The sequence below is a fragment of the Wolbachia endosymbiont (group A) of Epagoge grotiana genome, assembly GCF_947251775.1.
Classification (GTDB): Bacteria; Pseudomonadota; Alphaproteobacteria; order Rickettsiales; family Anaplasmataceae; genus Wolbachia; species Wolbachia pipientis.
On record NZ_OX366387.1, the window covers coordinates 346029 to 403699 of the forward strand.

Annotated in this window: 47 protein-coding genes, 2 tRNA genes and 3 pseudogenes (1 of these 52 only partly in view); 17 read left to right on the forward strand and 35 right to left on the reverse strand. The window is 33.6% G+C overall.

Going from position 1 to position 57671, the window contains the following annotated elements; all coding sequences use genetic code 11:
- Window positions 1–296: 296 nt before the first annotated feature.
- Window positions 297–2615 carry a hypothetical protein gene (locus OPR50_RS01705; protein WP_264376851.1) on the reverse strand — a complete coding sequence of 773 codons (2319 nt, stop codon included), beginning with the start codon at window positions 2613–2615 and terminating at the stop codon, window positions 297–299.
- Between the two features lie 1086 nt (window positions 2616–3701).
- Here OPR50_RS01705 and OPR50_RS01710 point away from each other — a divergent pair.
- Both OPR50_RS01710 and OPR50_RS01715 read left to right on the forward strand, forming a co-directional pair.
- Window positions 3702–5141 carry a hypothetical protein gene (locus OPR50_RS01710; protein WP_264376879.1) on the forward strand — a complete coding sequence of 480 codons (1440 nt, stop codon included), beginning with the start codon at window positions 3702–3704 and terminating at the stop codon, window positions 5139–5141.
- 155 nt (window positions 5142–5296) lie between these two features.
- Window positions 5297–7237, forward strand: coding sequence for an ankyrin repeat domain-containing protein (locus OPR50_RS01715; protein ID WP_265024180.1), 1941 nt, complete (start codon window positions 5297–5299; stop codon window positions 7235–7237).
- A gap of 87 nt (window positions 7238–7324) precedes the next feature.
- On the opposite strand, the gene OPR50_RS01720 is transcribed toward OPR50_RS01715, so the two are convergent.
- A complete protein-coding gene (locus tag OPR50_RS01720) occupies window positions 7325–8650 on the reverse strand; it encodes an IS4 family transposase (protein ID WP_264339118.1) in 1326 nt (441 codons plus the stop codon).
- Between the two features lie 84 nt (window positions 8651–8734).
- Between OPR50_RS01720 and OPR50_RS01725 the strand changes: the two are divergent.
- The 4 genes and pseudogenes from OPR50_RS01725 to OPR50_RS01740 all read left to right on the forward strand — a co-directional run.
- Window positions 8735–9076: pseudogene (locus OPR50_RS01725) on the forward strand (threonine aldolase family protein); the annotation flags it as partial.
- Complete coding sequence (locus tag OPR50_RS01730) at window positions 9073–10125, forward strand: threonine aldolase family protein (RefSeq protein ID WP_006280070.1); 1053 nt, start codon at window positions 9073–9075, stop codon at window positions 10123–10125. The pseudogene OPR50_RS01725 and the gene OPR50_RS01730, both read left to right, overlap by 4 nt.
- A 127-nt stretch (window positions 10126–10252) precedes the next feature.
- Window positions 10253–10996 (forward strand): MFS transporter, encoded by a 744-nt coding sequence (locus OPR50_RS01735; protein ID WP_406830177.1) that lies wholly within the window; start codon window positions 10253–10255, stop codon window positions 10994–10996.
- A gap of 150 nt (window positions 10997–11146) precedes the next feature.
- Window positions 11147–11623 (forward strand): MFS transporter, encoded by a 477-nt coding sequence (locus OPR50_RS01740; RefSeq protein WP_265024183.1) that lies wholly within the window; start codon window positions 11147–11149, stop codon window positions 11621–11623.
- A gap of 17 nt (window positions 11624–11640) precedes the next feature.
- Here OPR50_RS01740 and OPR50_RS01745 read toward each other — a convergent pair whose 3' ends face one another.
- The 4 genes and pseudogenes from OPR50_RS01745 to ispH all read right to left on the reverse strand — a co-directional run bounded on the left by OPR50_RS01745 (window position 11641) and on the right by ispH (window position 16919).
- Window positions 11641–12948 carry a UDP-glucose dehydrogenase family protein gene (locus OPR50_RS01745; RefSeq protein WP_265024184.1) on the reverse strand — a complete coding sequence of 436 codons (1308 nt, stop codon included), beginning with the start codon at window positions 12946–12948 and terminating at the stop codon, window positions 11641–11643.
- A 47-nt stretch (window positions 12949–12995) separates the two neighbouring features.
- Window positions 12996–13894, reverse strand: a pseudogene (locus OPR50_RS01750) (DMT family transporter).
- 304 nt (window positions 13895–14198) lie between these two features.
- Window positions 14199–14396: a hypothetical protein gene (locus tag OPR50_RS01755; RefSeq protein ID WP_265024185.1), complete on the reverse strand. Its 198-nt coding sequence runs from the start codon at window positions 14394–14396 to the stop codon at window positions 14199–14201.
- A gap of 1593 nt (window positions 14397–15989) precedes the next feature.
- Window positions 15990–16919 carry a 4-hydroxy-3-methylbut-2-enyl diphosphate reductase gene (ispH, locus tag OPR50_RS01760; RefSeq protein ID WP_264339733.1) on the reverse strand — a complete coding sequence of 310 codons (930 nt, stop codon included), beginning with the start codon at window positions 16917–16919 and terminating at the stop codon, window positions 15990–15992.
- A 2-nt stretch (window positions 16920–16921) separates the two neighbouring features.
- Here ispH and OPR50_RS01765 point away from each other — a divergent pair, with 2 nt between their 5' ends.
- On the forward strand, window positions 16922–18487 hold the full coding sequence (locus OPR50_RS01765; RefSeq protein ID WP_265024186.1) for a peptidoglycan D,D-transpeptidase FtsI family protein: 1566 nt from the start codon (window positions 16922–16924) through the stop codon (window positions 18485–18487).
- 2 nt (window positions 18488–18489) lie between these two features.
- Here OPR50_RS01765 and OPR50_RS01770 read toward each other — a convergent pair whose 3' ends face one another.
- Together OPR50_RS01770 and elbB are read right to left on the reverse strand one after the other, a co-directional pair.
- Entirely contained in the window at window positions 18490–18798 is a 309-nt protein-coding gene (locus OPR50_RS01770; protein ID WP_010081942.1) for a hypothetical protein, read from the reverse strand.
- A 175-nt stretch (window positions 18799–18973) separates the two neighbouring features.
- On the reverse strand, window positions 18974–19681 hold the full coding sequence (gene elbB / locus OPR50_RS01775; protein ID WP_039963711.1) for an isoprenoid biosynthesis glyoxalase ElbB: 708 nt from the start codon (window positions 19679–19681) through the stop codon (window positions 18974–18976).
- A gap of 136 nt (window positions 19682–19817) precedes the next feature.
- On the opposite strand from elbB, the gene OPR50_RS01780 reads away from it, so the two are divergent.
- The gene (locus tag OPR50_RS01780) at window positions 19818–20843 is read left to right on the forward strand and encodes a hypothetical protein (RefSeq protein WP_406830181.1); all 1026 of its coding nucleotides are present in this window, start codon (window positions 19818–19820) and stop codon (window positions 20841–20843) included.
- Here OPR50_RS01780 and OPR50_RS08530 read toward each other — a convergent pair.
- From OPR50_RS08530 to OPR50_RS01825, 9 genes and pseudogenes are all read right to left on the reverse strand, one after another.
- A pseudogene (locus tag OPR50_RS08530) lies at window positions 20753–21064 on the reverse strand (5-formyltetrahydrofolate cyclo-ligase); the annotation flags it as partial. The gene OPR50_RS01780 and the pseudogene OPR50_RS08530 overlap by 91 nt on opposite strands.
- The gene (locus OPR50_RS01790; RefSeq protein WP_182309699.1) at window positions 21048–21668 is read right to left on the reverse strand and encodes a ferredoxin reductase domain-containing protein; all 621 of its coding nucleotides are present in this window, start codon (window positions 21666–21668) and stop codon (window positions 21048–21050) included. The gene OPR50_RS01790 and the pseudogene OPR50_RS08530, both read right to left, overlap by 17 nt.
- A gap of 97 nt (window positions 21669–21765) precedes the next feature.
- The gene (locus OPR50_RS01795) at window positions 21766–22911 is read right to left on the reverse strand and encodes a SurA N-terminal domain-containing protein (RefSeq protein ID WP_182309700.1); all 1146 of its coding nucleotides are present in this window, start codon (window positions 22909–22911) and stop codon (window positions 21766–21768) included.
- Between the two features lie 184 nt (window positions 22912–23095).
- A tRNA-Ser gene (locus tag OPR50_RS01800) sits at window positions 23096–23186 on the reverse strand.
- Window positions 23187–23585: 399 nt separating this feature from the next.
- On the reverse strand, window positions 23586–24092 hold the full coding sequence (gene ppa, locus OPR50_RS01805; RefSeq protein WP_151807542.1) for an inorganic diphosphatase: 507 nt from the start codon (window positions 24090–24092) through the stop codon (window positions 23586–23588).
- Window positions 24093–24161: 69 nt separating this feature from the next.
- Window positions 24162–25376: a WD1261 family protein gene (locus tag OPR50_RS01810; protein ID WP_264339702.1), complete on the reverse strand. Its 1215-nt coding sequence runs from the start codon at window positions 25374–25376 to the stop codon at window positions 24162–24164.
- An 868-nt stretch (window positions 25377–26244) separates the two neighbouring features.
- Window positions 26245–27357: a tRNA 2-thiouridine(34) synthase MnmA gene (gene mnmA / locus OPR50_RS01815; protein ID WP_182309863.1), complete on the reverse strand. Its 1113-nt coding sequence runs from the start codon at window positions 27355–27357 to the stop codon at window positions 26245–26247.
- Between the two features lie 316 nt (window positions 27358–27673).
- The gene (locus OPR50_RS01820; RefSeq protein WP_007548791.1) at window positions 27674–28750 is read right to left on the reverse strand and encodes a rod shape-determining protein; all 1077 of its coding nucleotides are present in this window, start codon (window positions 28748–28750) and stop codon (window positions 27674–27676) included.
- 23 nt (window positions 28751–28773) lie between these two features.
- A complete protein-coding gene (locus OPR50_RS01825; RefSeq protein ID WP_264339690.1) occupies window positions 28774–30201 on the reverse strand; it encodes a gluzincin family metallopeptidase in 1428 nt (475 codons plus the stop codon).
- Window positions 30202–30476: 275 nt separating this feature from the next.
- On the opposite strand from OPR50_RS01825, the gene OPR50_RS01830 reads away from it, so the two are divergent.
- From OPR50_RS01830 to OPR50_RS01845, 4 genes are all read left to right on the forward strand, one after another.
- Window positions 30477–30956 carry an OmpA family protein gene (locus OPR50_RS01830; RefSeq protein WP_182309861.1) on the forward strand — a complete coding sequence of 160 codons (480 nt, stop codon included), beginning with the start codon at window positions 30477–30479 and terminating at the stop codon, window positions 30954–30956.
- Window positions 30957–31140: 184 nt separating this feature from the next.
- Window positions 31141–32436, forward strand: coding sequence for a tRNA lysidine(34) synthetase TilS (gene tilS / locus OPR50_RS01835; protein WP_265024188.1), 1296 nt, complete (start codon window positions 31141–31143; stop codon window positions 32434–32436).
- Between the two features lie 12 nt (window positions 32437–32448).
- Window positions 32449–34287, forward strand: a complete 1839-nt coding sequence (gene ftsH, locus OPR50_RS01840) for an ATP-dependent zinc metalloprotease FtsH (RefSeq protein WP_012673393.1) — start codon at window positions 32449–32451, stop codon at window positions 34285–34287.
- Window positions 34288–34441: 154 nt separating this feature from the next.
- Window positions 34442–35110, forward strand: a complete 669-nt coding sequence (locus tag OPR50_RS01845; RefSeq protein ID WP_265024189.1) for a hypothetical protein — start codon at window positions 34442–34444, stop codon at window positions 35108–35110.
- Here the strand turns inward: OPR50_RS01845 and tmk are convergent.
- On the reverse strand, window positions 35103–35693 hold the full coding sequence (tmk, locus tag OPR50_RS01850; RefSeq protein WP_182309943.1) for a dTMP kinase: 591 nt from the start codon (window positions 35691–35693) through the stop codon (window positions 35103–35105). The two genes, OPR50_RS01845 and tmk, sit on opposite strands and share 8 nt — an antisense overlap.
- A gap of 108 nt (window positions 35694–35801) precedes the next feature.
- On the opposite strand from tmk, the gene OPR50_RS01855 reads away from it, so the two are divergent.
- Window positions 35802–36374 carry a thioredoxin family protein gene (locus tag OPR50_RS01855; protein WP_006279694.1) on the forward strand — a complete coding sequence of 191 codons (573 nt, stop codon included), beginning with the start codon at window positions 35802–35804 and terminating at the stop codon, window positions 36372–36374.
- Window positions 36375–36379: 5 nt separating this feature from the next.
- Window positions 36380–38098 (forward strand): monovalent cation:proton antiporter-2 (CPA2) family protein, encoded by a 1719-nt coding sequence (locus OPR50_RS01860; protein ID WP_010963130.1) that lies wholly within the window; start codon window positions 36380–36382, stop codon window positions 38096–38098.
- Between the two features lie 30 nt (window positions 38099–38128).
- Here OPR50_RS01860 and OPR50_RS01865 read toward each other — a convergent pair whose 3' ends face one another.
- From OPR50_RS01865 to OPR50_RS01880, 4 genes are read right to left on the reverse strand one after another with little or no spacing between them, the layout of a single operon-like run.
- Window positions 38129–38746 carry an SURF1 family protein gene (locus OPR50_RS01865; RefSeq protein WP_213863315.1) on the reverse strand — a complete coding sequence of 206 codons (618 nt, stop codon included), beginning with the start codon at window positions 38744–38746 and terminating at the stop codon, window positions 38129–38131.
- 1 nt (window position 38747) lies between these two features.
- On the reverse strand, window positions 38748–39224 hold the full coding sequence (gene bfr / locus OPR50_RS01870; protein ID WP_077188433.1) for a bacterioferritin: 477 nt from the start codon (window positions 39222–39224) through the stop codon (window positions 38748–38750).
- A 59-nt stretch (window positions 39225–39283) separates the two neighbouring features.
- The gene (locus OPR50_RS01875) at window positions 39284–39778 is read right to left on the reverse strand and encodes an RDD family protein (protein ID WP_265024190.1); all 495 of its coding nucleotides are present in this window, start codon (window positions 39776–39778) and stop codon (window positions 39284–39286) included.
- Complete coding sequence (locus OPR50_RS01880) at window positions 39778–40416, reverse strand: HAD family hydrolase (protein WP_264339684.1); 639 nt, start codon at window positions 40414–40416, stop codon at window positions 39778–39780. The genes OPR50_RS01875 and OPR50_RS01880 overlap by 1 nt, the downstream gene beginning before the upstream one ends.
- 159 nt (window positions 40417–40575) lie before the next feature.
- Between OPR50_RS01880 and OPR50_RS01885 the strand changes: the two genes are divergently transcribed.
- The 3 genes from OPR50_RS01885 (at window position 40576) to OPR50_RS01895 (ending at window position 43440) form a co-directional block, all read left to right on the forward strand.
- Window positions 40576–41400, forward strand: coding sequence for a hypothetical protein (locus tag OPR50_RS01885; protein ID WP_022626161.1), 825 nt, complete (start codon window positions 40576–40578; stop codon window positions 41398–41400).
- A gap of 857 nt (window positions 41401–42257) precedes the next feature.
- Window positions 42258–42788 (forward strand): phospholipase D family nuclease, encoded by a 531-nt coding sequence (locus OPR50_RS01890; RefSeq protein WP_015589462.1) that lies wholly within the window; start codon window positions 42258–42260, stop codon window positions 42786–42788.
- A gap of 109 nt (window positions 42789–42897) precedes the next feature.
- A complete protein-coding gene (locus tag OPR50_RS01895; RefSeq protein WP_264339681.1) occupies window positions 42898–43440 on the forward strand; it encodes a hypothetical protein in 543 nt (180 codons plus the stop codon).
- A gap of 338 nt (window positions 43441–43778) precedes the next feature.
- On the opposite strand, the gene rnc is transcribed toward OPR50_RS01895, so the two are convergent.
- From rnc to OPR50_RS01965, 13 genes are all read right to left on the reverse strand, one after another.
- On the reverse strand, window positions 43779–44477 hold the full coding sequence (gene rnc / locus OPR50_RS01905; protein ID WP_006279914.1) for a ribonuclease III: 699 nt from the start codon (window positions 44475–44477) through the stop codon (window positions 43779–43781).
- A gap of 187 nt (window positions 44478–44664) precedes the next feature.
- Entirely contained in the window at window positions 44665–45732 is a 1068-nt protein-coding gene (locus OPR50_RS01910) for a quinone-dependent dihydroorotate dehydrogenase (RefSeq protein ID WP_264339679.1), read from the reverse strand.
- Between the two features lie 130 nt (window positions 45733–45862).
- Window positions 45863–45934 (reverse strand) — tRNA-Cys (locus OPR50_RS01915).
- A gap of 5 nt (window positions 45935–45939) precedes the next feature.
- The gene (locus tag OPR50_RS01920) at window positions 45940–46836 is read right to left on the reverse strand and encodes a class I fructose-bisphosphate aldolase (protein WP_265024316.1); all 897 of its coding nucleotides are present in this window, start codon (window positions 46834–46836) and stop codon (window positions 45940–45942) included.
- 64 nt (window positions 46837–46900) lie between these two features.
- Window positions 46901–49207: an AAA family ATPase gene (locus OPR50_RS01925; RefSeq protein ID WP_265024191.1), complete on the reverse strand. Its 2307-nt coding sequence runs from the start codon at window positions 49205–49207 to the stop codon at window positions 46901–46903.
- A 203-nt stretch (window positions 49208–49410) separates the two neighbouring features.
- A complete protein-coding gene (locus OPR50_RS01930) occupies window positions 49411–50637 on the reverse strand; it encodes a DEAD/DEAH box helicase (protein ID WP_458694429.1) in 1227 nt (408 codons plus the stop codon).
- Window positions 50638–50672: 35 nt separating this feature from the next.
- Window positions 50673–50924, reverse strand: coding sequence for a cold-shock protein (locus OPR50_RS01935; RefSeq protein ID WP_006279919.1), 252 nt, complete (start codon window positions 50922–50924; stop codon window positions 50673–50675).
- A gap of 174 nt (window positions 50925–51098) precedes the next feature.
- Window positions 51099–52433, reverse strand: coding sequence for a TldD/PmbA family protein (locus OPR50_RS01940; RefSeq protein WP_265024193.1), 1335 nt, complete (start codon window positions 52431–52433; stop codon window positions 51099–51101).
- A gap of 18 nt (window positions 52434–52451) precedes the next feature.
- Complete coding sequence (gene atpG / locus OPR50_RS01945) at window positions 52452–53324, reverse strand: ATP synthase F1 subunit gamma (RefSeq protein ID WP_265024194.1); 873 nt, start codon at window positions 53322–53324, stop codon at window positions 52452–52454.
- A gap of 198 nt (window positions 53325–53522) precedes the next feature.
- On the reverse strand, window positions 53523–54743 hold the full coding sequence (locus OPR50_RS01950) for a heme biosynthesis protein HemY (RefSeq protein ID WP_265024195.1): 1221 nt from the start codon (window positions 54741–54743) through the stop codon (window positions 53523–53525).
- Entirely contained in the window at window positions 54740–55471 is a 732-nt protein-coding gene (locus OPR50_RS01955) for a hypothetical protein (protein ID WP_038250643.1), read from the reverse strand. Before OPR50_RS01955 ends, OPR50_RS01950 begins: the two co-directional genes overlap by 4 nt.
- Window positions 55464–56693: a lipoprotein-releasing ABC transporter permease subunit gene (locus tag OPR50_RS01960; protein ID WP_012673387.1), complete on the reverse strand. Its 1230-nt coding sequence runs from the start codon at window positions 56691–56693 to the stop codon at window positions 55464–55466. The genes OPR50_RS01955 and OPR50_RS01960 overlap by 8 nt, the downstream gene beginning before the upstream one ends.
- A 133-nt stretch (window positions 56694–56826) precedes the next feature.
- A protein-coding gene (locus OPR50_RS01965; RefSeq protein WP_006280310.1) for a sugar phosphate nucleotidyltransferase crosses the window boundary here: on the reverse strand, window positions 56827–57671 show its 3' portion. 445 nt of this gene lie beyond the right edge of the window; the window shows 845 of its 1290 coding nt (coding positions 446–1290); its start codon lies off the right edge, out of view; its stop codon occupies window positions 56827–56829.

Consider the following 57671-nt stretch of genomic DNA (forward strand, 5'->3'; position numbering starts at 1 on the left):
ATTGCTCTACCTTTAAAACTCTGTCAATTACTATTTTAGAAAAATTTTCTAACCTAAAGTGGTTTTCAGTAAAAGGCTCTTAATAGTCTTAATATACGATCTTTTGTTCATTTTTTAATTCTGTTTTTTATAAGTCTACCTTAGTGATTATTCTAAAATAAACTAGTATTAATTTAGCAAAATATATTATTAAGATCTCAAGTAAAATAACCACTTCCAGCGTTCAAAATCAAAGTCGGTGAGAAGTGTTTTTCTTGGGATGGCATGGTCTACCGCGCAAGATCATTGACATCTTCTTATTTGCTTTTCCCTATTCCACTAATATTCTGTTGTTGAAGCGATATATCATCCAAGGGAGTAAAAGGAACTCTTCTAACTTTTTCATATAGTATACTAAATACCTCACGCCGATTATCTTTGATAAGATTGTTTAAATATTCTGTTTTATTTCCTGCCTTATCAAAACAAAGATCATGTAACTTCTCAAAAATGTGACAAACATTAATCCCTACTCCATATAATATCTTATTTGATAAATTTTTCGGCGTAAAAAGTTTTTCCTCGGTGAGGAAGTGATTTAAATAATTTTCTTTAAAACATGATGTGTGAAAATTTCTTAAAATAGAAGAGGCATTATTTCCTGCCATGGATAATACATTTGATAGATAATCCGGCCTAAAACCTTCCTTATAAAAATCATCTAAAAGCTGTGTTACGTTTCCCGTCTCATCAAAACAAACATCATGAAAATTTTTTAAAGCAGAACAAATATTAGCTTTTGCTCCGTGTAATATCCCAGATAAATTACTTGCTGTAAAACCCCCTTCTTTATTTAAAAAATGGTATAAATACTTTTTTGTCTCTCCTATAAAACAAAAATTATGAAATTTTTTTAAACTATCAGCTGATCCACTCAGTATACTACATAAATCACATGGCCTAAAACCTCCCTTATATAAATCATCTAAAAGCTTTGTTTTTTCCCTTTTCTCATTAAAACAAACACTATGCAACTTTTTTAAATTAGAAGAAGTATGAACCCCTGATCCACATAACATACAGGATAAGTTGCTTGGCTTAAAACCTTCCCTATAGAAATCATCTAAAAGTTCTGTTCTTTCCCCTTTTTCATTAAAACACAGATCATGCAATTTTTTAAAAGCACCCTTAGCATTAACTCCTGCTCTACTTAACATACCAGATAAGTTATGTAACGTAAAACCTTCTTTCCCATCTTTGTTCTTAATAAAGTGCTCTAAATATTGAGTTTTATTTCCTTCTGCATCAAACCAAAGGTCATATAATTCTTTAAAAGCTTTTGCAGCATTAGCTCCCGCTCCACCTAAAATACTCGATATATTAGATAGATTTATTCCTTCTTTTTCTAGAGTTTTTAAATATCGTGTCTTTTTTCCGTTCTGATCAAACCAAAGATCATATAATTCTTTAAAAGCTTTTGCAGCATTAGCTCCTGCTTTACCTAAAATACTTGATACATTAGATAGATTTACTCTTTCTTTTTCTAGAGTTTTTAAATATTGAGTTTTATTTCCTTCTGCATCAAACCAAAGGTCATATAATTCTTTAAAAGCTTTTGTAGCATTAGCTCCTACTCCACTTAAGATACTAGACATACGAACTAGATCTACTCCACTTTCTTCTAGTTTTATTAAGTATCGTGTTTTTTTTCCTTCTGTATCAAACCAAAGATCGTATAATTCTTTAAAAGCTTTTGCAGCATTAGCTCCTGCTTTACCTAAAATACTTGATACATTAGATAGATTTACTCTTTCTTTTTCTAGAGTTTTTAAATATTGAGTTTTATTTCCTTCTGCATCAAACCAAAGGTCATATAATTCTTTAAAAGCTTTTGTAGCATTAGCTCCTACTCCACTTAAGATACTAGACATACGAACTAGATCTACTCCACTTTCTTCTAGTTTTATTAAGTATCGTGTTTTTTTTCCTTCTGTATCAAACCAAAGATCGTATAATTCTTTAAAAGCTCTAGGAGCATTAGCTCCTGCTCCATGCAAAATACTAGACATACGAACTAGATCTACTCCACTTTCTTCTAGTTTTATTAAGTATCGTGTTTTTTTTCCTTCTGTATCAAACCAAAGATCGTATAATTCTTTAAAAGCTTTTACAGCATTAGCTCCTGCCTTACTTAAAATACTGGAGACACTAGATAGATTTATTCGTTTTTCTTCTAGAGTTTTTAAGTATTGAGTTTTATTTCCTTCTACATCAAACCAAAGGTCATATAATTCTTTAAAAGCTTTTGCAGCATTAGCTCGTGCTCTATGTAAAATACTGGACATATTAGCTGGGTTTATTCCATTTCTTTTCAGAATTTCTAGTCTTTTTTCTCTAATTAAACAATCTAAGAACTGATCAAATTCAGGTATTCCATCTCTACCAATCACACTTTTAGCAAATTTAGTTTCCTCATTGTGCAGCCTCTTCGATACTACGTCAACACAACGCCTCCGTTTTCCAGAGCTAGAACCAGCTTCAGGACTTTCCTTGGCTGAACTCCTTGAACCACTACTTTGTTCTGATGGGGTAGTTCTAGCATCTCGTAATCGTTTCGAACGCTCTTTGCCTAACATAAAAAACACTCCTTGCTTCCATTATCACTTTCTTAATTATTGATGGTATTCAAAAATAAGCAAGTTAAATTTTATGACTCAATGTATGAGTCCAGAGTATTAGATATAATATTCAAGAGATCGCAATAATAGCTACAAATTAGCAGTCAGTATAATCCGATAATTTTATTCTATTAACAGCCTATTAGCATCACATTAATAATCCATAAATTTGTTTTACGTTTTTTGAAATGCAAGCTTTAATTGAGTCACTAGGCTTATGTTTTTAAAGTTGAAACTAGCGCTGACAAGCAAGATTATGTTTATTTTATTATATCTTTGCTATAAATTTACCTTAATTCTTCTTCATTCTTAGATAAATCTGTTATTAATCTAGGAATAAATATTGCTAAAAACTTAAAAAACACAACCACTTCCAGCAACCAAAACCAAGGGCCGTGAGAAGAGTTTGTTTTGGGATCTCATGGTCTACCAAACGATACATACGAACTTTTTTGTATTCTGACTTTGCTATACGCTAAAACTAGCCATATTAGCCCATTTTGTCCATATATACATACGAACTGTTTTGCCTAAGCTTATGGAAATAATTTAAATCTTCTATTTTTATAACCTTATTTTTACGCAACTTGTTCTCAAAAATATACGATCTTTTTTGAAGGAGTAAACAATTGAATTGTTTATAACACTAGCTAGCATGGTATCTTCACTAAAATATTTTTTGAAAAAGTTAATTGACTTATAAATAATTCTCTACTAATACTGGCATGTGTTTGTTTATTCTGCTGAAGTTGCTCCATACAGGTTTGCTGTAAAAACTTCAGCAGTTTCCGTACTCCTTTAAAGCATAATCCATCACGCTCTTAATAATAGTGATATCAAATATAGGTCTTAACTATTTTAATCTATAGTAAAATTAGCTCAAATTTGCAGTCATAAGCAACTTTTAACCTATCTACATACTCCATTGTTACTCACCATAAAAACTTAACAAAAATATGAGTAGTAAAAAGATTGTGTTGAAATTAGCTTGACCAATATTATATATTGTACATAATATATTCTATATCTAGGCTAGGAGGTAGTATGGATACAGAGTCAGTAAAATATGTTGTAGAATCTATCAGTGAACAAAAGCTAGGAGAGGAATTAAATACTGAGCCATGGCATTCAAAAATTGAGCGTAATAGCAATGAGGAACCAACGCCTGAAGATGACATAACAGATTTAGATGATTATAGTTTGTTTGTTCAAGGAATAAGTAATCGTTCGGAATGTTATGACCTTGATCAGAGACATGAAACTAGGGAGGCTGTTGACACATGTGTAAAACATACATTGTCGTATCAGAGTGAAACTGATGATAGTGATTTATATTGGAAAAATTACTCTATTAGTCCAAGAGACTCTGCTTTAATTAAGTTAGATCTACTACTGACTGAAAGTGAGAGAAGTCTAATTGATGAATTTCGTAAAGAGTTAAAAGATGTAGTAACAAAAAATGATCAAGGTTATAGGGATAAGCATGAAAATTTTACAAACACTGCTTTAGAGCGTATAGAGTGCATAACAAATAAATATTTGCAAAAAGGGATAAGACTCAATTCAAAATATAACGATGATAAGTATACTATAACAAGTTTAATTTTTAAGGAAATAAGAAATATCCCTGATAGAATACGACAGCATAAGGGATTACCACCTTATGAGAGTTTATCAGACGATAGTGAGACTATAACAAGTTTAGTTTCTAAGGGAATAAGAGATATTCCTGCCTACGAGGGTGTATCAGATGATAAAAATATAGGTATTATACGCAATATCATGAGTAATTTACTATTAAAAGGTGGAAGAGTAAAATGCAGTTCCTTTTATGATGATAAGTTATTGTATGCAACTTATGGGTTCAGTTATGAGATTTTTGCAGAACGTGAAGAAATCGATAACAAGCTAAAAAGTGTAGCAGATGAAGGTATTATAAACAGTAGTGCCCAAGGCAAAGCTTTACACGTAGAAATGGATAATGGATATTTTTATGTAAAATATTCGCAAGATAGCACTGTTGAGGTTGCAAAAGTTATAAATAATCCAAAAGTGAAAGATTTAAGTTTTAGACATCATATATTTCATGTTGGAAAGAGTATAGTAAGAGTTGAAAATGTAGGAGGAAAAAGAAATTATACAGACGTTTTAGAAGGTGGCATTGAAATGTCTTTTACTACTGAAGTAGGAAAGATTAGTATTCATCTACGTTCTAGTGATAAAGACAACAATAAAATTGAAGTAAAGATAAGTGACGATGACAAGAAGAAACTTGATCAATTAAAAGATAAGGAAGAAATAGGAGAAAATTGCTTACTTGGTGGATATTCAGTACATGATGCGATTAAACGAGGATATTTTGAAAAACATGAAACACTACGTCAATCTTCTGAAAAAATTACCTTATCTAATGAAAAGAAAAAAAATAGTTGGTGTGAGATAGTAACAAATTCAAAACAGACAACAAGCCGTACTGTAGGGTAAATGCTAAACTGCTTGATTGTCTAAAGATCTTATATTACTCACCATAAAAACTTCACAAAAGCTTAACGACGTGAGTAGTAAAAAGATTATGGTTATTGACTTAATGTTACATATCGCATACAATGTATCATATATCTTAGCTTAGAGGGATAAGTATGGGTGAGTCTACTGGGATAGTAAAATCTATTATCAATCTACTAAAACCAAAATCCAAACCAGAGCCATCTGATTTTGAATATGAATCAATTATAGAACATCTATCATCTAAAGAGCATTTATTAAATGCACTGATGAATGATATGTGGTACTCAGGAGATTTACCATCAGTTAGAAATTATAATGAACCATCATCTTTGATAGATAGCAAACTTGGATTAAGTGAACAGATTTGTGTTTGGTTTGCTCTAGATCACGATCTTACGCCAAGTCAAAAAAATTTAAACAAAAAGTTACTTAGTGCTCTAAAATGTTTAGCTTCTAACTGTGGTTCATTTGATAATACTGAGCCCCTTGAAGAATTTTTACATGATAATAGAAACAATAAAGATTTAAAAGTAATTCTTAACCTAAGAAGAGGAGAATCTCAATCAACAGTATTGCATGCGATTGCAGGAGCAAACATTGGTGGATTTCGTCGCACAGGAAATCAGGCTATAGATTTACTCTTAGAAGCAGGTGCAGATCCTAACATACAAGATAATAAAGGAAAAACACCACTATACCTTGCTGCTGCTAAAGGTCATTACGATAATGCAAACTCTCTTCTCTTGAAAGGAGCTAACCCTAATATAACAAGTAGAAAGGGGAGAACTCCACAACAAATAGCAACTAATAAACTCTGCTATAATATAGAAGAATTATTTCTAACTGATAAACAGAAAAAGTTAAATGCAGAATTGTATGACTTACTTGTACTCGATTCAGACTGCACTAAAAATTTAAAGGAGTTTTTAAGTAAGCATAAAAGAGATTCAGACCTAAAAGTGGTGCTAAATATTCGGCAAGGAATGGGTGGATCAAAAGTGTTTTCGTATGTTGATCGTTTTTCTTGGGACAATGAAGGTCTTATTCAAGAGTTAAGAAAGATATTTTTAGAAGCAGGAGCATTAGATTATGGTATAAATATTTATCGTCAGCAAAAGGAAGGACAGGCCAGTAAATTACTCGTTAATTTAACTTCAAATCAAAAGGAGAAGTTAAATAAGTTTTCTGATAAGGTATTTCGAGCTCAAAACATGGCTGAACTTGAAAAGATTGTAAACGATGCTATAAAGTCTGGTGTACGATTAAACTATTCTCTTTCACAAGATTTCTTTTCAGGTAATGAGTACACTTTTACCGATTATGTGATGAAAAAAATCAGTGAGTTGGAAAAAAATCCTAAAGTTTCTAGTAGTATAATATGTCAATTAGTATCAAAAGGGGCAGTGTTTGGTAATACAGTTGATGCTAACACACTGACATCAGAATTTAAAGAGCATAAAACTAACCTAAAAAAAGCTTATATAGATTATGTTAGCAATTCTCATAAGTTTATTGAAATCGCAAAAAGTGCAACCAATAGCGAGCTAAAAGATGCAAGAATAGACAACTCCGTTTTTTACTTAGAATATTCTAAAGATAGTAAAATAGACATTATAAAGATAACAGATGGGGTAAGGGATTTAGGTCTAACCGATGGAGATGTAAAATGTGGAAGAAATATAGTAAAGATCGGTAAAAGTGAAGTAGAAATTAAAACTGAAGATGGCATAAGGAATTACACAGATCTTACAGAAGGTAGCAGTATAGCATTAACTTTCTATACTAGTTTGGGAAATGTAGACGTTAGGCTGTATCCTGACGTACAGAATAAAAGCAAAATTATAGTAGAAGTGAGTAATAGAGAAGAAATATTAGAAAAATTCAAAGGTCGCGAAGAAGAGTTAGGCAATGATTGCGAGCTTGGTAACTACTGGGTCTACGATGCTATTGAACAGGGATATTTTGAAAGATCTGGTGGATTAATGCGTCCTGAAGTAATAAGCGAGTCTAACAACAAATGGACAGAACGTGAAGAGTTAAGAAGGGTTTCTAGGGAGGAAATTACTAGGTAGAAAGTATTAACTAAGATGATTAGTAATCTAAGAAACGAATTGTCTTAAGCTCTACACGGGAGTGTTAAATAAACCATACGCGTCAAGTTAAGAGATTGTGAGCAAATTTAGAGAGGTTAAAGTGGATACTCTAGCCCTTCTACGTTTGTCTTTTAATGAAAATCGCGACCAAGTTATAGTGAGTTTTTTAAGAAATGCTTTTAAACTATTAATTTTGGTTAATACTAAAAATAACTCTCTAACCCGCCTTTTTAGCTCAATAAATGCCTTTGTTAAGCTAAGTTCTGTATTCTTTTTCACTTCTGTGCAACCAACTATGCCGTGAAATATAAGAATTGCGCACAATTTAGCATATAGTTCACATAATACTCTGCATGGCTTTCCTTTTAGCTTATCAAGCCTGATATGGCTTTTATACAATTTAAATAATAACTCAATTTGCCACCTTACTCTGTAAATCGTTAATACTTGCTCAGCACTAATTTTATTTTCTGGAACATTAGTTATAAATATTGACCAGTTCAACAATTTTTGATTTCTTTTAGAGGATGTATATCCCTGCGATCTTGCTAATCTATTAGCTTTCCTTCTTCTGGCCATAGACTGTTCTTCAGTTAGTTTCTGACATATAATTCTTACTCTAATTTTTGCTTCTTTTCCTAACAATACCTCGTTTTCTAAAAATAACTTATCCTCTAAACATTCTAATAACTCCATTTTTTGATTTGTTTCTACATCATATATGTTGGTATCGGATTTATAACGACTTATGAAATAAGCTCCTATTTCATTGATTTGTTTAAAAGAACTTGGCACAAAATAACCGAGATCAGATATTAGCAAATCATTGCTTAATATATTACTTAAATGTTTCCTATATCCCTGGTCTGATCTTACCCCCTCCGTTAAATTAAGTTGGTCTATTATCTGATTCATGTAGTCGAAAACTAATTGTAACTTTATTCCAGACTTAGTATTGCTTTCATAGCCACTGTAGCTAGTACCATAACCTTTATACATCTCTTCCATACTGTTAGGTAGAGTAATATAGCTACTGTCCAATAATTTAACACTATTAAATTGCTGTAAGATTTTGCAATCAACTTGCAAGATATTTTTAAAGAGAATCACAGATTCATTATACATCCTTTTCATAAATTCCACTGCTTCTTCAGTAAATCTAAAATCCAAACCTTGTTTTGTTATATCTATCGAGTCCTCGTTTAGTAATTGACACATTGTTTCTACGCTACAATTATCAACTCCTATATTACCCAAGACCATGGCTTTTACGAATGATGAACCTTTTAGCTTTCTCTTTCTTTTTATAAACCTTGTTGTAATTGAGATTTTCTCTGCTTTTTCATTAAAAAATTCTTTGAGCTTTTTTGATAAGCAAGTTATTTTATTCATTGGTTCTCTCACTAAAAGTATATCTGGGAGAACTTATACCTTATTATTCTATCTCTTTCATACCTTTATTTCCTTAACTTGACGCGTATGGGGTATTGTGCTAATGCAGCAAAGTATGTACTACAGAACAATATTTCTAGGCTTAAAGAAGACAATAAACTCGCCAAACTGTTTGCAGACAAGATTAAGGAAATTCCACACATAAAACTGGTACTACCTTATCCAGAAACTAATATAGTAAGCTTTAGTATAAAAGCACTAAATGTAACTAATGAGGTTTTCTTGAGTAAGTGCCAAGCTTATGGTTTATTGCTTTTTCCTTGGCTCGAGTCTCATATAAGAGCAGTTACCCATCTTGGCACAAAGGAAACAGACATCATGAAAGCTGCTGAAATTATAAAGGAGGTTGTGTTAAATTTAATATGAGAGTAAAAATAGATTTCTTTAGCGATTCAAACACTGACCCTTCAGCTAAAATGAGGGAAGCGATGGCTAAAGCAAAAGTTGGAAACGAAGCTGCATGTGAAGATCCAACTGTGAACGAATTAGTGGCAACCGCATGTAAAATATTAGGTAAACCTGCAGGAATCTTTTTGATTTCAGGAACGATGTCCAATGTAATTGCTTATAAAGTACACATTCAAAGACCTGGTGATTACTTGCTGCTTGATGAAACTTCACATCCACTCATAGTACAATCTGGCTTGATCGCAGCCCAGGCACATGCTACTCCTTTGCCCATCAAAGGTACAAGAGGAATATTTACTGGAGAACAAATTGTTGAGTTTATTACTCGTCCTAGTTTAAGAAATATTCCGAGAGTTGGGCTTGTTTCTATCGAACAAACGACAAATTTTGGTGGTGGAGCTGTGTGGCCTTTAGAATATATTCAAGAGATCTCAAGTCTCTGCAAAGAGAATGACGTATTCACTCATTTAGATGGAGCAAGACTGTTCAACGCTTGTGCTCATACTAAAATATCTCCAAAGGAGTATGCAAGTTATTTTGATTCGGTATTCATTGATTTTAGTAAAGGATTAGGTGCTCCAATGGGCGCAATATTGCTTGGAAGTGAAGATTTTATTGAAAAAGCTTGGTACTATAAGTTTCAAATTGGCGGAGGTATGCACCAAGCTGGCATTATTTCAGCTGCATGTTTATATGCTCTACGTAATAATGTAAATTCTTTAGAAGAAGATCATAAAAAAATGCAGCACCTTATAGAAGGCCTAGACTCCATAGATCAAGTTATAATTGATATCGACCTGTATAAAACTAATATAGCGTATTTTTCATTACGTACTAATTGCATATCTACTCAAGAATTAATAAACGTACTAATGACAAATTATGGAATTAGAATGGCTAACATCAAAGGTAAAATCAGAGCTATAACACATAGAGATATAAGCTATGAAGATATTAATACTACTGTATCTGCTATAAGAAAGATACTAAGTAATTTTCTGCACTAATTGTTTGCAAACTTCTTGTCAAACAATATTATACCAATATAGTATTATGCTAGCATCTGCATAGAGCTATTTGGGAATAGGTGTGAACTTTGTCTTCTTTCAATATTTACTATTCTTCTGTGGATATATGCTGCTTTATTTATCAAGACAAAGTATACCAATTGCTCTACCACTGTTAATAGATACTGACCATGTAAAATTAAGCTATTTTTTTGCCTGCTTTTCTTTTTTTTATGGAGTATCAAAATTTGTTAATGGAATAATCATGGACTCCAAAAATAATCCATTATTTATGTTTGGGCTATGCAATATTGCAACTGGATTATTAACCATTGGTATAACTTTATCATATAATAATCTAACTTTATTACTGTTAACATTAATATTATTAGCTTGGACACAAGGGTTAGGTTGGCCAGCTATTACCAAGTTTATGGTTACAAACTCTAGCATCTCTTCAATTGCATCATCATGGGGAGTTATGAGCGCATCTCAGCAACTTGGTTCTTGTATTACTTTAATTGTATTACCAAGTATAATTAAAATATATAATGCAAAAAGTGCATTTTTGTACTCTGGTTTCTTATGCTTACTTTTTGGAATTTATATAATATTAAAGGCATATTACAAAGAAAGTGCCAACTTTACTACCTATTATAAGGTGCAGAAATCTCAAATAGGTATCAAGGTAACAAGTTCCATATGGTTTCTATGTTGTGCTACTTTTTGTGCTTATATTATAAAAATGGGAATCTTCTTTTGGTTTCCTATAATTTTAAAGAATAAATTACAAATTTCTCTTGTACAATCCTCACTAATAACCTTACTATTACCCACAAATAAAAACATAGTATTGTATTTACTCAAATAATTTAATTTTATTAACCTGAAAGCTTATTAGATTAAAATTATTAAACTAAGAGTTATAATTTTAGCAACTAAAAGCTGTAAATTGCACCATATAAACAGTTATTTCAAGCAAAAGTTATGCCATTAAGAGCTATGCAACAAACATTTATATTTGTGGGTAATAGTAAGACTAATAACAGGCGTATATGATTTAGGTGGAATCCTTGGAACTTTAATAACAGGAAGAATTAGTGATATGTACTTCTTTCAAAATAGAAGCTTGCTGGCATCACTTTATATGTTGGGTATAGCACTCACTTTTATTGCAATGAACTTTGGTCAAAACATAATTCTTATGAACCTTGGTGCAATCTTATCAGGATTCTTTATATTTGGAGTGCAAGTACTGACAGGTGTTATAGCTGTAGAAATTGCTCCACAAAATAATGTGTGTGCAATTGTAAGCTTAACAGGATTATTTGGGTATATTGCAAGTTCAATATTTTCATGCGTGCTCTTAGGAGTACTTGTTAAGCACTGTGGTAACAGTATTATGTTTTCATTTTTTTCCATTTGCTCTGTTGTTGCACTCGTTTGCTTTTCCATACTATCAAGCAAAGATCTAAAAAAACTAAGTAAAGCGGTGTAAAAAAAATTTCTCAACAGTTAAACTTTGTAGATAGATTTTTTACCCAAGGAATAAACATGGTAACCATATCTTAGTAATAGCTCGCTATCTAATAAATTACGGAAATCAAAAACATTAGGTGCAGCCATAATACTCTTTAAACTTGCAAAATCTTGATTTTTAAATTCTTTCCACTCCGTTAATAATAATAAGGCTTCCGCGTCTCTTGCAGCCCCTATAGCATTGTCTGCGTACTCTATATCCTTTAGAACTTGCCTAGCATTATCCATCCCCATTGGATCATATGCAGTAATTTTAGCCTTGTTATTCACTAACAATTTTGCAATATCTATAGCTGGGCTATTTCTTACATCATCAGTACCAGACTTAAAAGTTAGCCCCCATATTGCTATTTTTTTATTTTGGACTCCATTTAATACATATTCTACCTTTTTAGCAACGTTTGTTATATGATTATAGTTAGATTCTTTAACTGAATTTAAAATTTGTAGCTTAACATTGTAGTCTTCAGCAAGCCTTAATAAAGCTGACAAATCCTTAGGAAAACATGATCCTCCAAATCCTGGACCAGCTTTGAGAAATTCCTTACCTATTCTATGGTCCATTCCCATACTGTTAGCTAAAAGGTCAATGTCTGCTCCTAATAGCTCACATAAACCTGCCATCTCATTGATAAAAGCAACCTTTGTTGCTAGAAAAGCATTAGAAGCATATTTAATCATTTCAGCAGTAACTGTATCAGTGACTATTAACGGAATATTCTTATCTATAAATGATCTATATATAACTTCTAGTTTTGCTCTAGCTAGCTTAGTTTTTACTCCTATTATTATCCTATCTGGGTATAAAAAATCTGATACTGCAGAGCCTTGCTTGAGAAACTCTGGATTAACCCCCAAATCAAAGTTATAGCCCTTATTAGATAAATAATTATATATATTTTCTGCAGTACCAGGAGGAACAGTTGACTTTATCACTATTAAGCAATCTTGATTAACTCTCTCAGAAACTTCACTTACTGCATTATATACATTCTGTAAATTTGCATTTCCTAGGGAGTCTGATGGAGTATCTACAGTTATAAATACTACTTCTGTATTGGGATTTATTTGAAAATACGAATCGAAAAATCTTATCCTTTGTGACTTTATATTATTCTCTAAATAATCTGCTAATCCAGGTTCATATAGAGGAATTTTCCCTGATTTCAAAAGTTCAATCTTCTCAGTATTTATGTCAATGCAATCAACTTTATGGCCCTGCTCAGATAACATTGTACCAGATACTAATCCTACATACCCTACTCCTATAATAGTTATGTGCATTTTATTATCACCTTAAAAATATAGCTTAGCATCTAAAATAAATACCATTAACAATTATAAACTTTTGTTGTTACATTATTTTTCTTAATTGCCTTACCTTCCGAATAAGCTATAAATAAGGTTGATGGTATTAATATCAAAGTACCATATAAAGCACTTTTATCAGGTAATTCATTAAATATAACGTATGTTACTATTGCAGAAATTATTAGCTCTATGTATCTATACGGTGCAAGTGCAGTAGCATCAGTAAGAGCAAAAGCTTTTAACATGAAGAACAGAATTAGGTTTGAACTTATTCCTAAAATCAGCAGTAATACTAACTCCAACAAGGAAGGCATATGCCAATAAAATAACAAAGGTGGAGTAGAAAAAATAGTTGTCGTTAGAGCTGAATAAAATAACATACTTATTACTGACTCTTTTATTACAAGTTTCTTATTAAGTATATCCAATATAGCAAAGATCAATGCAGATACAATAAAAATAAGAATTTTAGGATTAAAATCCTCACTATAAGCTTTAGTAGTAATAGCAATACCAATAAAACCAATGACAGCTACTACCCATCTTTGCCAAATTATATTTTCTTCCAGAAAAGGAATTGCAAGAAGTATAACAAATAATGGTATAGAAAAACTTATAATCGTTGCAGTTACTATGGGGAAAACAGTCAACCCGTAAGTCCATAAGGTCATTCCACAAAACAACAACCCACCCCTGGTTATTTGAGTAGATATTTGACTTGTTTTAAAAGTTTCTATTCCATAGTAAAACATAAAAGGTACAAGGGTAATAGTGGTAAACAGAAAGCGGAAAAAATTATTTCAAAACTCTGAAGATGTAAACTTAGATATTTTGATATAGTATCATTAGCTACACTACTAAGTAAGCTAAGTATAAACCAGATAACCCCAAACAAATAAGCTCTCAATCTGTAATCCATAAAGCTTCTGATTTAATAGATACGATGTACTCATATAATTTTACTACAAAACTAATAATATAAAAGTTTTCTGATGTACGTCCCCAGAATGTGATCGTAAGGGTCCATTATAAATAATTCGGGAAATTTCGTCTCTGTAGACATATTAAGAGCTATGTAACGAACGTTTGTATTTGTGAGTAATAGTAAGGCTCAAGGTAAGGAAAATGCTAGTGAGGTAAAGTAGAATAACGTTGATTTGATAATTTAAGCTCATTCCCTCTTGCTACATCTCTCTTTAAATATCTCCTCTTTTGCAGCAGGTCTATAGAATTATACAGAGTATTTTATCTTCCAATACAGGCAATCTTGACGTTCTTACATGGCATTTCTTCTGTTCTTGAACTTTTTCCCACTCTGGGCGCACTTTTTCTACAACCTTTTCGAATTCTTCTATTTTCAAACCTGTTACATCTCGAAAATTTCTCGGATGTTCTTTTAGATTATGGTAGTTTAAGCTCATCTTCCCTCTCTATTCTCTTGCTATACCTCCCTATTTTATAACCATTCCTACTCTTTTGCAGCAGGTTTAAAGAAATACTAAAGGCAAAAGATACGCTTGCGTAGTTCGAAAGCTTTCTATAGGATAAGTCTCACCTGATTTACAAATAGAATTGTTATGTTAGATGTTTGCTATTTATTCTTAAGCTCATTTTAACAGCATTTTGCTTTTTTTAGTATGTAGGGGTTTTCTAGGAATTATCCTATTGAATTCTATGATATTATTTTTTGTAACATTGTTATACATATCATGAAACTGAAGCTATTTATTTATCTTCGCAATCTCTGCAGTGGATTAATGACAAAAAAACTTAATGTATTTGGCGTAAATCATGCTTAATTTTTTGCACTATGTGCACCTCATGTCTTTATCAAATTTCTAGCTACACAAGCTGAAATACGCTATTTAAAACATCAAAAAACGCCAACTTAAAAAATGGATAGTGAATAATTAGCTACCCTAGGGTTTCTTTGCCTTTTTTTCTGTTTAGTAAATTTCTTAACGTTTATAATTTAGATTAGTTGCGGCTTAAAAGCGGCTGAGTCACGGTTATTAAGCGTTTAGAATAAAAAAACGCCATACTTGAAAGTATAATGTAAGTAATTAGCCAACCATCGGGCTTTTTTTGCCTTTTTTTTCGCTTGGTAAATTTTTTAATACTTAGATTAGTTGCAATTTAAGAGACCAGAAATGGTCAGTGCTTGGCACTGGAATAACGTCCTCCTTTGTTATCCCAGTGCCCAGACACTGGGATCCAGGAAACTTAATTGCAAGTAATGCATTGGATTTGGTGAGTATGGGTTTTATGTTATAGAATGAAACACTTTTGGTGAATTTGTAAAGAAAACTGGATCCCAGTGTTTGGGCACTGGGATGACACCATTCTTTTTCCTGGATTCCAGACTGGAATGACACCATTTGTTGTGTTTAACAAAGTTCGTACTTAGCTTCATATTAGCCGTAAATATTTAAGAAATTTACCAAACGAAAAAAAAGGCAAAAGAAGCCCTGGGGTTATTATCCGCTTTAAAATATTGGCGTTTTTTATGTTTTAAACGCTTGACAAGCGAGATTCAGCCGCTTTTAATTGCAACTAACCTACGCTGCAAATGTTTAAGAAATTTACTAAGCAGAAAAAAAGACAAAGAATCCCCGAGTTAGCTAGTCTTTTACTATCTCTGTCGAGTATTGGCATTTTTTGATGTCTTGTAACGCTTTATAAGCGCGTTCAGCTTATTTAGATAAAAATCTAGATGTAGATGAAGTTTTGTAAAGACATACAGTATCTATATACTGCAAAAAATTGAACATAAGACGCCGATACATTAAGTAATCCTTACCTTTTAATCTGCAGATTGGCGAAAGCAAATACAATAGCTTCAGTTTCATGATAAGAGGGCTGGCGGAGTTTGTCAAGCAAGTTTTTTCGTTTCTATTCCCAATAAAAGTTTGTTATATTGTTATGCAAGAAGTCTAATGAATCGCGGTATGACGTCTTAGCTATAGATGCTGGTTTGTGTGATTTCAAGAGAAGTTTAGTAGATAAGTTGTGTTTTAAACCAGATTCGGTATTTTAAACTGAACATTTTCAGTAATACCACCTGGCATAACTGAAATTTTTACACTCAGGTTTACTTTTAGGTAGTCTATTAATTCATCAACTAATATGTCAGGAGCGGAAGCACCTGCAGTGATCCCTATCTTTTCTACGCCCTGAAACCAGCTTTTATTCACACAGCTGTAATTATCAATCAAGTAGGCTCTTTTTCCTCTAGCAGTGCACAGATCTAATAAGCGGTTTGAATTTGAGCTATTTTTACTTCCTACAACTAATACCATGTCTACAATTTCAGCTAGCTTTTTAACAGCATTTTGTCTATTTTGCGTTGCATAGCATATGTCCTTTAAATCTGGACCTGTTATGCCTGGAAACCTTAATTTCAAGGCAGCAATAATGTCACGGGTATCGTCGATGCTTAACGTAGTTTGTGTAACATAAGACAAATTATCTGGATCTTTAACCTTTAAATCATATACATCCTGCAAAGTTTGCACTAAAGTGATAGGATTGTTTACTCTTCCCCTAATTCCCTTAACTTCTGGATGGTTTTCATGCCCAATGAGAATTAATTCTTTACCACTGTTTTCATACCTTTTTGCTTCTTTATGCACTTTGCTAACTAAAGGACATGTTGCATCAATCACTTGAATACCCTTTCTTTTTGCCTCATCTTCTATATTTTTTGATACTCCGTGCGCGCTGAAGATCAGTATTCCTTCATTATCTTCAATTTCCTCGATACTGCTTACAAAAACCACTCCTTGTTTCTTAAAGTCCTCTACTATATATTTATTGTGAACAATTTCGTGTAGCACATAAACTTGGCGCTCGTTTTTGTATTTTTCTAAAGTAATAGCTAATATGTCCACAGCTCTTTTTACCCCGGCACAAAAACCTCGTGGTTCAGCTAAGATGATTTCCATTTTTGTCAAATCAAGTAAATATGCAAGCATTACTTAAAAATAAGCTCCGCTCACTGTGTTTTATAGTACCATTATTTATATTTTATATAATAATTATTTTTCGCATATTCTCTTTAACATTTGATCAACCTACTACTTCAGAAAATTTTAGAAAAGATAATATAGTACATAAACAACCTGATATTTTAGATAGAAATGGAGTGGTAATAGCAACAAATGTGCCCACAACATCACTATATATAGATGCAACCAAAGTAAAGAATCCGGAAAGTATAGCAGCACAACTGTGTTCTACTTTGCATGACCTCGAATACAAGAACTTATATAGAGTACTTACTTCAGAAAAGAAATTTGCTTGGATAAAGCGGCACTTGACTCCAAAAGAATTACTAGCGATCAAAAACGCTGGTGTACCAGGAGTAAATTTTTATGACGACATAAAGCGTATATATCCTCACAGTAATTTATTTTCACACGTGCTTGGTTACACTGACATAGATGGCAATGGTATTGCAGGAGTTGAGGCGTATATAAGTAAAAACAATGAGCAAGAAAAGCCCATAATACTATCCTTAGATACACGAGTGCAAAGCATAGTGCATGAAGAGCTAACTAAAGCTGTAAGCAGATATCAGGCACTTGGCGGAGTAGGAATTGTTTTAAATGTGAGAAATAGTGAAGTCATCTCGATGGTCAGCCTACCTGATTTTAATCCCAACTTACAGAATAAGGCAGAAGACATACAAAAGTTTAATCGTGCCAGTCTTGGGGTATATGAGATGGGGTCAGTATTAAAATACTTTACAATAGCCGCAGCGCTTGATGCGAACGCTACAAAAACTAGCGATTTATATGACGTATCAACACCAATCACCATTGGAAAGTATAAAATTCATGATTTTCATAAATCTAAAATTCCAAAAATTACTGTGCAAGATATATTTGTAAAATCATCCAACATTGGTGCAGCAAAAATTGCAGTCAAACTAGGTATTGAAAAACAGGTAGAATACTTTAAAGCTATGAAGCTATTTTCTCCTTTGAAAATAGAAATACCAGAAAAATCCACACCGATAATCCCGGATAAATGGAGTGAAAACACTTTAATAACAGCATCTTATGGTTATGGCATAGCTGTAACTCCTATACATCTTGCACAAACTGCAGCAGCATTAATCAATAATGGGATATTTCATAACGCAACCTTGATGTTGAATAAAAGAAGTATAGGAGAGCAAATTATCTCAAGAAGAACTTCCAGGGAAATGAGAAAATTATTACGTGCAGCAGTAACAGATGGCACTGGCAGAAAAGCAAAAATAAAGGCATATTCAATAGGAGGAAAAACTGGATCGGCGGAAAAAGTTGTAGATGGTAAATATAGCAAAGATGCAAACATAGCATCATTTATAGGAGTGCTAACTATGCTTGACCCAAGGTACATAGTGCTAATTGCTATTGATGAGCCTCAAGGGATGCACCATACCGGGGGAATAATTGCTGCGCCTATAGTAAAGAACATTATAAATAGAATAGCGCCTATACTAAATGTTACACCTGAGATGTAAAATTATGATTGCTTTACTACAACTTCAAATTTATCATCACCAAAATCCTTATTAATATACCAAGAACCATCATCTTTAGTTACAAATTCAAGACCTTTAAGGTCTTTTTTTATTGTCTTTCCATTTTGACCATCAATAGCGATATTAATATCGAATGTAATAATGTCTAGATTTATCATAGCTTCTTTCCCGCTGCACGAATTTAGACTGAACTTGCCTAACATGACATCATTAAAACTCACTTCCCCTGTATAGACATCACACTGACCGTCCACACAACACGTAGTTTCAATATAGAAAAGATCTGACATACAAAATACCTTAAAAAAAAGAACTAAACATATATGGCCACTACACCACACCGCTAACAAGTAGTAAAGCGTCGATAAACCTAAGTTACTTTAGCTACGTAGCCATAATACAGCTAGAAATGTAAAATTCAACAGTTAATTGTGTGATTAATAGAAAAGTCTTATTTAGTACACCTTATAGGAATGGCTGTTTAGTTTTTTTGTTAATCTTTTTTACCATGCTGTCAATCATATGCTTTATCCCTTGATATACAGAGTATGTACTTTCGTCGCTACGCATATAAGCAGAACAGGAAAATACATTATGTTCTTCGTCTTCTATTGATAACTCTGTATCGCATTTTATGTGCTCGCCGCCAAGCCTTTCTATCAACTGTTCTCTGTCATCTCCTATAGTTACCTTAACCTTACTTTCTTCTTTACCTATCTTGCTACTTAAAATTGAAACAATGATGGCTGGAGATATGCATATCGCTCCTATTGGCTTTTTTGTAACAAAAAATTCTGAAACTAATCTTTCAAATTCAGGCATTACTGTCACCATGTCTTTACTTTCAGCTAAGTCAGATAAATTTTTCGCAACCCCGTATCCACCAGGTACAACTAGCATGTCAAAATTTTCAGCTTTGGCTTCTTTTAAGTCATATATTTCGCCTCTTGCGATTCTTGCTGCTTCCACAAGTACATTCCTTTTTTCTTTTGTTGCCTCTTTTGTTCTATGATTCATAACTTGTGTGATATTGATATCAGGTGCAAAGCATTTAACATCCACTTCCTGCTGATCAAGCACAAGCAAACTTAAAACCGCTTCTCTTACCTCTACACCGTCAAGGTGACCACACCCTGATAAGACCACAGCAGCTTTTAATTTTTTTTCACCCATAAAGTACCTTGATTTCATATAATCTAGATATTTTAATACAAATTCTATATTTGGAAAGGGGTATGTTATATCAATTATAATATAATTAATGATTAGTATGTATAATTAGGCATATTTATAATCAACGAAGCTGAATATGGAATCTAGCAATAGTATGTTTTTTGACACTGACTATCCAGAACTAAGAAAAGCTATTTCAGATATAATAGAAAGTATTGCACAATCCTCACAAGAGGGGAAAAAAGAGTTATTTACAACCCTATCAGAACAAGTTAAAGGGATGAACCTCAAAGATTTAGGTTTAGCAATTAATGACCAAGGCTTGCAAAAGGAGGTAAATAAAGAATTATTTATAAAACTCATTGAAGAAGCACTTAAAGATTTAACTTCTGAAAATGTTGACTCAAAAATAATAGAAGAGGCGTTAAAATCTGTTAACCAACAAGCAATAAGTAATGTTATAAATAATAATAAAGGTCCACTGGACAATCTAGTCAATTATTTTAAATCAGCATCTGCAAATAAAAAAATTGGAATAGCTTCTGCCGTAATGGTATTAGGAGCAGCATTTTCTCCACTTATTGTGCTTGCTACATTAATAGCGCTTGTGGCTATTGGAGCACGTTATGTAGGAATAGGTAGAGTAAAGGCAGGGGAAAAAATAAAAGAAGGTGCGATTGATGCAGGAAAAGCAGTGAAAAGTTTATCTAAAAATTTAGGGGATAAATTGCCTGAGGTTGGGCCAAAAAAAGATAACTTTAGTAAATTATACAACAGTTTGGCTCAAGAGATTATAGGCTATAATATGTCCGAAGAAGGTGAAAAAATAAAAAACGCCCAGAGTAAAGCAAAGGTCATAGGCATGCTTCAAAATGAAGGGCAGCGATCTGCTATACAAGAGTTAGTAAAGAATGGAACTATTCAAAATTTTTCAGAAGATGACATGAAAAAGCTTAGAGAAAAAGGTACTAGTACTTATGAAAGTGATAAGGAAGCACTTGAGGAACTTATGGAGAAATTTCAATCTAAAATTATGGCCATTGGTGAGGGTAAAATAGAGGAGGTAGAAATAATGATTACGTCAGGAATTACGTCTTCATTTGTTTTGTTCCATTCCTCAAATTTTAGTAACTTATTTTTATTAGGAATTGCTACTTTATAATCTAAATCGAGTAAACTATGCATCAAAGGCACAACATCTATTTCCCCGTCCATTGGAATGTAAGCCGCAATTGTTTTGCCTTTAACGTAGCTTAAGTTCTGATTAAAGAGATTAATAAGGGAATTTGCTGCATAACTGGAATAACTTTCATCAATATCTTTTCTTATAGCTTTATATTGCTCTCTTATTTCCTTTTTGTGCTGTTTAATATCTTTGAACATGATCTATCCATTTCGCAGTAAGTTTTTCTTGTAAACTATTTTGCTTCAAACGCTCACTTAAAAAGTCAAAGTCAATAAACTCCATATCCTGGTCTTGATTACTGCAACTATAAACAAAACTTCTTTCTCCTGTTTTCGCATTTATATGTTGCTGCACACACTGAGCGCAGATTTCTTTCATCATACACTGCATAGGAGAATTAACTGATGATATTGCTATGTGGCCTGATTTTAGATATGGCTTTAAAATTGTTTTTCTAGCTTCATTCACAGCTTTCATCATTTTGTCAGAACCAATAGTGATAATTTTATCTATAACGTTCAAATTAATACCTAATCTTCCTTGTTGATAAGAGACTATTGCATCAACTATATTACCATGAAAGGATTTATCTTGATCTCTGCTTGTTTCTATCAATCCTTCTTCACATGCCCAAACTACTGCATTTGATGCACGCTCTATCAGTGCTCGTTTAAATACATCACTTAACTTCTTATAGCCAGCAAAGTACAAAACCTTGTTATTATTTTCAAGACATGCCTTCCCTATCGAAAATAACACTGCATTTCCAACTCCACCACCAATTAGCATTATATTCTTCATGTACTATTTTAACTGCATTTGTTCAAATTTTTTGAAATTTTATAGAACAAAGTAATTTATATAGTTCTATACACAAAGACAAGGACACTCTCTGACTTCAACTATACCGATAACTGATAGCTGCATTTTTACGCATATCATCTAATAACAAGTTGCTTTGTATCATAATCTTTTGTTGGTACATTTTCTGTTTGATTGCTTCTATACCCGCTACATTACTCTTGATATCACACAACATCATCAACTTTGCAGTGCCATTTTCTCTCAATTCTACTATTTCATTCACACTTGTTTTACTAAATAAAATCTGTAAATCAGGATTTAAATCTCGCATTTTTATTTCAAATTCTTTTGCGTTTGGCAGTTTAAAATTATCTGCCAATTTATCAAAATTTAAACAACTGACCTTTTGCTCCTTGAGATTATCTAATAAACTTTCTGAACCTTCAACCACAATCTGTTTTAATTTTAAAGTGCTTTCCAGCAGTGCATGATTAAGTTGTACTTTATCTATTACTTTTATAACGGAGTAACCTTCACTGAAACTGAATGGACCTGCTATGTCGCTGGTTTCTAATCCTTCTAAAACGCTCTTGAGTTTTCCTTTTAGCTGACTTAAATTAACTGTTGCTTTACGCATCTTTATTGGAGATTCTGGGTTATTACTGTTGCGTAATTTTTTTACTAAATCTTCAGCTATACCATAAACGTCCTTGTCTTTTTGATCAGGAATTATAAACTCTTGGAACGTGATAAGATAATCCGGCTTTTCTGTTTGCCTTTTTACATCATCTACTTCTTTATCGCTTATATTAATAAATGGCACAATTCTTACTTCAATAATTTTGCTCCACAGTAACTGACATTTTATTTGTTTTCTTAAAATACCAAGATCTATATTATGCTTCTCTATGTATTGATCAACTTCATTAGCCTTAAGTTTAAAACTTTGGGTTAAAAATAACATAATAGCATTATCTAACTCCTCGTTGCTCAATTTTATATTCAGCCTCTGTGCTTCATTGATAATGATAATTTCGTCTATTAGCTCCCTAAGCACTTGAGGCTTTGCTTCTTTTTGATTAACACTTTGAGTGCCAAACAATGAATTTATAAAGTTGATGCGTTTTTCGATATCTAAATTTGAAATTGGTTCACCATTTACATCTGCAACAATTTCAATCTCGGTTGCAAGCAACCTAAGTGGCAACACTATCAACAGTAAAATTAGTATTTTATACATACAAGTAAAGTTGTTTAGTTAATAACCAATTCTATAATAAATACTGAGTCAATGCTAGCCAACTTTTTAATAGTGATCTCAGTGACAATGGAAATAAAAACCATTGCAACAAAATCAGGTACGCTGGTAAATAGGCTAAAAACATGCTAATATAGCGAATTTAAACCGTGCTAAAAACAGTATACGGAAGGAGAGGGATTCGAACCCTCGATACGACTTTTGGGTCGTATAACGGTTTAGCAAACCGCCGCCTTCAGCCGCTCGGCCACCCTTCCAAATTTAGAACCTAAAGATTATATAATACCAAGACCTCTACCACCTGTCTAATGCTTTTAATTGCAATATTTGTATCTGTTCAGATGCATGGCTAATGCTGAAACAAAAATTCCAGTGCTCCCTTTCTTGTCATCCCAGTGCCCAGACACTGGGATCCAGGATTTTGATTAGCACTAAGTTGGTGAGCATATAAGTGTTATGTTAAAATACAACGTTTTTACGGAAAGTCTGGATCCCAGTGTCACGCACTGGAATGACATCGTTTACTATGTGCCATATTGCAATGTTCGTACAGTTGTGCGCGGTATAGATTCCGCTAACAAGTAGCGGAATGACGAATTTGTTGTTTTTCAAATTGTGGGCAAACCTAAGCCACTTTAGCTATAAATCAATAAAAACTAATTTCTGCTTTTTTCAATGATTTTCTTTGCTTCTTCCACACCAACCCATTCTCCAACTGCTACCGTTTTTCCCTTTTCTAGATCTTTATAATGAGAAAAGAAATGAGTAATTTTATCTAGTAGGCTTTTAGATAAGTCAGAATAGTCCTTTATATTGTCATAATAGCTATCAACACTGGAAACAGGCACAGCTAATATTTTCTCATCTTCTCCTTTTTCATCTTTAGTGAGTAATGCGCCTATTGGACGCACCGATATTAAAACACTAGATGCTAAGGGAAATTGAGTTAGCACCAAAACATCCACAGGATCACCATCACCTGCACAGGTATTTGGTATAAACCCATAATTGCAAGGATAAGTCATTGAGGTAGACAAAAATCTGTCAACTTGTAACAACCCAAGCTCTTTATTAAATTCATACTTTACAGGCTCAGCATTTGCACTTATTTCAATTACCACATTCACCGCATTTGGTCCCGCTGTTATTTTACTTAAATCCATAAATCACCTCTTAACTTAAGAATAAGCATTATACAATATGTGCTTTTAAGTTGCCACATTTATGTAGTTCTAAGCTTGTTTTGCATGGAGCGGTCCTAAATTTTCATTCGTCATCTTATTGACTGTTGAAAGTGGTGATTCCTGTGATAATTGAAATAAAGCATATACTATTACGATAGTAAGCACTGCAGCAATTACTAGATTAGCAAAATTATCCTGTGGTAGGACACCTTTTATTGGATTAAATAATTTTTGCTCCATAAAGAAATAATCAGCAACATATAACCCAACAGATAATACAAACATACCTAAAATAAGTTTACAGACTGTGTTTTTATGGTCTTTTTCTTTTTTCTTGCTGGTGATAGGATTTGGCCTACATTCATTCTCTTCTTGCAGCACTGAGTAGTATATATTATCAGGGCTCGTTATTAATTGTTCAAATTCATCACTATTTTGGTTTTTTAACAGTTGCTCTAGGGTGTTTTTTGTATTTATAGGATATATTAATCCATCCATTTTCAATGCTTTCTCTTGCCGATCCACATTCTCATGGTCGATTGTATATTTATCTCTACTTGATAATCCGATCATGTGTAGTTTGCCAGCTAAGAACATTATATAGCTCTCTATTAACTGATTCTCACATATCTCTAATACTTCTCTTTTTACTGTTTTGTTAGATGACGAAAGTTCTTTATAGTGACCACCCAAAGAAAAGAACAATGCTATATCTTTATCTGCTTTTATGTCATGAATGGAATAATAGCTGCTGATAACGCACTTATTTAATGCAAATTCTCTGTCATATTTGTTTAATGTATTTCCTTCACTTAGTAACTTTCTAAGACCAATGAGTACTTTATTTTCAAAATCTTCTTCTGTTTTAAATATTGGTTCTCTCTTTGGATTTGCTAAGATGTTAAGTAAATCTAATTTTCTTCCATCTACTACTTCATTTATATATTCATTTAACTCAGATCCTTTAATAACTTCATATATTTTATCTATGACATCTTTAGTATTCAGGTTATTGTTTTCACTTAGAATTCGATAAGCTAGAGCATAAATTAAAAACAGCCCTTGTAGACTAAATTTTAAGTTAAAATAGTAATCTAATTGTTCATCTTGCTTCTGTATGAATGCAGACAGACCTATGTGATTCCTGTGATCCATAAAACGATCTAAGTCAGCATGTTGAAAGCTACCTAAAAAAATAAATAACGTCTCTAATAAATTACCCTTACCAACAATTTTTATTAGTTCTTCAATTTCTTTTATCATTGCTGAAACCTATAATGTTCTACTTTATAGTATAAGGGATACATGGCAAAATAGCAATAAATGTTATTAGACTTCTTGCATAACCCAAACTAAGTAGAAAAAGGTATAGCTATACCGCCGCGGCACTAACAAGAGATCCCGCTAACACGCAGCGGGATACTATCTACACCGTCATACCGCGATTCATTCGCGGTATCTCTCAACATAGATCCCGCTAACAAGCAGCGGGATGACGAGACTTATCTTTATGCCGCCGCGAACCGTCATACCGCGATTCATTCGCGGTATCTCTTAGCCGCTAACAAGCAGCGGGATGACGGTTGTCGTTTAGCTACAAACATTAAGAAATTTACCAAATGAAAAAAAAGGCAAAAGAGGCCCCGTGGTTGGCTAATTACTTACATTATACTTTCAAGTATGGCGTTTTTTTATTCTAAACACTTAATAACCGCGATTTAGCTGCTTTTAAGCCGCAACTAATCTAAATTATAAACGTTAAGAAATTTACCAAACAGAAAAAAAGGCAAAAGAAACCCTAGGGTAGCTAGTTATTCACTATCCATTTTTTAAGTTGGCGTTTTTTAATGTTTTAAATGCTTTATAAGCGTATTTCAGCTTGTGTAGGTAAAAACCCAGAAATTTGATAAAGACATAGAGTGCACATAGTGCAAAAAATTAAACATGAGACGCCAGATACGTGAGTTTTTTTGTCATTTAATCTGTACAGAGAAGATAAATAAATAGCTTCAGTTTCATGATAAGGGGGCTGGCGGAGTTTGTCAAGCAAGTTTTTTTGTTTCTATTCCCAATGTTATATGGTTATGCAAGAAGTCTATTGTATGTTTACACTCTGCATTAAAGCTTTTAGTTAAGAGCATATCCATCCACCGCCAATTACTTGCTCATCTTTATACGCTACACAGGCTTGACCTGGACTGATGCCAAAGTAATCGTCGTTTAAAATGACACAGGCTTTATTTTTTTCGTCAATTGAATGTATTGTTGCTAAACTTCCCGCATGTGATGATCTCAGCTTCACAGTTACTTCCATACCTTCCTTTGGTTGTTCTAACCAATTTAACTCCTTGATCAATATTTTTTTTTGCATTAATACGTTGATCGGACCTACTATAACCTCATTATTTTCTGTATTAATTTTTATCACATAAAGAGGTTCATTGTGTGCGATACCCAAGCCCTTTCTTTGCCCCACTGTAAAATTTACTATGCCACTGTGCTCACCTAGCACTTTTCCATTCACATCCACAATTCTGCCTTTCTGTACGGATTGTGGAGCTAATTTAGCTATTGTTTTACTATAGCTTTCGGAAACAAAGCATATATCTTGACTGTCTGGCTTTTCAGAAATTTGTAAGCTGAAATATTCTGCTAATTTTCTTATATCACTTTTATAGAACCCACCTAGTGGAAATCGCAAAAGCTTTAACTGCTCCTTTGTTGTAGCAAACAGAAAATAGCTTTGATCTTTACTCTTATCAATGCTTCTACACAACTTTACCTCACCATTTTTTTCTAACCTTCTCACGTAATGTCCTGTTACGAGCACATCCGCACCAAGATTTTTTGTAACTTGCAATAGATCACGAAATTTTACCGTTTGGTTACATCTCACGCATGGTATGGGAGTTTCCCCACGCATATAGGTACTCGCAAAATCCTCTATTACTTCCTTTTTGAATATTTCCTCGTAGTTTAAAATATAGTGAGGAAAGCCAACACTTTCAGCTACACGCTTAGCGTCATAAATATCCTGTCCAGCGCAGCATGCACCCTTTCTTGCGTTAGCATTGCCATCAGTGCCATATAGCTGAAGAGTTACACCTATCACCTGGTACCCAAGGTTATGTAGCAGTGCTGCAGCAACCGAGCTATCAACTCCCCCGGACATTGCAACAATAGCCTTGGTCTGGTGCGGAGCTTTATCTTTTAGCAGAGGTTCAATTTCAAATTCTTTTAGCATAATCGCCTTAATTTATAAACGCAAATCTTGTGTCATTCCAACATACAACTGTGCAAACGTTTTGATTTGGGGGCAATTTACATAGTAGATGATGTCATGAAAGTAGCTGACACTGGAATCTAGCTTCTATTACACAAATTCATTAAAACAGCATATTTATTTGTAATCAAGTTTCCTGGATCCCAGTGTTAGCTACTCGGATGACACCCTTTTCTGCTAGAAGTTGCCTTCAAATTACTTGGTGCATGACACTGGGATCTCATTTATATTACATAATTCCATCAAAACAATTCGATAAACTACCTTCAAAAATAATTTAATCTTGCTTGAATAAAACATGGCCAAAATAATCCATGTTTTCAAGCACTTTTCCACTACCTAAGGCAACACAACAAAGTGGGTCATCTGCAACACGAACCGGTAATTTTGTTGTTTCACTGATAACTTTACCTAGATTACGTAATAATCCACCACCACCGGATAAAACTATTCCTCTATCGACTATATCAGAAGAAAGTTCAGGTGGAGTGCTCTCCAGCGCAGTCTTAATAGCAGAAATTATCTGATGTACAGGCTCTATTAAACTCTCTGCAACTTGGTATTCTGATAAAAGCATTTCTTTTGGCATGCCACTCACTAAATCCCTGCCCTTAATTATCATTCCCTCTTTGTTATTTTCACCTGGCAGACTGGCTGAACCTATGCTTTTCTTAATTTTCTCAGCGGTTGTTTCACCGATTAATAACTTATGATTTTCACGAATATATGATTTTATTGCTTCATCCATAATATCGCCACCTACTCTGGCAGAACGTGAATAAACAATTCCACCTAAAGAAATAATTGCAACTTCAGTTGTACCGCCTCCTATATCAACAATCATAGAACCCTCAGGTTCAGTAACCGGGAGCCCAGCTCCGATTGCTGCAGCCATTGGTTCTTCAATTAAAAATACTTCATTTGCACCAGCACTTTCTGCTGCATCTTGTATAGCACGCCTTTCAACTGGCGTGGATCCAGATGGAACGCATATGATAATATTAGGTTTATTAACAGTGAATTTTGTGTTTGCACTGCGTATGAAATATTTTAGCATTTCTTCCGCACTTTTAAAATCAGCAATAACTCCATCCTTTAAGGGCCTTATCGCCTCTATTTCTCCAGGCGTTTTCCCAAGCATCATTTTAGCTTTTTTACCAAAAGCATAAGGAACGTAACTTCCTTTTTCTTTTATTCTTGCTACAACTGAAGGCTCATCAAGCACTATTCCCTGATTTTTCTGATAAACTAAAGTGTTTGCAGTGCCAAGATCTATAGCAATATCGCTAGCGAATAAACCTTTGAAAGTGAAAAGGCTATAAAACTTTCCGGTTAATTTTCGAACAAAATTCATACATAACTCAAGAAAACCATTTATTAAGACAAATTATACTTTTCAGATAAGTAGTAAGTAACACACTCAACGTCTAAACCCTTACCTGTTACTTTTTTTAGCAGTTCCAGGCCACACTTTGCACTGTATATATTTTGAGATAACCAACTGATAAGTAAACTAAAATCTCCTTTTATTATAGCACTTAATGATTCGTAATGATTCTTTTTAACGCAAGAGAAAATCTGCACAGCAGCAATTAAAGCAATAATTTTTATAGGAAAGTAGCCCATAACACCGCTTGCCCAATATTCATCTTGAAAATAAGTGTTTAGCTCATTTTCAGCTTTTACTGGAATTTTATAGTGCTTCATACCTTCCAGCCACGCATCATGCAGGTCTTTGACTTCCAATGTACCATTTATTATATCTTGTTCTAACCTAGTTCTCAACATAATATGAGCTAACAGACTAAATTCATCTGCATTTTTTAAAAAAGAAGAAAGGTTTATTTCATTGAAAATCAAGTACAAATTTTCAACACTGCTAACTTTCTCGTTAGTTTTGCCTTTTATAGCAAATTTCTCTTTTATGTGTGGTTGAATAAACTCAATAAATTCTCTGGATGTTCCAATCATCCTTTCCATGAATAACCCTTGAGTTTCATACATAACATGTCTCGTAATTGGACTACTTATAGAATTTTGCGCTAAACATTTTTGATAAATTGCATAACCACTATGCCGTAAAAGTGAAAATAAACCATAACAAAAATCAGATTCATCATAATCTATAGGGTAGTAATAAGAAGTACGAATCTCATTTAGTGCAATACCCATTTGCTGTAAACATAATGAGCCAAGTTCAATCTGTTTCTGAGTAGCAACTTTTTGTATATTAGTAACCTTATCCTTATCCTTTTTCTGCTTTTCAATTATTTTATCTACATTTTCGCTAAAAAATTTGCCTACCTTGGGGAATACTTCCCTTATATTCTTTTCTGTGATATCAGAGTCATAGTCAGCAAGCAGTGAGTCGTATTTTGAGCATTTTAATTGCTGCGATTTTATAGAAGCTACTTCGCGAATGAGTGTGATTAAATCAGTAAAACGTTCTTTTAGTTTTTCTAAGTTACTGGTTTCAGAATGAGATAGCTTCCATAAATTTTGGCATTCAACCTTAGCTTTGGATAAAGACTTTACTAAATCAATAGGAACAGCACTGTTGCTTTTATGTATTCTCTCTATTAACTTTAGCTGCTGAGTATTTGCACTTTTTTTGTTACCAAGAGCATCTGCTAATGATTCCTTTATTGCGTCATGAGAGATAATTTCATGTCTGATTTCTTCTAGAAGACTCATTTGTTCAACTTTGTCCTCTATATTCAATTGGCTTTGGTTTAGTACTTTTAGCGTATTTTCGATATTCTTTACCCTATATAATACTTCCTCTAAAAACTTATAAGATTGCATATTTGTTCATTATTTTAGAAAACATCTGTTTAATACCGTAATAGATTAATAATAAAGTTAAAAGTATATTTGCTTAAAGTACAATAAAAAATTGTACTTTTTATTCTTTTATTGGATTTTTCTACTCAGAGTCCAGCATATTATAGGAAAATTAATTGTAAGGTTGTAGAAAAAGTATTTAGTATTTTATTTCTCTTGACTATATTACAATATGGAGAGATATTAGCTACTGAAATTAAAGTTACGCACTATTTAAAATTTATGGAGGTTTAGTAATGTGGAGTAGACTGGTTATAATGTGCTGTTTTTGTTTATTACTTACTGGTGTAAGTTCTTGCCCAAAAAAAGGAGCAAATACAACAAATAAAATAAATTCTGTTGTTAAGCAGATAGGTGATAAAAGAGTTTTCTTTGGTTATGATGAATCTAGTATTGCTGAAGTAAGTGCAGATGCATTACTTGACGTAATGGAGGTGTTACAAGATAACCCTAACGCGAAGGTTACTTTAACTGGTCACACTGACAACCGTGGTTCTCATGAATATAATCTTGCGCTAGGCGCTAGAAGGGCAGATGCAGCTAAAAAATTTATGGTTAGTTGTACACCCTACATAGAAAACAGAATAAAAACTGCTTCTAAAGGTGAAACTGAGCCTTTGGTTAATGTAAAAGATGATTCTAGAAATTCTAAATATGAAAAAGAGCATGCTAAAAATCGTAGAGTGGAATTTTCATTTTCTGGAATAAAGAAATAGTTTCTTGCATTAAAACCTGGATCCCAGTGTCAAACACTGGGATGACATAAAGAAAGGGCACTGGGGTAGACAAAAAAGGACAAACTTGTCATATTTCGTTGCTTGTTAGCGGGATCTATATATACCACAAATAAGTCGCGGTATGACGTAAGAGATCTGACCTGTCTGGCCATCAAGAGACATAATGGAATTAGAGTTATTATTTCAAAATGTGGTTAATAGTTTTGCTTTCTATAACAATCAAGTTGCAGTTGCAGTATCAGGTGGTGTAGATAGTATAGTCTTACTGCACTTAATGACTAACTGGGCAAAAAAAAACAAGCTTTCACTTCCTACAGCATTAACAGTAAATCATGGGTTACGTCCAGAGTCTCAAAAAGAAGCTGATTTTGTTGTAAGTTATGCAAAGGAACTTGGAGCAAAGGAATCGTTCATATTAAATTGGGAGAAGCAAAATATTAAAGGCAATATTCAGTTACAGGCACGAAAAGCACGGTATAAGTTACTAGCAGAGTGGTGTAAAAATAATAATGTTAAATATTTACTTGTTGCTCATCACAAAGATGATCAAGCAGAAACGTTCTTGTTAAGATTAGAGCGAGGTAGTGGCGTAGATGGATTATCATCAATGGACTACAAGTCTTTCCTAAATGGTATTTATATATTTAGGCCATTGTTAAATTTTAGTCGTAGTGAAATAGAAAAGTACGCTAAGCTTCATCGGTTAAAATGGATCGAAGATAGAAGCAACTATGACTTAAAATACAGGCGAACTTTATACCGTAACTTACTTAAAGCAAGTGATAATCAAGAGATTTTAACAGAGCGAATATGCCTCACAGCCCTTCATATGAAAAGAGCTGCAAAAGCGTTGATGCACTACACACGCCTTGCGTTTAATGACTGCGTTAATGTGCATGATCTTGGTTATATTGAAATTAAACTAAGTGAGTTTTATCAATTGCCAGAGGAAATAGCCTTGAGGCTTCTTCTTTACTCCATAATGGCAATTGCCAGTAAACATTATAAACCAAGGTACAACGGCCTTATCGTAATATTTAATAAAATATTGCAAAAGGATAGTAATGTTAACTGTACACTTTCTGGGTGTAAAATAAGAAAACATGGAGAAAATATCTTGATAATTAGAGAATCGTCAAAGATACAAGAAATTACCTTAAACCTACCTTTAAATGAACCTACTCAATGGGATAACAGATTTAGCTGCACAATACTCGGAAATCAAGAGTGTTCAGTTATCATCGCTCCATTAAAAAAAACACAAAAAGTTCCTGAATTTCTGAAGGATTACAACTGCTGCCCTGAAGTTTTCTATTCTTTGCCTGTAGTGCTAAAAGATGGAAAGGTGCTTGCTTATCCTGATGTAAATTATAACGGAAAAAATACCAATGACGATAAGGTTCAATGCATTATTAATAGCACGATAAAACAAAATTTGGTAAGCTTGATTAGTATTTAGTTAGAAATAGAAATGAAAAAATTTTTAGAAGGCTTATTGATCTGGTTAGTAATTATTGTTCTTATTTCAGTTGCTTATATTCAGTTCAGCGGAAATGTAGGTAAAAGTAAAACAATTATACCTTTTTCGGAATTTTTAACTAGACTAGAAGACAATGATGTAGAAAATATTGTCATAAAAAACCAGAGCATTGAAGGCAAGTTCAGGGACGGTTCAAGTTTCAATTCAAGCGGTGTCATATATAGCGACCTAATAAAAAATTTACATGATAGAAAAGTGAGATTCTCCTTTTCAACTGGAGATTCTGCCATGAACGTAATTGGTGGATTACTTATCTCATGGGTCCCAACATTTATCTTTATTGGCTTCTTGCTATTCTTTCTTAAACAAACACAAGCGGGGGGCAACAGAACTATAAGCTTTGGCAAGTCAAGGGCTAGACTCATGACTAGTGGAAAAAAAGTAACATTTGATGATGTTGCCGGAATTGATGAAGCAAAAGAAGAGCTAGTAGAGATCGTTGATTTTCTTAAACAAAGGCAAAAATTTCAAATATTAGGTGGAAAAATACCAAAAGGGTGCCTTTTGATTGGCTCTCCTGGAACTGGTAAAACTTTACTTGCTCGTGCAATTGCAGGAGAAGCTAATGTGCCATTCTTTAGTATTTCTGGATCTGATTTTGTTGAAATGTTTGTGGGTGTTGGTGCAAGTCGTGTTCGTGATATGTTTGATCAAGGCAAGAAAAATGCTCCTTGTATAATTTTTATAGATGAAATAGATGCGGTGGGTAGACATCGTGGCATTGGTCTTGGTGGCGGCAATGATGAAAGAGAACAAACATTAAATCAGTTATTAGTTGAGATGGATGGCTTTGAGTCTAATGAAGGTGTAATAATAATTGCTGCGACTAACCGTCCGGATGTCTTAGATCCAGCACTGCTTAGACCTGGTCGTTTTGACCGACAGATTACTATTTCTTTACCCGATATAAATGGGCGTGAAAAGATATTAAATACTCATATAAAGAAAATATCAATAGCACCAGATGTAAACGTGAAAACAGTTGCAAGAGGAACACCAGGTTTTTCAGGGGCTGATCTAGCAAATTTGGTGAATGAATCTGCACTTATCGCTGCAAGAAGAAACAAGAAGATTGTTACCATGGATGATTTCGAATATGCACGTGATAAAGTGATGATGGGCGTAGAAAGGCGATCTCTCATTATGACAGAAGAGGAAAAGAGACTGACTGCATACCATGAAGCTGGTCATGCGATGATTGCTGTTAATATGCCTGCTTCTGATCCTATACACAAGGCAACAATTATTCCACGCGGTAGGGCACTCGGTTTAGTTATGAGACTACCAGAAACAGATAGAGTGTCCCTCACAAGAGAAAAGATGCTAGCAGATATAACTGTTGCAATGGGTGGAAGAGTGGCAGAAGAGCTAATTTTTGGCTACGATAAAGTCACAAGCGGTGCATCTTCGGATATAAAACAAGCATCTGATTTATCACGCGCTATGGTAACAAAATGGGGAATGAGTGACAAAATAGGCCCGATCTATCACAATCGCGAACAAACCATACATGGTTCTGAGATAATTTCTGAAGATACGTTAAAACTTATAGATGAAGAAGTGAAGAAAGTTGTATCTTCTTGCTATGAAAAAGCAAAAGACATTTTGACCAAGCATAAGAAAGGCTTAGATCTCATTGCCGAAAATCTACTGGAGTTTGAAACTTTAACAGGAGATGAAATAAAGGACATATTAAATGGAAAAAAAATTGTTAGAGAGGAAAATGAGAAGAATGAGAAAATAAAAAAATCCTCTCTCTATGAGAGTTGACCTCATCTTAAAAATGCTAATCAGCTAACGCTGCAATAAAACATTCAGAATTGTAACTGTCAATATAAATTGTATTAAAATATTCATAATATTGCATTTTCATCACAATAATGCTATCATTCAGTTAGTATTAATGTTTAATGAGGTGTGAGTAATGATTGATATAGCTTCTATTGGTGTAAGTACAGTTATTGATCAGAATTATAGAAGAAAAGCACAATTATGTTTATCAGGATTATTTGTAACTGTGTCAATAGCAACTGTTACCTGGTTTATTTTCCCTGCGTCACAAAATGTATTAGCTCCGTTTTTACTTCCGGCTATGTTCTTGCTCTTCACTTTATCGATGGGTTATTACATGTTCATATTTAGTTGTGAAGAAAAATCTTTGGTAAAGAATGTTCTTGGTATGGTTGAACCGGCTGAATCGGTAAAGAGAGTGCATTGCCAAGAAAATATTAAGTCCTTATTAGCAGAAGTGAGAAGTACTACGAAAGATAGGTTTCGTAACGTGCTTGTTAATCTTTGTTTTGAAGATCGTAGTAAAGCACACAAACTTGCATTATATGTGAAAGAAATTGACGATATTGTGTCTTCAATAAAAAATAAAGACCTCTTAGACCATTTTGATCAATTTTTTACTATTACTGAAGTAAGCAATAAAAAAAATAGAAGTGAATTAATGAACCTCGCAAGGGCATATAAGATGATAAATGAAGAAGATCCAGACAAAATACAGGATTTTTTAGCTACTCAAACAAAAAGTTATTCATATGAAATAATGTTACCTGAAATTGATAATTTTCTATCACAAGCTAGGTGATTTTATCAATAATTTCATTGTGTACGTGATTATCATTTTTTGTCTCAATTCCAGTGATAACACTGCACCTAACGGGCTCTTTTATGGCTATTTCCTGAAATCCTTTTCTGACCTTATTGTAAAAATTAACATCCATTTCTTCATATTTATTCTTGTCTTTTGCTCTATTTAACCCAACTTTAACATCAATATCTAGAATGAATGTAATATCTGGATATTTAATTTCCACTAGCTTATGTAAGTCCCTTATTAGCCCTAAGTCAACTCCAAACCCATATCCTTGATATGCAATAGTTGAATCAATAAACCGATCACAAATCACTATTTTTCCTTCTGCAAGAGCTGGTAATATTAATTTTTTCATATGTTCGTGCCTCATCGAGATAAGTAGCAAGAGTTCAGAAATAGGATCAATATTATTTGTTAACAACACTCCTCTTATCTTTTCTGCAAAATCAGTACCACCTGGTTCTCGAGTCAATACCACATTATTTTCGCCGTGAATTTGCTTAAAATGATTTGCAAGTAGCTTAGATTGTGTTGTTTTACCAGAGCCGTCTATTCCTTCGAAAGTTATGAACATAAGTTTTATAATTATAATACTAAAAAAGAATATGCAAACAGTATACATAGAAACCGTTTGACATTTAAATAATAAGACCGTAAATTACATATGGTATAATAATAGTCTATGGTTGCTCTGAATACTCCTAAAGTCGATTTTAGTTTTACTGCAAAAGATTTTAATCTTTTGGGAGTAGACAATAAATATTATGCATTAAGTGACTGTTGTGGAAAAAATGGTCTTATTATAATGTTTATATGCAATCACTGTCCTTACGTTCAGTCAATTATTAGCAATCTGGTAAGCGATGTTGATCAATTGAAAAAAGATTATCAGGTAAACACCATTGCAATAATGCCAAATGATGTAAATGAATATCCAGAAGATTCCTTTGAAAATATGATTAATTTTGCCAAGGAAAATAAGTTTACATTTCCATATTTAATTGATAGTACACAGAAAATAGCTAAAGAATACGGGGCTGTTTGCACTCCTGACTTTTTCGGCTTTAATTCCAATTTAAACCTTTGCTATCGTGGACGTTTTAACGACACAAAAAAAGAAAAGGTTCAAAGCTATGAAGTAGGAAGTAGTGACTTATTTCAAGCTATGAAATTTATTGCAGAAACTGGTAATTCTCCAATTGACCAAAAATCAAGTATTGGCTGCTCAATTAAATGGTCTAATTCTACAGGTTAAATATCATGCACAGTGGCTCTCAGCATTTGTTTGATATTATAATTTTGCTTTCTGCTGCTGTGTTTATAGTCATAGCATTTTGGAAAATGAATATTAGTCCAGTGCTTGGTTACTTCGTTGCAGGTGCAGTTATTGGTTCTCACGGATTTAATCTGATACACTCAGCTGAAGCAATGGATAATCTTGCAGAATTTGGTGTAGTTTTTCTATTATTCATTATAGGCCTTGAATTGACATTTGAACGCCTGATCGCTATGCGTATTCATGTATTTGGGTTCGGTTCTCTTCAAGTTATAGTTACCATGGTAGCAATATGGTGCATCGCTCTTGCTTTCGGAGTGAATACGAATATAGCAACAGTTATTGGTGGTGGGCTTGCGCTATCCTCAACAGCAATAGTGTTGCAGGTTCTGCAAGAAAAAGGTTCTCAAGCAAGTCAGGTTGGTAGATTGTCGATAGCAGTGCTATTAATGCAAGATTTTGCAGTGGTACCATTAATAGTATTGGTACCTTTACTTACTGGCAATTCTGAGCACAGCCTGATAAGCTCATTGGCAGGTTCATTGGTGCAAGCAGCTATTGCATTAGTGCTGATATTTATAACTGGTAGATTATTGCTTAGACCTTTATTTTCGGTTATTGCTAAAATGGAAAGTAATGAGATCTTTATATCAACAACGCTTTTAATAGTATTAGGAGCAGCATTTATTACTGAGCAATTCCATTTATCGTTAGCATTAGGTGCATTTGTTGCTGGATTGTTAGTTGCAGAAACAGAATATAGACACTCAGTAGAACACGCAGTATTGCCATTTAAAGATTTGTTTCTTGGCTTATTTTTCATGACTGTTGGTATGTCCATCAATACCGAACTTTTACTCAATAAGTTACCACTAATTACTTTATTATCGATTATCCTTATCGTTTTAAAAACATCTATTATATATATATTGTGTAGATTTTTTGGGTTTAAGAGTGCACCTGCTATACAAGCTGGGTTACTGCTTTCACAAGGCGGTGAATTTGCGTTTATTTTGTTTCGCTTAGCAGATGAGCTAAATGTGCTACCAAGTGAAATCGCTCAAGTACTTATGATGGTAACTACAGTAACCATGGCTTTCACTCCTCTTTTATCGGGGCTTGGAGATTGGATAGCAAACTCATTTAGCACTGAGAAAACAATATTAGATGATGAAGCTGTTGAAACAGATACACAAGATCTTTATAACCATGTGATAGTTGCTGGATTTGGTAGAGTGGGATATATGGTAACAAAAATGCTTACGGCAGAGCATTTAAGTTACGTTGTTGTAGATATTCAATCGAAAATAGTCAAAGAAGGAAAAAGTGATAGTTTTCCTATATATCTTGGAGATGTTACAAGATGTGAAATTTTAAAATCGGTAGGAATAGAAAGAGCTCAAGCTCTCGTTATTTCAATAAAGAATGAAGTTACTATAAAAAAAGTTGTTTCTTTAGTTGCAGCAAATTTTCCGCATGTAAATATTGTAATACGCTTACCAGATCTGAGTAATGTGGAGGTTTATAGAGATCTAGGAGCTAGTAAAATTATTCCTGAAACATCTGAGATAGGATTGCAGCTAGGTGGAGCTGCACTGAGCCTTAGTGGTATTAGCGAAAGTGGAGTTACGTCTTTAAAAAGTAGATTCAGAAAAGGCAATTACAGTATGTTAAAAGACCTTGGTAGTGATAAAGATGAATAACTACTTCTCTAATTTTATGTACAGAAAGCTTCAAGCTTTATTGAGGTTTTGCCTATAGTAAATTACGCACATAATCAACCAAATTAAGGAAAGTGCAAACCAAGTGATTGCATATTCCAAATGCTTCATTGGCTGTATAGCTACTTTGCTGCCAAAATTGTTCGGCCACAATACACACTTCTCTAGCTTAATACCTAACTCATTGGAAATTTCTTCTGTACTCAGGGTAAACCATGTATTCGAAGCAGTATCGTTCTTGATAAACCAATTTTTACTTTTATTGCTATCGCAATATAAAATTCCATCTGCAACTACTTTTTCAATTTTTACTTTTTTCTCCTTTTTTTCTCCGACTATTCCTTTATTCACCAACATGTAACGTCCAGTGGTGAGCAACATAGGAGACAGCACGTGATAGCCGTGTTGCCCTGCAAAAACATATAGTTCTATGTCACTTAGAATCCCATCAATCTTGACATGCCTATAGTTAAATTTTTCAAGGTCGTTATTGGGCAATAGATGAACCACTGGAAGACTCATACTTTTAATAATATTATTCTTCCAGTTCAATCTGAATATTTGCCATAACCCTAATAAAAAAAGAAGTGAGCAAGGTATAATTAAAATAAATACTATCTTTTTTAACACTCTATATTTGTGTTCTTAAATAGTTTTCAACACCCATTAGTTCAATAAGATCGATCTGTTTCTCAATCCAATGAAAGTGCTCTTCTTCATTTTTTAACATCTCTTCTAATAACATTACACTAACAAAATCCTTTTCTTTCTCAGCGATAGAAATCGTTTCTTTGATATCCTTAATACCTTTTCCCTCTAATTTCAAATTAGCTTCTAAGATTTTCCGTATTGTGTCTTTTGTAAACTTTCCATCATACTTTGATATTTCGTTTGTATCCTGAAAATTTGGGACTCCTTTAAATAACAAAATTCTTTCTGCCAACTTGTTTGCATGTTCAAGTTCTTCGTTAAGCTCATTTTTTACCTTTTCTGCAAGTCTATTAATTCCATTGTTTTTGAGAATCGCAAAATGCAAAAGATACTGGCGTACAGAAGTCAGCTCATTGGTCAATAATTTGTTCAAATGTTTTACTATCTCTTCATTCATAATCTTCCCTTAGTTCAATTCATCAGCATAATTTATATGATAACGATAGTTATAGCAACTCATTTAATAGTTCCTTTGATAACAACCGTATTAAATAGCATGTCGTGGTATGTCTGTTTTTTCTTAGAGAAGCAAGCAACTAGATACCAGCAGAGAGTGAGTAGCACTATAATTACTTTCAATGCATTCAAGACATTCACTAATACTTCCTGATCTCGCAAAAATTCAGTAAGGACAACTACTACACTGTTTAACAAAGGAAGAAAAAACTGGGAAGAGCTTCTGTCAAACGCTAAATTCAAGTCTATTTTAGAATTATCTAAATTGATAGTATACATATTCATTAACTGTTGACCGGGAGTTGCTTGGGCCTTTGAAGATATAAAATATGTGAAGTAACTACAATTTACACACATGTATGATAGATGTAAGATCAACGGAGAATCCTCTAATAGCAGTATAATTAATAAAGTTGGAATTAATAAAATTGCTACATCTATTAAATACGCGCAAAAGCGTCTTGTTATACTGGCAATCTCTGTAACAGCGGTCATTACCTATCTTCTAAATACTTTATTACAAAATCTGTAAGTTTATCAAAATGTTGAAAACATAACAAATCTTCATAACCGCTTATTGATTGACCGTATATAATAGGTAAACAATTGGCATTTTGTGCACACAGAACATCTGTGATGCTATCACCAACGAAAAACACATTTTCTCTATTTATAGGCAACGTACTCTCTTCTAATGCAAATAGCAGTGGGGTTACAGATGGTTTATCTTCTGCAGTATCGCATGACCCAACCACTCTTTCAAAGTAGGAATCTAGTTTAAAATAGGCAACTTCTTTACGTAAATTAGTATTTTTCTTATTACTTACTATTGCTAGATAAATATTGTGGCTTTTCAGTGTCTGCAACATTTTCTCTACTCCTTGATTCAGAGCAATGTTTTGTAATAGCGCATTATCTAAGTATTGTTGATATATCTGGTTCGCTTTTTTCCACTGATCGCCAAATAAATTGACCATATAGCTCTTTCTTGACTCGTGGGAATTTCTATCAGCAGCTTTATTACTATACCCCATTGAGTTTATGGTATGCTTAATAGCATTAAAAATGTTATCTTGAGTGTCAACTAAGGTATTATCCCAATCGAATACTACTGCTAATGGGCTGTTTTTCATTTCTATATTGTTATATATTTTAAATTAATAAGTAAATAACATTTTAATAAAAAAAATATAAATAGGACGCTCTTACTCTTTACCACAAGTTATGTTAACTGTTTTTTATATAATTAGCTAACATACTGGTTATATGATATGTTTTAATAGGTAACAGGTATGGCCCAGACATCTAAAGAAAGTGTTGAAAAAAAGTTTAAAGATGTTTTTGAACGTTCTCCAGGTGCTTTTCCAGAAGGTACCTCATTAGAAAAGAAGGTTAATTATATCGCAAAAGGAACAGAGGCTCTAAAAGCTGTGAAAAGTAAGGAGCTTGAGAACAAAATGAAAAACGTTGCAGAATTGAGTCAGAAATTTGAAAGTCAAAAAGGACGTGCAGATGAAAAAGTACGTCAAGATTTTGAAAGAATTGCTGAGCTTGACCAACAATATAAAGGGAAGGGCATCTTCACAAGTGAAAAAGTTGCAGAGCCAAAAAGTGACAAAAAACTCCAAGACACTCCGAGAAAAACTACAACAGCAGTTAAAGACCTTGAACATAATACACAAAAAAAGACTACTGAAGCTTCTGTGCAAACAGCATCAGAGCACGATTCACAAACCGTTAATCCCTCAGTGAGCAAGAGTTCTGTAAAAGAGAAGCTCAACACTGAGCCGGACAAAAAAGATAACACGCCTCAACCACAAGAAAATCAAAAAGAAGAAGGGTTTTTGAGTCTTCTGAAGCGCTTTGTTAAGAAAATATTAGAAAAATTTTTAGGTGAAGGTGAAAAGGATGTAGAGAATGCTCGTGGCATGAAAGAAGATGCTCAAAGAGATACGTCAAATAACGAAGAGCAACAAAAGAGTAAGCAGCTTGATGAAATTTTAAAGGACAAAAGTGTAAGCGAGGGTTTGAAGCAGGCAACAAAGCTTGAGAACCCGGCAATAACGCCTGTTAATACTCCTAAAGTGAATGAAGTAAACACGGGTCGTGAAAGGTGATCCGCTTTCAAGCTTCATTATACCGCCACGAACCGTCATACCGCCGCGGTATCTCATCCGCTAACAAGTAGCGGGATGACGATTGTCAGGGTGTCATCCCAGTGTCCCTATGATGTCATACCAGTGCCCTGACTACTTGGATCTAGCAAGCTTTGCTTGCAAATAAGTCTAATACGCGTCGCGTTTTATGTCAAAACACAATTGGAGTTACATGCAAAATAGATCCCAGTGTCAGCTACTCGGATGACAAAAAAAGGAGCACTGGGATGACACCATTTGTTGTATTTAACAAAGTTCGTACTTAGCTTCATGTTAGCTATAAACATTAAGAAATTTACCAAGCGAAAAAAAAGGCAAAAGAAGCCCCAGCTAATATCTATTTTAGAACATTGGCGTTTTTTAAGTCTTAAACACTGCAATTTAGCTGCTTTTAAATGCAACTCACCTTAGTTTAAATGTTTAAGAAATTTACTAAGCAGAAAAAAAGGCAAAAGAAACCGCGTGTTAGCTAGTTGTCACTCCCTAATCCTGCAAATTGGCGTACTATACTGTCTTAAACGACTTATAAGCGCGTTTCAGCTTGTGTAGGTAAAAACCTAGAAATATTGTGAAGACATAAGGTGCACATAGTGCAAAAAATTAAAGATAAGACGCCAACTACGTTGTTTTCTTGCTGTTTAATCTGCACAGATGAAGATAACTGAATACCTTCAGTTTCATGATAAGGGGGCTGGCGGAGTTTGTCAAGTAAGTTTTTTCGTTTCTAACGGTTGTTGCCAAAAACTATGCAAGAAGTCTATTGACAGGTGATTAAATTATAATGTAGCCTATCGCCGTATATCCGGGGGTGGGTTGTTGTGAGGCTTTTTCACTTTTTATTCTTGTTAATGTGTTTTTCTCTGTATTACTATGCGGGTTTTATATTTTCGCCCTGCCCAAAAGCTACGGTTTGCTTTTCACCTGGAGAAGATTGTGCTGTACCGATAATCAACGTAATAGATCAGTCTAAAAAATCTATCTTAGTTCAAGAATATACATTTACTCTTGGAACAGTTGCAAAATCTTTGATTAATGCTAAAGAACGCGGTGTTGATGTTAAAGTCATCTTAGATAAATCGCAACTCTACTCAAAATATAGTGTTATAAATGAATTATTTTCAGGTGGAGTACCAATTTGGATCGATGATAAGCCAAAGATTGCTCATAATAAGATAATGATTGTTGACAATCAAAAAGTCATCACAGGGTCATTTAACCTTAGTAAGACAGCTAAAAAAGGAAATGCTGAAAATTTATTAATTATTACAGATTATCCTGAATTGATTCAGCAGTATGTGAAAAACTGGGAGGCACGAATGTCACAATCTTACAAATACGCTCCCAACTAATCGAGAGCGCTTGCTCAAAATCAGTTTTAAAAACAGCAAGGGAGAGCTTTTTTGATTGATTGGCATAATGATTATGATATAATGAACTAAAAATTTAAGGAATAAAGTAATGGATTATATAAATGATGCTGCCGGTAGCTACACTGCTATTCATGATTTTTTTCAAAACAACGGTGTTGGAGATTACAAAGTTCAATGCAATCATGGTGGGGTGCCGTATGCTACTGATGAGTACGTGCATTCTGGCGATAAATTTTGGAGTAATAATTTCATAGACTCACATTTTGGCAGGGAAATAAAAATGTATCCTCAAAGTGAACTTTTAGCTAAAGAATATGCTGGAAATACGTTGCCAGTTTCAATATCACTAGATAAGGATTTAATAAAAATGAAGGAATGTCAGAAAAAAACGAAATTTGTGGAACTAGAAAGGGAGTCAGGTGATTTAGTGCATGATAAGCAAAAGTATGTAAAGTGTTACACAACAAAGCTATCATATGATGATGTACATATTTACAATAACGATAAAGTTTCAACATTTAGCATAAAATACGACGTGCCAAATGATCCGAAATACAGTTTAAATATAACATTTACAAAGGTTAATGATAATAAACCAGGATTTTGGCAGAAATTTAAAAATATGTTTTAACGTGACCATTCACTGGTTTTTACTCAATCAACCAACAACAGTTAATATCAAATTTTTATAATTAAAAAATATGCTATTTTTTAAAACTTTCATTCTCCTTGACTCTGTCAACTTCACAAAACAACTCTTGGACCAAATGTATCTGGCATAACACCTTTTGGTAACTTGCTACTTCTTTTTTTCCGCATCTCCGACAACAGCCATTGATATTCCACTACATAAGGCTTGATTTTTGGTAGATCAACTTTTTTATGAATAATACTATGCTTCTCCTTAAATTGACCATTTACCCTAAACGCTATTAGCTTCCTTAAAATTTACATTAATGCCTATTTTGCCTAAACTGAAGCGTCTTTTCCAATTTTTTCTAGCATCAACTCAGCAGCTTTTTGTTCAGCAATCTTTTTACTAGAAGCGCATGCAGAAACTTTACCATAATCTTCTATGCAAACTGATATAGTAAATTCAGGATTGTGCGCTGGTCCAGTTTGTTTTACAAGCTCATACTCTGGTAAAGGCAATTTGTTTTTCTGAGTCCACTCTTGCAGTGAGGTTTTAGGATCTTGAGGGGGGTCAAGCATGCCTTTAGCTAGCTTTTCCCAATATTGGATAATAAATTTTTCAACATTTTCAAGCCCGCCATCAATATAAATTGCACCTATTAGTGCTTCAAGCGAGTTTTCTAAATTTTTTAAGTTACATCTCCCTCCATTGCAGCGTTCACTATTATTCATGATGATAAAGCTGCCTAATTTTATTTCTTTAGCAACATTAGCAATGGTGTTGCCACAAACTAAATCCGTCTTTCTTTTTGCCAATGCTCCTTCTTTTTCTTCAGGAAATAGTTTAAACAGTGTGGCAGATACAACCATATTCAAAACACTATCGCCCAAAAACTCTAGTCTTTCGTAGCTTACAATCTGGTTTTTGCTATTCCTTTTATTTACGCTTGGGTGAGTTAGTGCCTCTTCTAATATTGCATAATTTGTAAATTTATAATCAATGATCTTAGATATTGCATCATTCAAACTCTTCATACCCATTATTTAAAAGAATAACACTTCCTACCACACCTTTATACCAAAGAATTAGTTTTGTTTTATTAAAATAATACCAACAACTTCCAAAATATACAGTTTAATAGACTTCTTGCATAACCATTATTTGAATAATGATTCATCGATGTTATTCCAGTGTCGGCTACTTAGGTGACAGAGAAGATGTTTAATGTATACAACCCACCACCTCACTAATGTTACTAAATCCATCTCTCCTTATTAGTTCTGCAAGTTCTAGATTAATTTTGTTTACAACTTGAGGTCCGTGGTATATGAGAGCAGTGTACAACTGCACCAAAGAAGCTCCTGCATTTATTTTTTTATATGCATCAGCACCACTTGAGATTCCTCCGCATCCTACCAACAATATTTTGCCCTTAGTAAGTTTGTACATATCGCTCAATAACTCGGTTGAAAGTTTAAACAGCGGTTTGCCACTCAACCCACCACTCTCGTTGTGGTGGGAATGTAAGTTATTCCGACTGATCGTAGTGTTGCTCACTGTTAATCCGTCAATCTTATATTCCAACGCAAGCTCAGCGATATTTTCTTTCGTTTGCTGATCTATATCTGGTGAGATTTTTAATATTATTGGTATGGATTTAGAATTATCAATTGATTTCCGGGTTAGAGTTACGGATTTCAACAATTCCGATAATTCTTGCTTATTGTGCAGATTGCGTAAATTAGGCGTGTTTGGGGATGAGATGTTCAGCACTATATAATTGCTTTTTCCATATACTATCTTTATTAAGTCAACATAATCGCTGATTTGGTCCTTTGATGTACTGTTTTTTCCTATGTTGATGCCAAAAATGCAATCATCAAGCTTGGTTTTATCTATTTGTTTAAGAAAGTAGTCTATTCCTTTATTGTTAAATCCCAATCTGTTAATTACCCCTTGATCTTTAATTAACCGAAAAATTCTTGGCTTTTTGTTTCCATATTGTGGATTACGAGTTACAGTACCAGTTTCAATAAACCCAAAACCAAATGAGAGCATAGGCCTTATAACTTCTGCATTCTTGTCAAAACCTGCAGCCAGACCTACGGGGCTTCTGAGCTTATTACCAAAAAAATTCACACTCAAAGATTCTGGTAGCTCTATAGGATTCTTATAAGGTATTTTCTTTAATGCCATAATTGCCAAAGAGTGAGCAACTTCGGGCGGTAGTAAAAATAGTAAATTACGTTTGTAAAACACTTTGCTTATTTTTAGTTTATTTTTTACCATGAAACGCTATAAGAGTATAACCATAACTTGAAAAGAAATTGATTTTACTATGGATAAGCTTTCTCTATAGGTTACACACTTAAAGCTACTGTTGAATTGAGCAACTTTTACAAGATATAGAGAATGAAAGAGGCCGGGACCGGAATTGAACCGGTATAAAAGGATTTGCAGTCCTCCGCATAAGCCATTCTGCCACCCAGCCGTTTTTTATGTGTAGATATCCATTATATCTTTTAGCATAGATAAAGCCTCCTCCCTTTTGCGTTGAAAAGTGTTACGTCCAATGATTGAACCATTACCGCCACCCTGCTTAATTTCTTTCGCTTCATTGTATATGTTATCTACTTCCTTCGATTCACCACCAGAAAAAACTACTATTCTTTTCCCTGCAAAACAAGACCTTTTAACATATTCAATTCTTTTAGATAATGATTCAATATTTTCTGTTTCTATTTTCTCCCTTTCCAAATATTTAGTTGGAAGTTTTACTTTTATTATATTAGCGCTAAGCAAAGCTGCCATGTGCGCAGCATAGGCAATAACATCAACTGCTGTTTCACCTTCTTTGGAAATCCCTTCACCGCGTGGATAAGACCATAGCACTACTGCAAGCCCATAAGATTTGGCTTCAGCTATGATTCCACGGGCTTCCTCCATCATATCGAAACACTTAGCAGAACCAGGATATATAGTAAATCCGACAGCTAAGCATCCCAAACGCAGCGCATCTTTCACAGAAGAGGTTATTGCCTGATCAGAGGTTAGATCCTTTGAATGTAAAGAGTTGGAACTATTAAGTTTCAAAATAAGTGGGAGCATTCCAGCATAAGTTGCAGCACCAGCTTCAATCATACCAAGTGGAGCAGCATATGCACTTACTCCCGAATCAACCGCAAGCTGAAAATGATAATGTGGGTCATAAGCATCAGGGTTAACTTCAAAACTTTTAATTGGACCATGCTCAAATCCTTGATCTACTGGCAGAATCACTAACTTGCCAGTGCCGCCAAGCTTTCCATGCATGAGAATACGAGTAAGATTTGCTTTTACCCCAGGGTTTTCACTTTCGTAGTAGCTTAGGACTTGTTTTACTTTATCACTTATCACTATAATTCAAATTGAATTTAAGTTATAGATTGTAACAAAGATGAAGTTCAATACAAGGATTTTAAACTATATCAAAAGCAATTTTATTTTCTACTTTATTCATATAGATTCTTAATTTCTTTCCTTTTATTAATTTACGATTCAGTATTTCTTCCGCTAAGTAACTTTTTATCTCTTTTTCAATAAGTCTCTCTATCGGACGTGCTCCCATTTCCTTACTATAACCCATTTGTACAAGATAAGATTTCACTTCATCCTCTACCAAGCAGTTTATGCCTTTTTGCATCAGCTGCTTTTTCAGTTCCTGAATAAATTTATCTACAATATGCAGAATTATATCCGCATTTAAGTCAGAAAAAGAAATAATCGCATCAAGACGATTACGAAATTCAGGGCTAAAAACCTGTTCTATCGCTTTTTCACTATCACCAGTGTTAAATTTTTTATGCCCAAAGCCAACAAAACTTTTGCTGCGTTCAGCTGCTCCTGCATTAGTTGTCATAATTAAGATTATATTGGAAAAGTTAACTTTACGTCCGTAAGTGTCTGTAACGCAACCATAATCCATAATTTGTAGCAATATATTATAGATATCGCTATGAGCCTTTTCAATTTCATCAAGCAGCACAACACTATATTGATTATTAGATACAGACTCTGTGAGTAATCCACCCTGATCATAACCTACATATCCAGGAGGAGAACCAATCATCCTTGATATCGTATGAGACTCAATATATTCGGACATATCAAAGCGTATAAGATTCATGCCCATGCTTTCTGCTAATTGTTTTGCTAGCTCGGTTTTACCAACACCGGTTGGCCCTGCAAAAAGATAATTTGCTAAAGGCTTATTGTAATTTCTCAACCCAGATTTAGCAATTTTAATAGAATTAACAAGAGATTCTATTGCCTGCTCTTGGCCAAAAATCACCTTCTCTAGATTAGCTTTTAAAGACTTTACTTTCTGCAAATCATCAGATTCAGATCCGCAAGGCACATTTGTAATTCTAGTAATGGTATTCTTAATATCTCTACTATTTACAATTTTACCCCTGTTTCTTAGCAATTTACAATATGCCCCTGCCTCATCAATAACATCAACCGCTTTATCAGGTAATATTCGCCCAGTAATATACTTATGCGAAAGTTCAGCCGCAGACCTAATGGCATTCTTTGTATAATATACTCCATGATACCCTTCATAGTAGTGCTTTATACCATCTAGTATCTTTATCGTTTCGTTAACAGAAGATTCCTTAACATTAATTTTTTGAAACCTCCTCGCTAATGCTTTATCTTTTTCAAAACTATTGCTGTATTCTCTATATGTAGTTGCACCTATACAACGCAGTGTACCTCTTGCAAGCGCAGGTTTGAGTAGGTTACCTGCATCAAGAAAGCTACCACTTGTAGAACCTGCTCCAATGATAGTGTGTATTTCGTCAATAAAAAGGATAGCACCTGGTTTTGCCTCAATCGCTTTTATTATAGATTTTATTCTCTCTTCAAAATCACCTCTATAGCGTGTCCCTGCAAGGAGTGACCCTAAATCCAAAGCATAAATTATACTGGACCTGAGCGCACTTGGAACACTGTTTTCAATGATTTTGAGTACCAAACCCTCAACTATTGTGGTTTTGCCAACACCTGGATCTCCAACATATAAAGGGTTGTTTTTTCTACGCCTCAATAATATTTCTATAGTGCGATTTAATTCATAATCACGACCAATAACATAATCTATTTTTTTGCTTCTTGCATAGTCATTTAAATTTTTACAATAACTTTGTAGAATTTCCTCATCTTTTAGTAGCTCACCTTTATTTACTGTAGTAGGAGCATCATTATTTTTATCAAGTTTTACTTTATGATTAGTGGTGTATTCATCTATATCGTTAGAGTATTTCATGTTAGATATGTGGTAAATCAAATTGGAATCTTTCGCACTTTGTTTCTGCAATAGATCTTCAACGTATAAATCTTGCCCAGACAAAATTTCTACTAGAACACTTGCTCCATTTATTTCTTTTTTCCCCAAGCTATGAGCCCGTATTATTGCTCTGTGTATTATGCATTGAAACATTGAGCTAGGTTTAACTCCACTGATAATCAATTCAGAACTGCTTTGTAAAAACCCTTTTATATTATTATTATAATCATTAGCCTTAATATTGCATCTTGATAGAATGTTATCCATACTGATGATTTCATCGGCTCTGATATTACATCTTGATAAAACGTAATTTACATCCACGTCTTTAGTTAACGCCAGCAATAAATGTTCTACTTTCGCATATTTAAGATTAAAATTAGAAGCAATGAATAGTGCTCTATTCAAACTTGCCTCTAAGTTTTTGGAAATCATCTCCTATTCTCTTTAAAAGTGGGAACTCATATATAATGAATAGCACACAATTATTAAAAAAATTGAAATCCAGCAGTTCGCTGTAGCCAATTTGAATCCCACTCTGGATCTACGTCATAGCACCGCAATATCTCAGCATAGATTCCGCTAATGAGTAGCGGAATGACGAGTTTTACGCTTATCAAATTGTAGGTAAATCCTATTTAATACGCTTTTTCTAGTACTCTGCTTTTCTTCTTAAATGCATTGATCTTTTTTCTACCGTATTTAGTCTTTAACGTACTTGGCCTTTTAAAGACCTTTTTGCTGTTACGTTTTTTAAATTGCACACTACAATCAAAATTTAGCTCTCCTTCTTTGTCTGCCAGTGCAGGCAGTCTTCTCTTATCTTGAGGTGTAACAAAAGATAGCGCATACCCTTCAGCTCCAGCGCGTGCAGTTCTACCTATACGATGAATATAGTCAGCTTGCGATTGTGGTGCATCATAATTGATAACATGTTGAATGTGGGGAATATCAAGGCCGCGAGAAGCAACATCTGTTGCAACCATGATTTGATTACGGCCATGATGAAAAGAATTAATGACCCTTTCGCGCTTGTGCTGCCTTAAATCACCATGAATTGCTAAAGCGCTATAGTCATCTTTGTGCAATCTGTTAGCTAGCTGATCGGCTCCTCGCTTTGTTTTGACAAAGATAATGATTGATCCTTCGCGCTGACATAGTTGTGTAACAAGCTTTTCATATTTTTCTGATTCTGATGCATAAACAATTTCTTGCTTAATTTTTACAGAAGTTGTAACCTCACAATCAACAGAAATACGTTCTGGTCGATTAAGGTACTTCTCAGCAAGTTTTACTATATCTCCAGGAAGAGTTGCAGAAAACATAAGAGTTTGCCTTATTTTAGGCAAATGCTTCATAATTTCTTCAATCTGAACTCCAAAGCCCATATCAAACATACGATCCGTTTCATCAAGCACAAGAACGCTAACATTGCGAGTAATCAAAGTTTTACGCTCAATATGGTCTATAATACGACCAGGAGTACCTATTACAATTTGTGGTTTTTTCTGAAGCTGATTTAGCTGCCTAAAAATAGGCTCACCACCAATCAACAAAGCGACCCTTAGTGCAGAATTTTGAGATAAGAGTTTTCTTATCTCATTTGTTACCTGATGCGCAAGCTCTCTGGTTGGCACGATGACTAAAGCTGAACCAGTGTTAGGCTCATTCAGCAACTTAGCAACCAACGGAATAGCAAATGCTAAAGTTTTTCCAGTCCCCGTTTGAGCAGATCCGAGAATATCTTTACCTTGTAGCGCTAAGGGAATCGCTTGTATTTGAATCGGAGTTGGGACGAAAAGATTATTTTTATCTAGAGCTTGTCTAAGCGAAGCTGGGAGACCCATCTCATGAAAATTATTCACAATACGTTAATCCTGTTAAAAGACTTCATAATAGATTAATCTTCCAATCTTAAATTTATTGCAGATTTTTTATCTTCTCCGTTTCTACCGCGCTCCTCTTTAACCTCATAACTCACCCTTTCTCCTTTTATTCCCTTCTCTTTATTCTCTCCTTTAAGTGCCTCAGGTCTTATTCCCGAACGTTCCAATGTGCTAATATGTACAAAAACGTCACCCCCTTTACCTTCTGGCTTGATGAAACCATAGCCTTTTTCGGCATTAAACCATTTTACATTACCAAATTCCATTTAAACAACTCCTAAATTATTAACTAACATTACTAATGTGATGAAAAACTTTGAAATTACGATTGAGAATGCTTTAAGCTTAGCTATTGAAACTAAACCTTTATACTCCATAGTCTATTCTTAACATTACATGACAATAATACACAATTGTTGTACTTGATGCAAATAAATTTTTTAATCGTTAAGCGAACCTGCAACCGTCATTTCGCTAACTTTAATCGTTGGTGAATTAAATTGCCCACAAAAAGTTAGATCATCTGCAACGACTAAATTGCTAAACATATCCTTCAAATTGCTAGCAATGGTAATCTCATGTATTGGATACGTTATTTTTCCATTTTCTATAAAAAATCCGGAAGCGCCTTGGCTGTAATCGCCATTGATTAAATTGACACCAAAACCAAATAAATCAGTTACATATATTCCCTCTTTCACTTCCTGAATTAATTCTTCAAACGATACATCACCATTCTCAATGTAGAGGTTACTAGCTGCAGGAATAACTGCAGCATTACTTGCACGAGTTGCACTTCCGGTTGTTTCTGAGTCTAATTTTCTAGCCGAGTATAAGTCTAAAATCCAATTTTGTAATATTCCGTTTTTTACAAATATATTTTTCTTGCTAGTTATCCCTTCTCCATCAAATGGTCTCGATGCTATGCCTCTTGGCAACAATGGATCATCGATAATATTAATTCTATCGTTGAAAATCTGAGCGTTTAAACTACCCCTCAAGAAAGAACTGTTGCTTATAATACTGCTCCCATTTATAGCAGAAGCAAAACTTTTTACTAGCCCTTTTGCTGCTCTTTTTTCAAAAATAACTGGAAATTTACCAGTTTTCATTGTACGTGAATTCAATTGATCAACTGCTCTTTTTGCTGCTTCTTTTCCCATTAACTCTGGCAACTTTAAATCACTAAAATTACATGCTATATCATAATCGCAACCAACCTTCATTTCACTTTCTCTTCCAGCAACAACAGAGACCTGATTAGCAAAGGTTGATTTACTAAACGAGCCAATAAAACCAGAAACAGTCGATAATACTGTATTCACTAAAGCGTATGAAGAAGAGGCTCCTTCAGAATTAGTGATACTCTTATGTGCAAGGGCTGAATTTTCTGCAGCTTCAGCAATTTCTTTTAGGTTATCAACGGTTACAACATTATTATCTGAGATACTTAAATCTGCAGAAGAGATATAATTACTACCATTTACAGCAAAATTAATGCAAGGATCTTCTGGCGCATTCTTTGCCATTTCTACCACTTGGCTTACTGTATCACTCAGATTATTCAAATCGCTTGTAGAAATATACGCAGCTTTGTTTTTACCTGCTATAGCTCTGATTCCTACAGTGCAATTTTTAGATTGTGATATTTGCTCAATTTTTGATAGACGCTGAGAAACTGAAGTCTTATTAGTTTCATATATTGTAACTTCCGCATCTTGATTTTGCTTTTTTATTAGTTTAGTAATATCTGCTGCAATATTTAATATATTCATTTTCTATTCCTTAGATTTCTATAAAGATTCTGCACCACCTATAACTTCAATTAAATCAGTCGTAATCGCTGCTTGACGAGAACGATTATAAAGCAATGCTAATTTGTTCAGTATCTCTTTAGTGTTTCTGTTTGCTGATTCCATAGCAACCATTCTAGCACTATTCTCACTCGTTGCACTTTCAAGTAAAGCAGAGTAAAGAGCAATTACAACGTAATCTTGAACTAAAGATTTTAAAATAAATTCAATATTTTGTGGTTCATACTCATAGCCGTAATCTGTTGTTGGACCAGCCAGAGAGCTATCAATCAAGGATGAGTCTTTACTCCATGGTTTTATTGTTTCCAACATTGGTTTTTGCGTGAAGGTATTATAGAATTTACTATAAAAAACTTTAACTTTATCGTATTTACTTAAATCTATACCATCAACCAAAGCTTCTACGTGCTTTAACGTGATTCCCTTACTATTTTCAATTTTTAAGATACTTTTAGAGTCAAATCTATTTTTACCTACATCAAAAGCTTTTTTACCAAGAAATACAATATCTACTTTTTTGCCATTTGCGATTGACTTATTTATACGCTCTTGACTAAATTTGACAATAGAAGAGTTAAAGTTGCCGCACAAGCCACGATCAGACGCAATAATGAATACTAGGTAAGAACCGTCGTTACTGACATTTAGAATTTTTGCCAGTAATTCTTGATCAACTGATAGCATTAATGAAAAAATAATGTTATGCAGCTTAGATACATATAATTTTGAATTTAATAACTTCTTTTGGCTTTGTAACAACTTTGCTGCAGAAACCATTTGCATTATTTTCGTGGTTTTCTGTACAGACCTAATATTCTTAATTCTTAAGGATAATTCCTTTAAGCTCTTCATTTTGTATACAACCCTGATTTATTAAAATATATAACTGTTAGTGTCTAAAAGCAAGTTTTTTTGACATTAAAACCAAGTCTAGCTAAGAAACTTGCAGGTTTATTGTTTGGAGATAAGGATTATATTAAGAAAGTGCTCTAACTTCAGCAATATCAATGTGAAAGTAGTCTAATGGTAATTTCTACACTTTGTGGAATTTTATAATATATAATAAACACAATTAAAACTATTACAACTTGAACACTTATGATCCCATTGTTCTAGTTCCCTGTTACAATTTTTACATTTCCAGCTTGGATCAGGCAAAGCTTCTGAGCCCATCTTGTTTAGCCAATAAATTACCTTGTCGTGTTCTTGCAATGTAACCTTGAGTTGTATTACAATAAAGTAGATTGACATGTAATTAGCTTTTTTCATAGCAGTGTCTAAATATTGACTTGCAAGATCATATTTACCTGAACTCATTGAGGACAAAGCAAGTAAACAGTAACTAAAATAATAATCAGGGCGTAAGTTGTATAGTCTTTCAGCACCTTTACTATTTAAATTGATGTACATTTTAGCTGACTGAGGAGTAGGATTTACTGTATACTCTGCCTCTAGCACTGCAGAAGCTTTTCTGATTTTTCCAAGTTTAATATATAATTCTGCCTTTAAATAATTGATGGGCTGAAAAATTGCACTATAACGTTGTGCTCTAAATAAAGACTTTATAGCCTCCTTAAAATTTCCTTTACTTTCATATTGCTTTGCTAAAGCGCAATAAAACACTGCAAACATTTCTTTATGATCAAAGGGGAGAAAAATATTGGACTTAACTGCTTCCTTCAACCTCAAAATTGCATTAATCCAATCTTCTTTCAATATGCAATGCTCTATTTGAAAGGGAATAGATAGCATTTTATCGTTAATTGAACTAGAGCAATATTCTATAAATTTTTGAAAGACTACTTTTTCTTGTTTGAGGTGGACAATCAGCTTATTGGCTAGAAGTAGAGCTAAGTTACGATTTTTATTTGCAATATTTGTTAAACCGTTACTGAAAAAGCTGTAATTTCCCGTCTTACCTGAGTTAAAGAGCTTTATTAAAGACAACCTATCGCTCTCCTCACTCAGACTTTTAACTAGCTTTTGGGCATTCTCTATATTGTCTAAGTCTATGCTAAAGAAAGCTTCAAAGAGAAGCAATTCTTCCCTATCCCTTCTTCTATTTCTTATGTTGGCAAATGTTAATGAAATGGAGGAAAAAAAGCGTACAAGTGTAATTAATAAAAATAATAAAACTACACAAGTAAAAATAATGAAATATAGATCAATACTTATAGTGTAATTGCCTAATTCCAATTTTATTACTTCACCACTTACCTTGACCCATATACCAAATAAAAACGAAAAAGCGAAAATTATAAAATAAATCATGAGATATATTGTAATAAGTGATGATATATTGTTGAAATATTCTTAGAAGCTACAATAAAACCATTCAATTTATTCAGCCATGGCTTGAATTCTGAATGCGTTAAATTGCTTACTGTAACAGTTATATTTTGCCAATCATTATCATTTATTGACTCCTCAATTTCTGCGAATTTTACTCTTAATGGATCATTTCGGTCGTCTACCTTTATCCAGTTTGAAATGATTTTTTTAGACAATGTACTTTTGTTGTAATCGATAGTATCAATAGTTTTTTCAAAAGATAACTTCAATTCGTGTAAGGTATTTATCTCTTTCAAATTTTCTAATTCATCTACTGCATTTTCTATCTCTGGATCGTCAAGCTCTGATATCAAAGGCTTTATTGAATTTATATGGTTATCAAATTTTGCTTCTCGCAATAACGAATTCTTCATTTTAACCACAAGTAATAGCAATTTTGCAAGGTTCTTACATCTTGAGTTATTATCACCTTGCTCACATTGAGTATGCTGACTTCTCTTGAGGTCAAATATCTTTTTTTCTATTCTAGATTGATTAACTTCAAGCAACATTCTAAATTCATCCATGTTTTCCGTTAAAGCTTTCACATTGTTTTCACTCTCTTGCTGATTTATTTTTAAAAAGATTATGTTATTTATTGTGATGTAACCGGTAAATAACAATACAATTAAGAACCAACCTATGTACTTTTGCTGAGTATCATTCATAACGTAGTATCTCCGCAGGATCTTGTGCAGCTGCCTGCAACGCAGGAGCAATTGTCGCTAAAAATGATAAGAGTAACGCAAGTGCAGAAATATTTACTACGTCTTGGGGTACTAATATCACTGGCAAACTTGAAAAAAAGTATATCATAGGATCAAACAGCTTGACGTTAGTAATGTTTTCTAAAAACACTCTAATGCTTTCGATATTGAGAGAAAAAACGACACCTATAATACAGCCAAGACAAGTTCCCGTAAAACCGATTAATAGACCACAAGCGCAAAATATACGCATAATGCTTCCACTTGTTGCACCAAATGTACGCATAATTGCAATCGCGGATTTCTTTTCTTGCACTATCATCATTAAATTTGAGATAATATTAAACGCTGCTACAACTATAATCAAAGTGAGAATTAAAAACATCACATTTCTTTCAGTTTTTAAAGCACTAAAATAATGGCTTTGCTGTGATTGCCAACTTTCAGCTTCCATTCCTATTTCTTTTTCTATAGCATCTGCCAGCTTATCAGCTCTAGTAACGTCGTCTACAAGTACTTCTATATTTTTTATGCTATTTTTATAATTAAAAAAGGCTTGTGCTGATTTTAGAGGCATATATATCAAGGTATTATCATACTCAAACATACCCATATCAAATATTGCTATAACTTTATATTTTTTCATTCGCGGCATTTCACCAAGTAATGCATCAAATTCTTCAGATGATATAAACGTAATTTCGTCGCCATAGTCAACGTTCAAAGCTTCTGCTAAGCGTGCTCCTATTATTATTCCTTCATCAAATTTTTTTACATCACCTATAATTACATTATTTGTAACGGCAGTACTATCAAGCAAGTCTTTAGTTGATACACCTCGCACTACGCTACCTGCAATTTTACCGTTTGCTACAATAATAACTTGATCATTGGTCATAGGAGTAGCTTTTAATATACCAGGAATTCTCTCAATAGATTTTGAAACTGCGTAGTAATCTGAATTTATGTTCCTATCAAAATAAACATTAATATGGCCATCAATGCCAAGTATTGAGTCAAGCAACTTTGCTCTGAATCCGTTCATCACAGACATCACCACTATTAGTGTTGCAACTCCAAGGGCAATGCCGATAATAGAGAACAAAGTCATTATAGAGCAAAATCTGGCATTTTTCGCTCGCAAATAGCAAGCAGCCATAGTAATTTCAAAGGCAATGGACATTACAAAATATTTTGAGGTTAAACATTATATTTTTGAAACTTCGTATAATTGTAGACTTTTCTTTATTTGAAAACTAGAGATTTTTGCTTCCTTAAATTTAGCAGGCTTATAGAGTATCTTTAACATTAGAATTTCAAAATCTTCCATATACATCATCTAACCTCACTATATCATTATCAGATAAATGCTCTCCTATCTGAAATTCAACTATTTCAAGTGGAGAGCTTATGCTTCTATTTTCAATCCTATGGGAAACTTCCCTTGGGATTTCTATCATATGGTCTTTTGCTATAGCATATTCTTTGTCTTCTAAACTAACATACCCAACTCCTGATAGCACTATATGGTATTCATCTCTATAGTGATGGAATTGCTTAGAAGTGCAGCTTAATGGATTTATAAAAAGATATTTTATAAGAAAATTTTCGCTCATTAAAATTATACTACAAAATCCCCATGGTTTAACTTCTTTCCTTATCACCTTTACTTTCTTAACTTTATGAATAAATGAAATTAGACTTTTGTTTGGTTGCTTACAAGCTCCACCCAATAAATTTTTATTACTTTTTGTCGTTGAAACTGGTTCTTTTTCTCTAATCACATGCTGAAATGACACCGGTTCTTTACTAAACTTCTCACTCAATTCTAAAACTGAATTCCAAGTTCCAACATCCAACCAATCGAAATTAGCTTCTATCATTGCAACGTTTTTTGCTTTCTCCATCACCAAGTAATCAATGGATATGCCTTCAATTCCTGCAAAATCTCGTTGTTTTAAATACAGAAATCTCTCTTGCGGTGTGAAATATTTAAAACATAAATTGTAAAGATTCGGGGCAGATTTTTTAATCTCATCTATGTAGCGTTTTGCTTTAAACACAAATATTCCAGAGTTCCAATAATGATCGTTACTTAACTTACGCTCGGGCTTTTCTGTAAAATCTTTCACTATATGACATTTTTCTTTCTGATCATATA

What these genes read in the sequence shown, in the direction of transcription:
- OPR50_RS01845 (WP_265024189.1), top strand. Translation starts at nt 34,442, where the DNA reads ATGATTGATATAGCTTCTATTGGTGTAAGTACAGTTATTGATCAGAAT.
- OPR50_RS01720 (WP_264339118.1), bottom strand. Translation starts at nt 8,650, where the DNA reads ATGAATAAAATAACTTGCTTATCAAAAAAGCTCAAAGAATTTTTTAAT.
- rnc (WP_006279914.1), bottom strand. Translation starts at nt 44,477, where the DNA reads ATGAAGAGTTTGAATGATGCAATATCTAAGATCATTGATTATAAATTT.
- OPR50_RS01875 (WP_265024190.1), bottom strand. Translation starts at nt 39,778, where the DNA reads ATGACCGCTGTTACAGAGATTGCCAGTATAACAAGACGCTTTTGCGCG.
- OPR50_RS01755 (WP_265024185.1), bottom strand. Translation starts at nt 14,396, where the DNA reads ATGAGCTTAAACTACCATAATCTAAAAGAACATCCGAGAAATTTTCGA.
- OPR50_RS01950 (WP_265024195.1), bottom strand. Translation starts at nt 54,743, where the DNA reads ATGATTTATTTTATAATTTTCGCTTTTTCGTTTTTATTTGGTATATGG.
- OPR50_RS01780 (WP_406830181.1), top strand. Translation starts at nt 19,818, where the DNA reads ATGGAATCTAGCAATAGTATGTTTTTTGACACTGACTATCCAGAACTA.
- OPR50_RS01925 (WP_265024191.1), bottom strand. Translation starts at nt 49,207, where the DNA reads ATGATTTCCAAAAACTTAGAGGCAAGTTTGAATAGAGCACTATTCATT.
- OPR50_RS01940 (WP_265024193.1), bottom strand. Translation starts at nt 52,433, where the DNA reads ATGAATATATTAAATATTGCAGCAGATATTACTAAACTAATAAAAAAG.
- OPR50_RS01825 (WP_264339690.1), bottom strand. Translation starts at nt 30,201, where the DNA reads ATGCAATCTTATAAGTTTTTAGAGGAAGTATTATATAGGGTAAAGAAT.
- OPR50_RS01745 (WP_265024184.1), bottom strand. Translation starts at nt 12,948, where the DNA reads ATGCACATAACTATTATAGGAGTAGGGTATGTAGGATTAGTATCTGGT.
- OPR50_RS01710 (WP_264376879.1), top strand. Translation starts at nt 3,702, where the DNA reads ATGGATACAGAGTCAGTAAAATATGTTGTAGAATCTATCAGTGAACAA.
- OPR50_RS01735 (WP_406830177.1), top strand. Translation starts at nt 10,253, where the DNA reads ATGCTGCTTTATTTATCAAGACAAAGTATACCAATTGCTCTACCACTG.
- ppa (WP_151807542.1), bottom strand. Translation starts at nt 24,092, where the DNA reads ATGGATTTAAGTAAAATAACAGCGGGACCAAATGCGGTGAATGTGGTA.
- tilS (WP_265024188.1), top strand. Translation starts at nt 31,141, where the DNA reads ATGGAATTAGAGTTATTATTTCAAAATGTGGTTAATAGTTTTGCTTTC.
- atpG (WP_265024194.1), bottom strand. Translation starts at nt 53,324, where the DNA reads ATGAAGAGCTTAAAGGAATTATCCTTAAGAATTAAGAATATTAGGTCT.
- ispH (WP_264339733.1), bottom strand. Translation starts at nt 16,919, where the DNA reads ATGGAAATCATCTTAGCTGAACCACGAGGTTTTTGTGCCGGGGTAAAA.
- OPR50_RS01730 (WP_006280070.1), top strand. Translation starts at nt 9,073, where the DNA reads ATGAGAGTAAAAATAGATTTCTTTAGCGATTCAAACACTGACCCTTCA.
- ftsH (WP_012673393.1), top strand. Translation starts at nt 32,449, where the DNA reads ATGAAAAAATTTTTAGAAGGCTTATTGATCTGGTTAGTAATTATTGTT.
- OPR50_RS01885 (WP_022626161.1), top strand. Translation starts at nt 40,576, where the DNA reads ATGGCCCAGACATCTAAAGAAAGTGTTGAAAAAAAGTTTAAAGATGTT.
- OPR50_RS01860 (WP_010963130.1), top strand. Translation starts at nt 36,380, where the DNA reads ATGCACAGTGGCTCTCAGCATTTGTTTGATATTATAATTTTGCTTTCT.
- OPR50_RS01770 (WP_010081942.1), bottom strand. Translation starts at nt 18,798, where the DNA reads ATGTCAGATCTTTTCTATATTGAAACTACGTGTTGTGTGGACGGTCAG.
- OPR50_RS01955 (WP_038250643.1), bottom strand. Translation starts at nt 55,471, where the DNA reads ATGAATGATACTCAGCAAAAGTACATAGGTTGGTTCTTAATTGTATTG.
- OPR50_RS01910 (WP_264339679.1), bottom strand. Translation starts at nt 45,732, where the DNA reads ATGGTAAAAAATAAACTAAAAATAAGCAAAGTGTTTTACAAACGTAAT.
- OPR50_RS01935 (WP_006279919.1), bottom strand. Translation starts at nt 50,924, where the DNA reads ATGGAATTTGGTAATGTAAAATGGTTTAATGCCGAAAAAGGCTATGGT.
- OPR50_RS01820 (WP_007548791.1), bottom strand. Translation starts at nt 28,750, where the DNA reads ATGAATTTTGTTCGAAAATTAACCGGAAAGTTTTATAGCCTTTTCACT.
- elbB (WP_039963711.1), bottom strand. Translation starts at nt 19,681, where the DNA reads ATGGGTGAAAAAAAATTAAAAGCTGCTGTGGTCTTATCAGGGTGTGGT.
- OPR50_RS01705 (WP_264376851.1), bottom strand. Translation starts at nt 2,615, where the DNA reads ATGTTAGGCAAAGAGCGTTCGAAACGATTACGAGATGCTAGAACTACC.
- tmk (WP_182309943.1), bottom strand. Translation starts at nt 35,693, where the DNA reads ATGTTCATAACTTTCGAAGGAATAGACGGCTCTGGTAAAACAACACAA.
- mnmA (WP_182309863.1), bottom strand. Translation starts at nt 27,357, where the DNA reads ATGCTAAAAGAATTTGAAATTGAACCTCTGCTAAAAGATAAAGCTCCG.
- OPR50_RS01830 (WP_182309861.1), top strand. Translation starts at nt 30,477, where the DNA reads ATGTGGAGTAGACTGGTTATAATGTGCTGTTTTTGTTTATTACTTACT.
- OPR50_RS01810 (WP_264339702.1), bottom strand. Translation starts at nt 25,376, where the DNA reads ATGATAAAAGAAATTGAAGAACTAATAAAAATTGTTGGTAAGGGTAAT.
- OPR50_RS01880 (WP_264339684.1), bottom strand. Translation starts at nt 40,416, where the DNA reads ATGAAAAACAGCCCATTAGCAGTAGTATTCGATTGGGATAATACCTTA.
- OPR50_RS01855 (WP_006279694.1), top strand. Translation starts at nt 35,802, where the DNA reads ATGGTTGCTCTGAATACTCCTAAAGTCGATTTTAGTTTTACTGCAAAA.
- OPR50_RS01895 (WP_264339681.1), top strand. Translation starts at nt 42,898, where the DNA reads ATGGATTATATAAATGATGCTGCCGGTAGCTACACTGCTATTCATGAT.
- bfr (WP_077188433.1), bottom strand. Translation starts at nt 39,224, where the DNA reads ATGAATGAAGAGATAGTAAAACATTTGAACAAATTATTGACCAATGAG.
- OPR50_RS01790 (WP_182309699.1), bottom strand. Translation starts at nt 21,668, where the DNA reads ATGAAGAATATAATGCTAATTGGTGGTGGAGTTGGAAATGCAGTGTTA.
- OPR50_RS01795 (WP_182309700.1), bottom strand. Translation starts at nt 22,911, where the DNA reads ATGTATAAAATACTAATTTTACTGTTGATAGTGTTGCCACTTAGGTTG.
- OPR50_RS01960 (WP_012673387.1), bottom strand. Translation starts at nt 56,693, where the DNA reads ATGTCCATTGCCTTTGAAATTACTATGGCTGCTTGCTATTTGCGAGCG.
- OPR50_RS01715 (WP_265024180.1), top strand. Translation starts at nt 5,297, where the DNA reads ATGGGTGAGTCTACTGGGATAGTAAAATCTATTATCAATCTACTAAAA.